Source organism: Variovorax brevis (assembly GCF_030317105.1).
In the GTDB taxonomy this organism is placed as follows: Bacteria; Pseudomonadota; Gammaproteobacteria; order Burkholderiales; family Burkholderiaceae_C; genus Variovorax; species Variovorax brevis.
Genome location: NZ_JASZYG010000005.1, coordinates 56046 through 111481, shown reverse-complemented (window position 1 = coordinate 111481; position 55436 = coordinate 56046). Strand labels below are relative to the sequence as shown.

Annotated in this window: 54 protein-coding genes (2 of these 54 cut by a window edge); 29 read left to right on the top strand and 25 right to left on the bottom strand. The window is 66.1% G+C overall.

Features of this window, described 5'->3' with window-relative positions:
* From QTI66_RS16970 to QTI66_RS16945, 6 genes are all read right to left on the bottom strand, one after another.
* Positions 1-701 carry the 5' portion of an ABC transporter ATP-binding protein gene (locus QTI66_RS16970; RefSeq protein WP_286561003.1) on the bottom strand. 34 nt of this gene lie to the left of the window's left edge, so only the first 701 of its 735 coding nucleotides appear in the window; its start codon is at positions 699-701; its stop codon lies beyond the left edge, outside the window.
* Between the two features lie 334 nt (positions 702-1035).
* Complete coding sequence (locus QTI66_RS16965) at positions 1036-1170, bottom strand: hypothetical protein (RefSeq protein WP_286561002.1); 135 nt, start codon at positions 1168-1170, stop codon at positions 1036-1038.
* 116 nt (positions 1171-1286) lie between these two features.
* Positions 1287-2081, bottom strand: coding sequence for a fumarylacetoacetate hydrolase family protein (locus QTI66_RS16960; RefSeq protein ID WP_286561000.1), 795 nt, complete (start codon positions 2079-2081; stop codon positions 1287-1289).
* A 129-nt stretch (positions 2082-2210) separates the two neighbouring features.
* Positions 2211-3473, bottom strand: a complete 1263-nt coding sequence (locus QTI66_RS16955; protein ID WP_286560999.1) for an MFS transporter — start codon at positions 3471-3473, stop codon at positions 2211-2213.
* A gap of 44 nt (positions 3474-3517) precedes the next feature.
* Positions 3518-4762 (bottom strand): RDD family protein, encoded by a 1245-nt coding sequence (locus tag QTI66_RS16950; RefSeq protein ID WP_286560998.1) that lies wholly within the window; start codon positions 4760-4762, stop codon positions 3518-3520.
* A gap of 127 nt (positions 4763-4889) precedes the next feature.
* On the bottom strand, positions 4890-6524 hold the full coding sequence (locus QTI66_RS16945) for a long-chain fatty acid--CoA ligase (protein ID WP_286560997.1): 1635 nt from the start codon (positions 6522-6524) through the stop codon (positions 4890-4892).
* Between the two features lie 227 nt (positions 6525-6751).
* On the opposite strand from QTI66_RS16945, the gene QTI66_RS16940 reads away from it, so the two are divergent.
* Together QTI66_RS16940 and QTI66_RS16935 are read left to right on the top strand one after the other, a co-directional pair.
* Entirely contained in the window at positions 6752-7141 is a 390-nt protein-coding gene (locus QTI66_RS16940; protein ID WP_286560996.1) for a hypothetical protein, read from the top strand.
* Between the two features lie 56 nt (positions 7142-7197).
* Positions 7198-7803 (top strand): nitroreductase family protein, encoded by a 606-nt coding sequence (locus tag QTI66_RS16935; protein WP_286560995.1) that lies wholly within the window; start codon positions 7198-7200, stop codon positions 7801-7803.
* A 57-nt stretch (positions 7804-7860) separates the two neighbouring features.
* Here QTI66_RS16935 and QTI66_RS16930 read toward each other — a convergent pair whose 3' ends face one another.
* A complete protein-coding gene (locus QTI66_RS16930; RefSeq protein ID WP_286560994.1) occupies positions 7861-8625 on the bottom strand; it encodes a TOBE domain-containing protein in 765 nt (254 codons plus the stop codon).
* A gap of 143 nt (positions 8626-8768) precedes the next feature.
* On the opposite strand from QTI66_RS16930, the gene modA reads away from it, so the two are divergent.
* The 3 genes from modA to QTI66_RS16915 are packed head-to-tail and all read left to right on the top strand — an operon-like array spanning position 8769 to position 10888.
* Positions 8769-9530 carry a molybdate ABC transporter substrate-binding protein gene (gene modA / locus QTI66_RS16925; protein ID WP_444815012.1) on the top strand — a complete coding sequence of 254 codons (762 nt, stop codon included), beginning with the start codon at positions 8769-8771 and terminating at the stop codon, positions 9528-9530.
* A 34-nt stretch (positions 9531-9564) separates the two neighbouring features.
* Positions 9565-10218 (top strand): molybdate ABC transporter permease subunit, encoded by a 654-nt coding sequence (modB, locus tag QTI66_RS16920; RefSeq protein ID WP_286560993.1) that lies wholly within the window; start codon positions 9565-9567, stop codon positions 10216-10218.
* Position 10219: 1 nt separating this feature from the next.
* A complete protein-coding gene (locus QTI66_RS16915; RefSeq protein WP_286560992.1) occupies positions 10220-10888 on the top strand; it encodes a sulfate/molybdate ABC transporter ATP-binding protein in 669 nt (222 codons plus the stop codon).
* 29 nt (positions 10889-10917) lie between these two features.
* Here the strand turns inward: QTI66_RS16915 and QTI66_RS16910 are convergent, their stop codons facing one another.
* Positions 10918-12234: a DUF2325 domain-containing protein gene (locus QTI66_RS16910; protein WP_286560991.1), complete on the bottom strand. Its 1317-nt coding sequence runs from the start codon at positions 12232-12234 to the stop codon at positions 10918-10920.
* Between the two features lie 470 nt (positions 12235-12704).
* Here QTI66_RS16910 and QTI66_RS16900 point away from each other — a divergent pair, with 470 nt between their 5' ends.
* Positions 12705-13103, top strand: coding sequence for a winged helix-turn-helix domain-containing protein (locus QTI66_RS16900; protein WP_286560990.1), 399 nt, complete (start codon positions 12705-12707; stop codon positions 13101-13103).
* A gap of 39 nt (positions 13104-13142) precedes the next feature.
* On the opposite strand, the gene msrB is transcribed toward QTI66_RS16900, so the two are convergent.
* Positions 13143-13637, bottom strand: a complete 495-nt coding sequence (gene msrB, locus QTI66_RS16895; protein WP_444815011.1) for a peptide-methionine (R)-S-oxide reductase MsrB — start codon at positions 13635-13637, stop codon at positions 13143-13145.
* Positions 13638-13709: 72 nt separating this feature from the next.
* On the opposite strand from msrB, the gene QTI66_RS16890 reads away from it, so the two are divergent.
* A complete protein-coding gene (locus tag QTI66_RS16890; RefSeq protein ID WP_286560989.1) occupies positions 13710-14747 on the top strand; it encodes an XdhC family protein in 1038 nt (345 codons plus the stop codon).
* 10 nt (positions 14748-14757) lie between these two features.
* Here QTI66_RS16890 and QTI66_RS16885 read toward each other — a convergent pair whose 3' ends face one another.
* On the bottom strand, positions 14758-15513 hold the full coding sequence (locus QTI66_RS16885; RefSeq protein ID WP_286560988.1) for a sulfite exporter TauE/SafE family protein: 756 nt from the start codon (positions 15511-15513) through the stop codon (positions 14758-14760).
* A 96-nt stretch (positions 15514-15609) separates the two neighbouring features.
* Here QTI66_RS16885 and QTI66_RS16880 point away from each other — a divergent pair, with 96 nt between their 5' ends.
* The 6 genes from QTI66_RS16880 to QTI66_RS16855 all read left to right on the top strand — a co-directional run bounded on the left by QTI66_RS16880 (position 15610) and on the right by QTI66_RS16855 (position 21590).
* Positions 15610-16545, top strand: a complete 936-nt coding sequence (locus QTI66_RS16880) for a LysR substrate-binding domain-containing protein (protein ID WP_286561493.1) — start codon at positions 15610-15612, stop codon at positions 16543-16545.
* 239 nt (positions 16546-16784) lie between these two features.
* The gene (locus QTI66_RS16875; protein ID WP_286560987.1) at positions 16785-17633 is read left to right on the top strand and encodes a lipase family protein; all 849 of its coding nucleotides are present in this window, start codon (positions 16785-16787) and stop codon (positions 17631-17633) included.
* A 109-nt stretch (positions 17634-17742) separates the two neighbouring features.
* On the top strand, positions 17743-19200 hold the full coding sequence (locus tag QTI66_RS16870) for an NCS1 family nucleobase:cation symporter-1 (protein ID WP_286560986.1): 1458 nt from the start codon (positions 17743-17745) through the stop codon (positions 19198-19200).
* A 54-nt stretch (positions 19201-19254) separates the two neighbouring features.
* Positions 19255-20259 (top strand): bile acid:sodium symporter family protein, encoded by a 1005-nt coding sequence (locus tag QTI66_RS16865; protein WP_286560985.1) that lies wholly within the window; start codon positions 19255-19257, stop codon positions 20257-20259.
* Positions 20260-20291: 32 nt separating this feature from the next.
* Entirely contained in the window at positions 20292-20792 is a 501-nt protein-coding gene (locus QTI66_RS16860) for a hypothetical protein (protein WP_286560984.1), read from the top strand.
* 36 nt (positions 20793-20828) lie between these two features.
* Positions 20829-21590: a glycosyltransferase family 2 protein gene (locus tag QTI66_RS16855; RefSeq protein WP_286560983.1), complete on the top strand. Its 762-nt coding sequence runs from the start codon at positions 20829-20831 to the stop codon at positions 21588-21590.
* Positions 21591-21656: 66 nt separating this feature from the next.
* Here the strand turns inward: QTI66_RS16855 and QTI66_RS16850 are convergent, their stop codons facing one another.
* The 4 genes from QTI66_RS16850 to hppD all read right to left on the bottom strand — a co-directional run bounded on the left by QTI66_RS16850 (position 21657) and on the right by hppD (position 25981).
* Positions 21657-23039, bottom strand: a complete 1383-nt coding sequence (locus QTI66_RS16850) for a class II 3-deoxy-7-phosphoheptulonate synthase (RefSeq protein WP_286560982.1) — start codon at positions 23037-23039, stop codon at positions 21657-21659.
* Between the two features lie 79 nt (positions 23040-23118).
* Positions 23119-23826, bottom strand: coding sequence for an SDR family oxidoreductase (locus QTI66_RS16845; RefSeq protein WP_286560981.1), 708 nt, complete (start codon positions 23824-23826; stop codon positions 23119-23121).
* Positions 23823-24728 carry a phenylalanine 4-monooxygenase gene (gene phhA, locus QTI66_RS16840; protein WP_444815018.1) on the bottom strand — a complete coding sequence of 302 codons (906 nt, stop codon included), beginning with the start codon at positions 24726-24728 and terminating at the stop codon, positions 23823-23825. Before phhA ends, QTI66_RS16845 begins: the two co-directional genes overlap by 4 nt.
* A 164-nt stretch (positions 24729-24892) precedes the next feature.
* Complete coding sequence (hppD, locus tag QTI66_RS16835) at positions 24893-25981, bottom strand: 4-hydroxyphenylpyruvate dioxygenase (protein WP_286560979.1); 1089 nt, start codon at positions 25979-25981, stop codon at positions 24893-24895.
* A 120-nt stretch (positions 25982-26101) separates the two neighbouring features.
* Here hppD and QTI66_RS16830 point away from each other — a divergent pair, with 120 nt between their 5' ends.
* A complete protein-coding gene (locus tag QTI66_RS16830) occupies positions 26102-26584 on the top strand; it encodes an Lrp/AsnC family transcriptional regulator (protein ID WP_286560978.1) in 483 nt (160 codons plus the stop codon).
* On the opposite strand, the gene QTI66_RS16825 is transcribed toward QTI66_RS16830, so the two are convergent.
* The 4 genes from QTI66_RS16825 to bchI are packed head-to-tail and all read right to left on the bottom strand — an operon-like array spanning position 26556 to position 30568.
* On the bottom strand, positions 26556-26858 hold the full coding sequence (locus QTI66_RS16825) for a hypothetical protein (RefSeq protein ID WP_286560977.1): 303 nt from the start codon (positions 26856-26858) through the stop codon (positions 26556-26558). The genes QTI66_RS16830 and QTI66_RS16825 overlap by 29 nt on opposite strands.
* Positions 26845-27726, bottom strand: a complete 882-nt coding sequence (gene bchO / locus QTI66_RS16820; RefSeq protein ID WP_286560976.1) for an alpha/beta fold hydrolase BchO — start codon at positions 27724-27726, stop codon at positions 26845-26847. Before bchO ends, QTI66_RS16825 begins: the two co-directional genes overlap by 14 nt.
* A 5-nt stretch (positions 27727-27731) precedes the next feature.
* The gene (locus QTI66_RS16815) at positions 27732-29525 is read right to left on the bottom strand and encodes a magnesium chelatase subunit D (RefSeq protein ID WP_286560975.1); all 1794 of its coding nucleotides are present in this window, start codon (positions 29523-29525) and stop codon (positions 27732-27734) included.
* Positions 29522-30568, bottom strand: a complete 1047-nt coding sequence (bchI, locus tag QTI66_RS16810; protein WP_286560974.1) for a magnesium chelatase ATPase subunit I — start codon at positions 30566-30568, stop codon at positions 29522-29524. The genes QTI66_RS16815 and bchI overlap by 4 nt, the downstream gene beginning before the upstream one ends.
* 62 nt (positions 30569-30630) lie before the next feature.
* Between bchI and QTI66_RS16805 the strand changes: the two genes are divergently transcribed.
* Positions 30631-30942 (top strand): high-potential iron-sulfur protein, encoded by a 312-nt coding sequence (locus tag QTI66_RS16805; protein WP_286560973.1) that lies wholly within the window; start codon positions 30631-30633, stop codon positions 30940-30942.
* Here the strand turns inward: QTI66_RS16805 and QTI66_RS16800 are convergent.
* The 6 genes from QTI66_RS16800 to QTI66_RS16775 form a co-directional block, all read right to left on the bottom strand.
* Positions 30929-31225, bottom strand: a complete 297-nt coding sequence (locus QTI66_RS16800) for a hypothetical protein (RefSeq protein ID WP_286560972.1) — start codon at positions 31223-31225, stop codon at positions 30929-30931. The two genes, QTI66_RS16805 and QTI66_RS16800, sit on opposite strands and share 14 nt — an antisense overlap.
* A gap of 3 nt (positions 31226-31228) precedes the next feature.
* Complete coding sequence (locus QTI66_RS16795) at positions 31229-31732, bottom strand: TspO/MBR family protein (RefSeq protein WP_286560971.1); 504 nt, start codon at positions 31730-31732, stop codon at positions 31229-31231.
* Entirely contained in the window at positions 31729-32937 is a 1209-nt protein-coding gene (locus tag QTI66_RS16790; protein ID WP_286560970.1) for a geranylgeranyl diphosphate reductase, read from the bottom strand. Before QTI66_RS16790 ends, QTI66_RS16795 begins: the two co-directional genes overlap by 4 nt.
* Positions 32938-32962: 25 nt before the next feature.
* Positions 32963-33847, bottom strand: a complete 885-nt coding sequence (gene chlG / locus QTI66_RS16785; RefSeq protein ID WP_286560969.1) for a chlorophyll synthase ChlG — start codon at positions 33845-33847, stop codon at positions 32963-32965.
* 83 nt (positions 33848-33930) lie between these two features.
* The gene (gene ppsR, locus QTI66_RS16780) at positions 33931-35382 is read right to left on the bottom strand and encodes a transcriptional regulator PpsR (RefSeq protein WP_286560968.1); all 1452 of its coding nucleotides are present in this window, start codon (positions 35380-35382) and stop codon (positions 33931-33933) included.
* A gap of 61 nt (positions 35383-35443) precedes the next feature.
* Positions 35444-36361 (bottom strand): cobalamin B12-binding domain-containing protein, encoded by a 918-nt coding sequence (locus QTI66_RS16775; protein WP_286560967.1) that lies wholly within the window; start codon positions 36359-36361, stop codon positions 35444-35446.
* Positions 36362-36750: 389 nt separating this feature from the next.
* Between QTI66_RS16775 and bchF the strand changes: the two genes are divergently transcribed.
* From bchF to QTI66_RS16705, 14 genes are all read left to right on the top strand, one after another.
* Positions 36751-37281 (top strand): 2-vinyl bacteriochlorophyllide hydratase, encoded by a 531-nt coding sequence (gene bchF / locus QTI66_RS16770; RefSeq protein ID WP_286560966.1) that lies wholly within the window; start codon positions 36751-36753, stop codon positions 37279-37281.
* 5 nt (positions 37282-37286) lie between these two features.
* On the top strand, positions 37287-38588 hold the full coding sequence (locus QTI66_RS16765; protein ID WP_286560965.1) for a ferredoxin:protochlorophyllide reductase (ATP-dependent) subunit N: 1302 nt from the start codon (positions 37287-37289) through the stop codon (positions 38586-38588).
* A gap of 19 nt (positions 38589-38607) precedes the next feature.
* Positions 38608-40170: a ferredoxin:protochlorophyllide reductase (ATP-dependent) subunit B gene (gene bchB, locus QTI66_RS16760; RefSeq protein WP_286560964.1), complete on the top strand. Its 1563-nt coding sequence runs from the start codon at positions 38608-38610 to the stop codon at positions 40168-40170.
* A complete protein-coding gene (locus QTI66_RS16755) occupies positions 40142-43966 on the top strand; it encodes a magnesium chelatase subunit H (protein ID WP_286560963.1) in 3825 nt (1274 codons plus the stop codon). The genes bchB and QTI66_RS16755 overlap by 29 nt, the downstream gene beginning before the upstream one ends.
* A gap of 55 nt (positions 43967-44021) precedes the next feature.
* Positions 44022-44945: a ferredoxin:protochlorophyllide reductase (ATP-dependent) iron-sulfur ATP-binding protein gene (bchL, locus tag QTI66_RS16750; RefSeq protein ID WP_286560962.1), complete on the top strand. Its 924-nt coding sequence runs from the start codon at positions 44022-44024 to the stop codon at positions 44943-44945.
* A 143-nt stretch (positions 44946-45088) separates the two neighbouring features.
* The gene (bchM, locus tag QTI66_RS16745; RefSeq protein WP_286560961.1) at positions 45089-45802 is read left to right on the top strand and encodes a magnesium protoporphyrin IX methyltransferase; all 714 of its coding nucleotides are present in this window, start codon (positions 45089-45091) and stop codon (positions 45800-45802) included.
* Positions 45799-47256 (top strand): BCD family MFS transporter, encoded by a 1458-nt coding sequence (locus tag QTI66_RS16740; RefSeq protein ID WP_286560960.1) that lies wholly within the window; start codon positions 45799-45801, stop codon positions 47254-47256. Before bchM ends, QTI66_RS16740 begins: the two co-directional genes overlap by 4 nt.
* A 54-nt stretch (positions 47257-47310) precedes the next feature.
* Positions 47311-48081 carry a photosynthetic reaction center subunit H gene (puhA, locus tag QTI66_RS16735; protein ID WP_286560959.1) on the top strand — a complete coding sequence of 257 codons (771 nt, stop codon included), beginning with the start codon at positions 47311-47313 and terminating at the stop codon, positions 48079-48081.
* Positions 48078-48746: a photosynthetic complex putative assembly protein PuhB gene (gene puhB, locus QTI66_RS16730; protein ID WP_286560958.1), complete on the top strand. Its 669-nt coding sequence runs from the start codon at positions 48078-48080 to the stop codon at positions 48744-48746. The genes puhA and puhB overlap by 4 nt, the downstream gene beginning before the upstream one ends.
* 13 nt (positions 48747-48759) lie before the next feature.
* Positions 48760-49236 carry a photosynthetic complex assembly protein PuhC gene (gene puhC / locus QTI66_RS16725; protein WP_286560957.1) on the top strand — a complete coding sequence of 159 codons (477 nt, stop codon included), beginning with the start codon at positions 48760-48762 and terminating at the stop codon, positions 49234-49236.
* A 36-nt stretch (positions 49237-49272) separates the two neighbouring features.
* Positions 49273-50331 carry a magnesium-protoporphyrin IX monomethyl ester (oxidative) cyclase gene (acsF, locus tag QTI66_RS16720; protein WP_286560956.1) on the top strand — a complete coding sequence of 353 codons (1059 nt, stop codon included), beginning with the start codon at positions 49273-49275 and terminating at the stop codon, positions 50329-50331.
* Positions 50332-50364: 33 nt separating this feature from the next.
* The gene (gene puhE / locus QTI66_RS16715) at positions 50365-51174 is read left to right on the top strand and encodes a putative photosynthetic complex assembly protein PuhE (protein ID WP_286560955.1); all 810 of its coding nucleotides are present in this window, start codon (positions 50365-50367) and stop codon (positions 51172-51174) included.
* A 70-nt stretch (positions 51175-51244) separates the two neighbouring features.
* Positions 51245-52663, top strand: coding sequence for a transcriptional regulator PpsR (ppsR, locus tag QTI66_RS16710; RefSeq protein WP_286560954.1), 1419 nt, complete (start codon positions 51245-51247; stop codon positions 52661-52663).
* The gene (locus tag QTI66_RS16705) at positions 52663-54843 is read left to right on the top strand and encodes a GAF domain-containing protein (protein ID WP_286560953.1); all 2181 of its coding nucleotides are present in this window, start codon (positions 52663-52665) and stop codon (positions 54841-54843) included. The genes ppsR (QTI66_RS16710) and QTI66_RS16705 overlap by 1 nt, the downstream gene beginning before the upstream one ends.
* A 211-nt stretch (positions 54844-55054) precedes the next feature.
* On the opposite strand, the gene QTI66_RS16700 is transcribed toward QTI66_RS16705, so the two are convergent.
* Positions 55055-55436: the 3' portion of a biliverdin-producing heme oxygenase gene (locus QTI66_RS16700; RefSeq protein ID WP_286560952.1), read on the bottom strand. Its footprint extends 257 nt past the window's final position; only the last 382 of its 639 coding nucleotides appear in the window; its start codon lies off the right edge, out of view; it ends in the stop codon at positions 55055-55057.

Sequence of the window (55436 nt, the reverse complement as noted above, 5' to 3'; positions counted from 1 at the left end):
TCTGCATTGGCTTGCACCTGCGCGGGCGTGCCGTCGGCAATGATCTTTCCGAAGTCCAGGGCCACCACCTGGTCCGACACGCGCATGACCAGGTTCATGTGGTGCTCCACCAGCAGCATCGTGAGTTTCAACCGGTCGCGGATCTGGCGCAGCAAGGCCATGAGCGCGCCCACCTCTTCGTGGTTGAGGCCACCCGCGGGCTCGTCGAGCAGCAGCAGCTTGGGTTCGCTCGCCAGCGCCCGCGCCAGCTCCACGCGCTTTTGCGTGCCGAAGGGCAGGTCCATCACGCGCGTGTCGGCGACGCGGCCCAGGTCGAGCAGGTCCACGAGTTGTTCGGCGCGACCTTGCAAGCCCTCTTCTTCGCGCCGCACCCACGGCAGGCGCAAGGCGTTGGAGAAGAAGCCGCTGCGTGTGCGGCAATGGCCGCCGAGCATGATGTTCTGCCGCACGGTCATGGTGCCGAACAGCGCCAGGTTCTGGAAGGTGCGCCCGATGCCCAGCGCCGCGATGCCGTGCGCGGGCGTTTCCACCAGCGAACGGCCCTCGAAAAGGATGTCGCCCTCGCTGAACGAATACAGCCGCGAAAGGCAGTTGAACAGGGTCGTCTTGCCGGCGCCATTGGGCCCGATGAGCCCGACGATGTGGCCGTTCGGAACGCTGAACGACACCTTGTCCAGGGCCGTGATTCCGCCGAAGCGCACGGTGACGCCATCGACGCGGAGCAGGTCAGCACGATTCGAAGGCGAGACGATGTTCGACTCCTTGCACGGTTGACACCCGTCCGGCGCCGGGCGGCATGCCGGAAGGTCGAGCGCTCCCCTGAAACATGAAGATAGCGAGGCGCGCAAGGATTCCGAAGTCGGCTTTACCCTTGCTTGCGGCTCCCTGCAGGCAAGGCGCACCGAAGCTCAGTCGCCTATGTGACAACCATTGCCAGCCTCATGAGGACATGGGCGCGCTTTGCCGACGCATGCTGCGCCAGCTTGAGCATCCATGAAGAAATAAAAGAGGCGACGGGCGCGGCGGCCCGGCGCTTCAGACGCGGGATTCCCGCGCGCCTTCGCCCTCGATCGCAGAGGGACTGCTCTTCGGGTGGCGATACAGGAAGGTGAGTGACGCCACGCAGGTCAACAAAAGACCAGCAGCCAAAATTGCGATCGCGACTTGCATCCGTGCCTCTTGAAATGTCTCAACAATGTTGCACAGGCTAAGCGAACATCCCGGCGCCCTTTCTCAGGGATCACCCGATCCGCGGGGATGTACCGATGCCGTTGCGCAACGGCGCATCAGACCACCTTGACGCTGATGTCGTAGAGCCCGTCGATGTGGCCCGTCATGACATCGCCGGGCACCACCGGCCCGACGTTCTCCGGCGTGCCCGAATAGATGATGTCGCCGGGAAAGAGCTCGTTGGCCTGCGACAGCCTGGAGATCTGCTCGGCCACGTTCCAGATCATCTTGGACAGGTCGCTCGACTGCTTGACCTGCCCGTTGACCTTCAGCCAGATGGCGCCCTTGTCGAAGTGACCCGTGCGGCTGACCGGCTGCAAATGACTCACCACCGCCGAGTGGTCGAAGGACTTGCCGATCTCCCAGGGCTTCTTCTCGTTGGCCATCGCGTTCTGCAGGTCGCGGCGTGTCATGTCCAGGCCGACCGCATAGGCGAACACGCACTCGAGCGCCTTCTCCGGCGGGATGTTGCGCCCGCCCTTGTTCAGCGCCGCGACGAGTTCGACCTCGTAGTGGTAGTTCTTCGTGAGCGGCGGATAGGGGTGGTCGACCGTCGCGCCTTGCGGCACCAGTTGAATGGCATCCGTCGGCTTCTGGAAGAAGAAAGGCGGCTCGCGGTTCGGATCCGATCCGCGCTCGATCGCGTGTGCGGCGTAGTTGCGGCCGATGCAATAAACACGTCTGACCGGGAACACCTGATCACTTCCAACCACCGGAATCGAAGCACCGGCAACCGCGAACATGGGCTTGCCTCCGGCACCGGCGCCGGAGCTCGTGGCGCAGCCAGCCAGCACGCCCGCCGCCATCGCGGTCGAGAGCTGCAGCATGGATCTGCGATTCGTAGCACTCATCGATTTCTCCTGTTCAGGGCCGCACCGCCGATGCGGCACGTGCCCGGCGCGGAGTATCGGCCTCAGTGCAAATGAATGTGTCCGGGAGAAACCCGTCTTGCGGGAACCAGCAAGCGTGAGACGTGACGTTCAGGCCGCGGCAACAGCGCGTACCCTGCGCCGCGTCCGCATGAGCAGCGTGACGGCAATGGTCATGTTCAACAGGTTCCACGCAATCCCGTTGATGAAGGCCGCGTGATAGCTGCCCGTGAGGTCGAACACCTTGCCCGACATCCAGCCGCCCAGCGCCATGCCCAGCAGGGTGAACATCAGCACCGTGCCAACGCGCGCACCGGCCTCGTTGGCCGGAAAGTGCTCGCGCACGATGATGGCGTAAGAAGGCACGATGCCGCCCTGGAACAGGCCGAACAGCGCCGACACCACATACAGCGACACCAGCCCGTCGAAGGGCAAAAACATCAGCAACGCCACGCACTGCAGCGCCGAGCCGAGCAGCAGGGTGCGCAAGCCGCCGATGCGATCGCAGATGGCGCCCGACACGAGCCTGCTCACGATGCCGGCCGCCAGCATCAGCGACAGCATCTGCGCACCGCGCGCCGCGCCATAGCCGAGGTCACCGCAGTACGCGACGATGTGCACCTGCGGCATCGACATCGCGACGCAACAGGCCACGCCCGCCACGCAGAGCATGCCCTGCGCCGTGCCCAGGCTCAGGCCAAAGGGCCGCATGGGGTCCGCCACCGCGGTCGTTGCGTGCAAGGGCGTCGCGGCGGAGGGAGTTGCAGGCACCGTCAGCGGTGGCCGGGCCCGCATGAGCAGCGCCAGGGCGGCCATCGTCACGCCGCAGAAGATGCCCATGCCGATGTAGGTCTGGCGCCAGCCCACCGTCTCGACAAAGTGCTGGACGATGGGCGGCCACACGGCGCCCGCAATGTAGTTGCCGCTCGCGCAGATGGCGACCGCGATGCCGCGGCGCTTGACGAACCACAGCGAGGTGTCCGCCACCAGCGGCGCAAAGGCCGCGGCACTGCCGAAGAGTCCGACGAACACCGCCTGCGCCGCCGTGAAGCCCACGATGCCGCTGGCCATGCCGCACGCGATGTAGCCGACGCCCAGGCTCAGCGCACCGATCAGCAGGGGCCACATCACGCCCACGCGATCGGCCAGCCGCCCCATCAGCACGCCGCCCACGCCGAAACCGATCATCAGCAAGGTGTAGGGCAAGGAGGCATCGGCGCGCGCAATGCCGAAATCGGCCTGCACCGCGGGGAGCACCACGGAGACCACGTACATGCCGCTGCTGCCCACGGTCATGAGCAGGATGGTCACGAGCAGCCGGAAGGCAGCGTAGCGTGAATCGGGCTGGTGGGTGGGGGCTTGGGGCGCAGGCATGGGCTGTCATTGTGCCGACAGCCGGCATTGGGGGTCGCGGAGGGCTACGCGGCCTTCTTCAACTCGAGCACATCCGGACCCATCGTCTCCAGGAGGCTCTTTCGAAGTTGCTTCGACTCTTCCGAGTTCGGCTCCGTGCCGGGGACGCCGACCATCACGACACGCCAGAACTGGTGGCCGGCCTTGACGAGCGTGGCGTGCACGCGGCGCGTGCGGTCATCCGAGACGACACCCTTCATCTGCAGGCCGTGGCAGCCACGCACTTCGACGGGCTCGGCGCTGGCGCGATCCATCTTCAAGTGCGCGGCGGCGAGCCACGTGCGCTCGTACTCTTCCAGCAACATGGAGTCCGCGGCGGTCTCCTGGCTGATGAACGCGACGGTCTTTCCATTGCCCGAGGAAAAGGTGTAGACCGCCTCGCCCCTGTCGCTCTTCTGTTCGCCGGCCTTCCAGCCGGCGGGTATCGTGGCGCGTCGCGCCGTCACCGGATTGGTCCACTCGGACCCGGAACTGATCTTTTTCTCCAGGCCGAACCCATCGGGCTGAAGCACGCTGTTCAACGAGATGAGCCCGATCACCAGCGTGATGGCCGTGACAAGCCCGACCGTACCCATCTCCGGAGCCTTGACGCGGAACTGGTCCCCGTCGTAGCTGGCCGACTGGCCGTTCCTGACCCGGCGGTATTCGTCCAGCATGGTGATGAGGCTCACCAAGGGCAGGCTCAGGGCCATACCGCGCCAATAGAGCGCCAGCGTGCGCTTGAGGTATTGCGTGAAGCCCGGACAGGCACCCGACGCCGTCACGATGCGGATACCAAAGAGAAACTTGCCCGGCGTCGTGCCGAACAGGCCGAAGACGACCGCCTCGGTCAGCAGCGCCAGCGGCACGAGCATGAAGCCCAGCGCGAGGCGCGTCCCTGGATCCGGGCTGCCGACCCAGTCGGCAAAGGAAGGCGCCAGCAGCGCCAAGGCCGCGCCCAACAAGAAGCCGGCTGGAATGCTCAGCAGCGCGACATCCAGCAGCCTGGCGCAGCACCTGCGCCACGGCCCCGCCAGCGGCATCGTGCGCACACGCGCACGCGCTGATTCGCCTGGCAAGGCAGGCGGCGTGGATTCCTGCAGATAGGCCAGTTCGGCCACATCCCAGAGGACAAGCCAGTCTTCATGGCCGCTTCGCCACACCCAGGTATCGAAATCAATGGTGCCGGCCCGCAGCAATTGTTCGAGCTGGGCCGCCGACACGGGCCCCTTGCGCTCATTGGCGAGCGCGTACCACCACACGTACTCCATACATCACTCCCTGACGCTTTTTTATGCCCGTCGTTTCGCGGGTCGTCTTCGAATGTATGGCGCGGCCATGGCGCCAGAGATCACTGGCGCCACACTCATTCACCGCTGGTGTGAAATGTGACTGCTTTTAATCCGGAGAAATTGAAACGCGGTCCTTGAACATCTCGCGCAGGCGCGTCTTCAGGAACTTGCCCACCGAGGTCTTGGGGATCGCATCCACCCATTCAAAGTCGTCCGGCAGCTGGAACTTCGCCAGCTTGGGCCTGAGGAATTCGCGCAGCGCGGGCGCGTCCACCTCGGCGCCCGGGCGCTTCACGAGCACGACCAAGGGCCGCTCGCCCCACTTGGGATGCTGGATGGCCACCACCGCTGCCTCGGCCACCGCGGGATGCCCCATGACGAGGTTCTCCAGCTCCACCGAGCTGATCCACTCGCCCCCCGACTTGATGAGGTCCTTGCTGCGATCGACGATGCGCATGTAGCCCTGCGGGTCGATGGTGGCGACGTCGCCGGTGCGAAGCCATCCATCGGCGCTGAACTTCGACGGGTCGTTGGGCGTCGCGTGATAGGCGCCGCTGATCCACGGGCCGCGCACCTGCACCTCGCCGACCGCCTTGCCGTCCCAAGGCTGCACACCCTGAACCTCGTCGACGATGCGCATTTCCACCAGTGGCGCCGCCACGCCCTGCATGGCGCGGATGGCGTGCTGCTGCTCCTTGGGCAACTCCAGATGGGCGGGCCGCAGGATCGGAAAGCTGCCGATCGGCGAGGTCTCGGTCATGCCCCAGCCCTGGCGGATGTGCATGTCGTACTTCTCGAAATTGGCGATCAGGCTTTGCGGGATGGCCGCGCCGCCGATCAGCATGCGCATGCCTTTGACAAGCTTGCGCTCGCGCGTGGGGTTTTGCAGCGACTGGTAGATCATCATCCAGATGGTCGGCACGCCCAGGGCCATCGTGCACTGGCTTTCTTCCATCAGGTCGAGCAGGTCTTCGCCGCCGAGGTGGGGGCCGGGCAGGATCTGGCTCGCGCCGACCATCATCGCCGAGAAGGGCACGGCCCACGCGTTGGCATGGAACATGGGTGTGACCATGAGCACCCGGTCGCGCGCCGAGAGCGAGAACAGGTCGGGAATGCAGCCGGTGATGGCGTGCAGCACCATCGAGCGGTGCGAGTACACGACGCCCTTGGGCCGCCCGGTGGTGCCGGAGGTGTAGCACATGCCCACGGCTTCGTTTTCGTCCTGCTCGGGGTAGGCGTAGCCGCTGGCATCGACGTCGATCAGGTCTTCGTAGCCTTGCATGCCGTCGGGCAGCGGTGCACCCGCAAAGGGCACGACGACGACGCGGGGCGGCGCATTCCTGAGCAGCAGTCGAACCTTGTCCCAGATGGGCAGAAGCACGTCGTCCACGATCAGCACGCGGTCGCCGGCGTCTTCGATGATGTAGGCGAGATCTTCGGACGACAGCCGCAGGTTGAGCGTGTGCAGCACCGCGCCGGCGGCCGGAATGCCGAAGTAGCACTCCAGGTGCCAGGCGTGGTTCCAGCACAGCGTGCCGACCGCTTCGCCGCGGCCGACGCCGAGCTTGTCGCGAAGGGCCATGGCCAGTTGCCGTGCGCGGCGGTGGATCTGCGCGTAGCTGCGCGTGTAGCTCGACTTGTCGGGAAGCTTGCCCAGCACCTCGCTGTCGCCGAAATAGGTACCCGCGCGCTCGAGGATGAGGTTGGTGCTCAGCGGCACGGACATCATGGTCGTCTTCATGAAGAGTCTCCTTCTCTTTGCCGCCGTCCGGCGACCGGCAGCTGTTTGTTGTTCGTCATTGTGTTGAGCGAAGCGCGTCCGGCGCGGCCAGGGAAAACGTGGTTCCGGGCGCGTGGCGCTCACGCCCAGCTCAATCTGCCGCACGATCATTCATGCTGGCCTGAAGTGAAAAACTCCCATGACTTGGCGATGCGCGCTCCCGCGGACAGGCGGATAAAGGAGTCACCATGCTGGCTCGATCCACCGCCCGCGCCCTGCTGTTCATCGCAGCGGTTCCGACGCTGTCGGATCAACCTGCCCATCCGCAGGAACGCGCCTTCCTGAACAGCGACGAAGTGCGGCAAACCGTCGTCGGCCGGGGCATCATTTCTCGGAATCTGCAAAGCGGCATGGTCTCGCACTGGGAATTCTTCGAGGACGGGCGCGTGGAGTTCGCCAATCGCAGCGGACCGGGGTCGGCCACAGGCACCTGGAGCTTGCGGCCTGATGGCGCCATGTGCGTGAGCATGCTGGCACACACCGGCTGCCGCTACTGGTTCCGCAGCGCCGCCGGCATCGCCAATGCGGACAGCCCAAAGCCCGACGCGCCCACGGTGGCCGAGGTGAAGTTCGAGTAGTCCATTCGTGCGTGGAGCGGGAGAATGTCGATGCGCATTCGACCAAGGAAACCCTCATGCCGGACCCGCAATCCACGGCGCCACCGGAAGCCGCACTGGCCGCCCTGCTGACACGGCGATCGATCTCGCCGCGGCGCCTGCTGCCGCCCGCTCCCGACGCCATGCAGATCGACCTGATGCTGCAAACCGCGTTGCGCGCGCCTGACCATGGCGGCCTGCATCCTTGGCGCGTCGTGCAGTTCGCGGCCGACCAGCGCGAGATGCTGGCCGACCGTTTTGAAGAAGAGAAGTTGCGCCGCGACCCCCTGGCCTCGGATTTCGATCGCCAGCGCGCCCGCGAGCATGCGACGCTGGCGCCGGCGCTGCTGGCCTTTGTGGTCAGTCCGCGTGTTCACGACAAGGTTCCCGTGCGCGAGCAATGGCTGGCAGCCGGCGCGGCGCTGGGCAACCTGCTCAACGCGGCGCATCAACTGGGCTTCGGCGCCATCATGCTGAGCGGCGCGCGCTGCTTCGATGCGACGCTTTGCGCTGAATTGGGTGTTGGGCCGGAAGAATCTCTCGCGGGCTTCGTCAGCATCGGGAGCATCGCGGAAGCAGCGCCGCCGTCGAAGCGCAGCGCTGTGGTGGGCGACGTGTGCGGCCTTTGGTGCCCGAAGAAGTAGCCGATCAAGTCAAGACAAGGGCGCCCGGGTCAAACCCGGCCGCGCTGCGCTCCGCTTTCAACCCGGCAATGCGATCACGACAGCCGATTCATCAACATCGGCTGTCGCATGCTGCTTGACGCGCAGGCCGCTGACAGCGGCGGCGAAACCGATGACGCGCCCGCCTCCCGGCAGCGCCAATGCCACCTCATCGCCCTGCTCGCTGCGCTCGACGCTGTCGACCTGGCCACGCAACTGGTTGCGGGGTGCCGCTGCCGCGCCTCGCGGGGCGCGCGCGATGCGCACAGCCGTCGCCTTGAACAGTGCAATCACGCGCATCTCCGTGCGAAGGCCGAGCAACTCGACGCTCTCCCGCGTGACCCGCGCCGAAATGGTGGCGCCCTCGCCCACCAACAGGCCGACGCGCGACAAGGGTCCGGATGTCTCGACGGCCGCCACCGTGGCGGGAAGTTGATTGCGCATGCTGGTGCGCAGCGCAAAGCTCGCCACATTCAGCTCCGGCGCGGATGCAGACGTGGCGAGCCAGCGCTGATGCACCAGGGCCTTCGCGGCATCGAGTTCCTGTGCCAGCTCCAGCAGTTGCACCCCATGCGGCGTGAGTGACGCGCCGCCACCGCCCGTGCCGCCCACCGCGCGATGGACCAACGGCACCCCCGCGAGGTTGGTCAGCGTGTCGATGGCCTGCCAGGCGGCCTTGTAGCTGACGGACGCATCGCGCGCTGCCTGGGAAATGCTGCCGGTGCGCCCGATGCCGCGCAGGATGTCAATGCGCTTGTCGCTCTGTCCATGTCCAAGTGCGTCAGTGAATCGAGGGCTGTTCATCGCGCAGATTGTGCAATGACGCTGCACTGCACGATGGCCCCACCAATCGTCCTGATGAACCCGATGGGCACCGGGCAGGCACGTAACGCCGTGTTGCTATCATCGCTATTCCCAAATTGAATAGCGACCAAAAGGAACCGGAAATGAAAGTTTCGATGCGACTGCGCAGCGCGGCCCTGGTCGCGACGCTTGCCTTGGGCAGCAGCGTGGCGAGCGCGCAGGAACTCGTGGTGTCCGCCGCCGCGAGCCTGACGAACGCCTTCCAGGCCGTAGGCCAGGCTTTTGAGCAGGCCAAGCCCGGCGCAAAGCTGACCTTCAACTTCGCGGCCTCCGGGCCGCTGCTGGCCCAGATCCAGCAGGGTGCACCCGTCGATGTGTTTGCCTCCGCCGACCAGGAAACGATGAACCGCGCGGCGAGCGCCAACCTGATCGCGGCCACCTCGCGCGCCGACTTCGCGGCCAACACGCTGGTGCTGATCGTGCCGTCGAGCGCGAGCCAGACACCCCGCGAACTGGGGGACTTGAAGGCGGCTTCATACCAGCGCGTCTCCACCGGTACACCTGCCACCGTGCCCGTCGGCCGATACACGATGGAAGCCATCGACAAGGCCGGTCTCACGGCGTCGCTGGCCTCGAAATGGATCTACGGCGAAAGCGTGCGCCAGGTCCTGAACTACGTGGCGCGCGGTGAAGTGGATGCCGGCTTCGTCTATCGCACCGACGCACTGATCGAACGCGACAAGACACGCATCGCGCTGACCGTTCCGACGACGACGCCTGTCACGTACCCCATCGCACAGGTCGCTACCAGCAAGAACGCGCCGCTCGCCAACGAATTCATCGCCTTCGTGCGCAGCGGAGCCGGGCAGGAGATCCTGCAGCGTTTCGGCTTCTCGAAGCCATGACATTGCGTCGCTCGCGTCCTTGCAGGGCCCAGGCGTGCTGACGCCGCTGTGGCTCACGCTGAAAGTCGCTCTGCTCGCCACCTTGATCGCGGGCTTGATCGGCATTGCGCTGGGCTGGTTTCTTTCCAGGCGCGAATTTGCCGGCAAGAGCATCGTCGACGCGATGCTCATGCTGCCCATGGTGCTCCCGCCGACGGTGATCGGCTACTACCTGATCGTGCTCATCGGCCGCAACGGTGTTTTGGGCCAGCATCTCCACAGCTGGTTCGGCATCAACCTCATGTTCACGTGGCAAGGTGCCGTCATCGCGGCGTCGGTGGTGTCCTTGCCGCTGGTCTACAAGGGCGCACGCGCCGCCTTTGAGGAAGTCGATGGGCGCTTCGCCAATGCGGCGCGAACGCTCGGGGCCGGCGAACTCGAAGTCTTCCTCCGCGTCGCGCTGCCGCTGGCGGTGCGCGGCATTGCAGCCGGCTTGATGCTGGCCTTCGCGCGCGCCATGGGCGAGTTCGGCGCGACCCTGATGATCGCCGGCAACCTGCCGGGCAAGACGCAGACCCTGTCGATCGCGGTCTACGAAGCGGTGCAGGCCGGCAACGACGAGCGCGCGCTGTGGCTCACGCTGGTGATCTCCGTCGTCTGCATCGTCGTGCTCGTGGTCTCCGGCCGTTTGCTGCAGGCGAGGCATTGAGGTGAGTTCCTTTCTCGACGTTGCGCTGCAACTCACACTGCGTTCGCCCGACCGCAGCTTCAATCTGGATGTGAGCTTCAGGGCCCAGTCGCATCGCTGCGCGCTGATGGGCCCCTCGGGCTCCGGAAAATCGACCGTACTGCAGGCCATCGCAGGATTGGCGCATTCGGCGCACGGGCATGTGCGCGTCGGCGCTCACACGCTTCTGGACACCGCGCAGGGCATCGACCTGCCCGCCCGTGAGCGCAGGATCGGCGTGGTGTTTCAGGACTACGCGCTCTTCCCGCACATGACGGTGGAGCAGAACCTGCAGTTCGGCGTCAAGCGGCTCGGGCGACGCATGGACGCCGACCAGACCCGGCGCGTGGACGCACTGCTCGAGCAGTTCGACCTCACCAGCCTGCGAGGCGGCCTTCCGCGCAACATGTCGGGCGGGCAACGCCAACGCGTGGCGCTGGCCCGGGCGCTCGCGACGGAGCCACAACTGCTCCTGCTCGACGAACCGCTGTCTGCGCTGGACGCACCTTTGCGAATGCGCCTTCGGCGAGAACTGGCGGAAATGCTGGAGCGCGTGAAGGTGCCCACTCTGCTCGTCACCCACGATCCGCAGGATGTGGAGTCATTGGCGCAAGAGGTGATCCATCTGGAGAATGGTCGCGTCCTTCGTTGAGCATGATGGTGGGTACCGACGAAGCTGCTTCATCCGTGCCGCAGGCACATGCGGAAGGCCGGTTTCGCCGGCGCTTCCTCGGCTGCGGCCGTCATCAGCGCGGCGGCGAAGCACGTCGCGCTGGCCGTGCGCAGCGGCAGGAAGGGCACGTTGTGCCGGGCACACAGCCGCTTGAGATGGTTCACGGAGTCGTGGTCCACGCAATCCACCGGAAATACCACGACATGGGCACCCACGAGTGCGCTGGCCAGAAGGCCCTTGCGGTCTTCCATGCCTCCATCGTGGTGGACGAACTCCCCGCCTGAATCCACGACGAGTTTGCGGATCGCAGGCGTCGAACTCGGCCGGCCGCCCACGTACAGGATCTTGTGGCCACGAATGGCCTGCTGCAGCAACGCGTCCGTCTGCCCGCCGTCGGATGAGGCGAGCCTCTGGAGGTGCGACTCCGCCCCCTGCAATTCCCGCCGCAAGGTGTCGTTGAGCCGCCGCGAGCAGTCGAGTTCCACCTGCAGTTGCTCTTCATTCGACGCGCTGGCGGCCAGCGCCTGCTCGGCCGCCTCGCGCCGTTGCGTCTGCAGCGCGGTCAATTGAATCTGCGCCTGGAGATCCCGCTGCAGCGATTCGGTGTCGGCTGGTTTCTCGACCGGCCGCACCCGCGCCACGGCGCTTTCCGCCTCGAGCAACTCGACGTTGCGCCGCAGGTGCTGGCTCTCGTCAAGCAGTTTTGCCACGTGCTCCTGCAGGCGGTCAGCATGCTCTTGCAGTGCCGCCTTCTCCTGCTCCAGCGCCGCCAGTCGGCGGATGTCCGCGCGATTGGCGGCGCCCACCAGGTGCGACAGCATGTGAACATCGCCGAACGCGCGTTGCCGCAGTTCGGCCGTGACGTGGCGATGGGACATCAGCGCCCAGTAGGCGCCGGGAATCTCGCCGCCCCGAAGTGATTGCAGCCAGAGCGCCGTGAGTGCATTCGCGTCCTTCGCCTTCGAATAGACGCGGATGACGGCCTCGTGGCGCTTGTCGAGCGCCTTGGTCAAGGCCTTGCCGCCCAAGGTGCTCGAGGCAATGGAAACGCCCTCGTGATGGACCTCGACATCCGAGGCGTGCGCGACATCGATGTCGCCGTACTTCCCGACGATCTTTCGAAGCTCCGCCGTGCTCAGGCAGGTGCCGATGATGGAGCAATGAACGTGCGGGTTCAGCTGCTGCAGCCGCGCGCGACCCTTGTTCCCGAAATCGGTATCCTCCACATCGTCTTCGCAGCAACTGACGAGTCGGTACGCGCTGGAGACAGGACCGCTTCCAAAGCCGGAGGTACGCGAGAGGTTGAGATTGAAGGATGCAGACATGAATCGGGCGCCTCATGCAGATCACGAAGGAATCGACGCGGGGCCTGACCGGCCGCCGGCATCGATATATTTTTGTGGATATTACGACAAGCTTGCCGGATCCGCATACAGCCTAGCATCTGAGGCTCATACCTTGTCGAGCGCTTCCAACTGCTTGCACTCCTCGCCGGTGAAAAGCCGCGACCGCGTCAGGAGGCGCAGGCCCACCGGCCCCTCGAGAGAGAACATCCCGCCGCGTCCACCGCGCCTCGCTACTTCAAGGCAGGCCCGTCCGCTGAACAGTCCACCGCGCTGGCCTGCGGACGGAGCGAGCCATCGCAGCGCGCTCAAGGATGCCGATGGCAGCGTGGCGTTTGCCGCGAGCGGCTCGGCCTGCATCGCAGCACCGTCTATCGCTACATCAAGAGGCTTTCCCTCTGGATCGGCATGGCAAGCTCGGGGTAACCTGCAGAAAACGCACCCCACGAACCATGCCGACCGCACCTTCACCTTCAAAAAAGAAGCCATCCACCATCAAGCCCGTCGTCCGTTTCCGCATGCGGATCACCGCGGGCGACACCATCGCCATCGGTCCCGGCAAGATCCGCCTGCTCGAAGCGATCCTGGAAACCGGCTCGCTCACGGCTGCGGCCAAGAGCATCGACATGTCCTATCGCCGGGCGTGGGTGCTGATCAACGAACTCAATGGCGCGCTCAAGAAGCCGGCGGTGGCCTCCGCCAAGGGCGGCGAGCATGGTGGCGGCAGCGAAGTGACCGACGTCGGTCGCCGTCTGATCGAGCACTACCGCAACATCGAGAGCACGGCAGCGGCCGCCTGCAAGGCGGAGATCCGATCGATGACCAATCTGCTTGCAACGATTGACAGTTGACCTTGGGTGTCGCGCGCCACGCCGAGCGCGCAGGCCGCCTCAACCCACCGGCGTGGTGCTGGGCGTGAAGGTCATGGCCACGCCGTTCATGCAATAGCGCAGCCCGGTGGGCTTGGGTCCATCGTTGAACACGTGGCCCAAGTGGCCACCGCAGCCTCGGCACAGGACTTCGTCGCGCACCATGCCGAAGCTGCTGTCCCGGCGGGTTTCGACCGCGTTGTCCAGCGGCTTCCAGAAACTGGGCCAGCCGGTGCGGCTGTCGAACTTGGTGGCGGAAGAAAACAGGCGCATGCGGCAGCCCGCGCACGAGAACACGCCGGGGCGGTGCTCGTCGTTCAGCGAACTTGAAAAAGGAAGCTCGGTGTCGCCCTTGCGCAGCACGGCGAACTGCTTGGGCGTCAGGCGCTTTTTCCATTCGTCTTCGGAGTACGACACCTCGTAGTCCTTGCCAGCACCGGCGGCGCCCGCCGGCAGCATCCACCCTGGCAGCGAGGCAAGCGCCAGCGTGCTCACAAAAAGTCTTCGGGCATGCATGGGGCGGCCTCCTTGTGCGACGATGTTTGATCCAACAGAACCACCATCTTGCCTTCAAAAAAAGGAATCAGCATGACGGCCGCAGCGGGCGAACAAGCAACTATTTCCCCATCGTCGATTCTGGTCAAGGCCCTCGCGTGGCACGACGCGGGCGCGGGCGTCGCGCTTGCCACTGTCGTCAGCGCCTGGTCGACGGCACCCCGGCGCGCCGGCACGCAGATGGCAGTGCACGAGGACGGCACGCGCATGGGCACCCTCTTCGGGGAAAGCGTCGATTCGCTCATCGCAACGGCGGCGCGCGAGGTTCTTGCCAGTGGCACGGACAAGACGGTCGATCTGGCCGTCGATGACGCCACCGCATCCACCGCGGGCATGGCCTGTGGCGGCTCCATGTCGGTCCGGCTGGAGCATGTCACGGGCGGCGACGGCGGGCAGGCCGGTGTGTTGCGCCAGACAGTGGGCGCCTTGCAGCGAGGGCAAAGCGTGGTCCTGTGCACGCGCCTGTCCGACGGCCGGCGTGAACTCATCGCGACAGACGACCCCGCGCCCGGCATATGGACAGCCGAAGCACAAAAGCGCGCACGCATGGACGACACGGCGGTCGTCACGGTGAATGGCGACGACGTTCTGTTCCAGGTCTTCAATGCGCCGCTCCGGCTGTACGTGGTGGGCGCGGTTCGAACGGCACGCGCTTTGCGCGATGCCGCACAACTGGTCGGCTTTGACGTGACCATCGTCGATCCGCGATCCGACATGGCCGGCGAGCCGCGCTTCGCGGGCGCGAAGGTCGTGGTCGGTGACGTGGCCGTCAGCCTGCGCGATGCGCAGCTGGACAGCCGGAGCGCCGTGGTCATGCTGGCGCATGCGCCCGAAATGGACGACCCGGGCATCGTCGAGGCGCTTCGCAGCCGGAGCTTCTACGTCGGCGCGCTGGGCAGTCGCAAGTCGCACGCGGCGCGTCTGCAGCGGCTCGAAGCGGCCGGCGTGTCGCCTGAAAGCGCCGCAAGGATCCGCGGCCCGGCGGGCTTGGCCATCGGCGCCATCGGCCCGGCCGAGATTGCCGCGTCGATCGTCGCCGAGATGATCGCGACGCTGCGGGGCGCCGCGTGAAACGATCGCGTCAAGCGCGCGTCAGCTCACGCACCACCATGTAGACGCCCAAAGCGGCCAGCCCCACGAAGAAGCAGCGGCGGAACAGCAGCACCGACAAGCGCAGGCGCAACCACTGCCCGCCCGCCATGCCAAGCAGCGCCGGCACCAGCATGCCCACCGATGCGCCGACCAGCGGTGTCGAGTAGCCGTGCTGGCCAGCCAAGGCCAAGCCCAGCGCAAGCGTCGACGTGGTGAACGAAAGCCCCATCGCCTGGATCAACTCGTCGCGCGACAGTTGGATGGCTTGTAGATAGATCACCGCCGGTGTGACGAACACACCCGTGAGCGCCGTCACGCCGCCGGTGAGCGCACCGGCCAGCGGTCCGAGCCACGCTTCATGCCGAGGAGGCAAGTGCAAGGGACGCCCCATCAATCCCCAGCCCGCGTAGCCACACAGCGCCAGGCCCAAGGCCACCGTGGCGCCCGCTCCGGCCGGCGCGCCAAAGCACCACGCGCCGGCCAGCGTGCCCACGACGACGCCGGCCTGCATGCCACCCAGTCGCCGCAGGATGCGCCCGAATCCCGCGAGCGGCCGCAGTTGCCAGAGATTCGTCACCAGCGAAGGCACGATGAGGAGCGCCGCCGCCTGCACCGGCGGCATCCACAGCGCCAGCAATGCCATCGAAAGCGTCGGCAGCCCCAGGCCGATGACGCCCTTGACGAAGCCGGCCATCACAAAGACCAGCGCCACCAGCAGCCACATCACAGCCATCGAATCCGTCATGCCGCGAGTCTGCCGCCGAACGCTCGCGGCAAAAATGCGGATCTCGCACACCCAGCCTCAGGCAGTGCCTGAGGATGCTGTGCTACCTTGCGCGGCATGCGATTCGACCTGACCGACCTGCGGCTGTTCGCGAACATCGTCGAGGCCGGCACCATCACCGGCGGCGCGGCGCAAACGCACATGACGCTGGCGTCGGCCAGCCAGCGCGTGATCGCGATGGAAGACGAACTCGGCACCCCGCTGCTGCTGCGCGCCAAGCAGGGCGTTCGCCCCACCGAGGCCGGCCGCACGCTGGCGCACCACGCCGTGCTGGTGCTGCAGCAACTGGAGCGCATGCGCGCCGAACTCGGCGACTACGGCGCGGGCCTGCAAGGCCATGTGCGCCTGCTGTGCAACACCTCCGCGATGACCGAGCACGTGCCGGCGGCGCTGAGCGAGTTCCTCGCCGCCCACCCGCGCGTGTCGGTCGACCTGGAAGAGCAGTCCAGCATCGACATCGTCGATGCGGTGCGCGCGGGCCAATGCGACATCGGCATCGTGTCCGACGCCGTCGATGTGGAGGGCCTGCAGCACTTCGTGTTCAGGCGTGACGACCTGATGGTCGCGGTGCCGCGCGGCCATGCGCTGGCGCGACGTCGCCGCCTCACGCTGGCGGAACTGGTCGACTTCGAGTTCGTGGGCCTGGCGGCCGGCAATCCGTTGCAGGAGCACGTGGCCCAGCACGCGCGGCGCTTGGGCAAGCGCCTGCGCTACCGCGTGCGGGTGCGCAGCTTCGAGGCGCTGTGCCGCATGGTCGAGCAAGGCATTGGCATCGGCATCGTTCCCAAGGCCGCGGCTGAACGCTGCGCCCTGTCGATGAAGATCGGCGCCGTCGCGCTGGTGGACCAATGGGCAGCCCGCCATCTGCTGGCCTGCGTGCGCGACGCCAACGCGCTGCCGCTGAACGCGCAGCGCATGCTCGAACAACTACTCAAGGGAGCGCCACTCAAGGGCGATGGCCAGCCAGCGCTGCGCTCATCGCCCGCAAGCTGAGGGGGCCGGGATCAGGCCTGGAGCTCGTCGATCTTGTTGCAGACCACCACGCCGTTCGCAACGACAAAACCAATGGCCAGAAGGGAAAAAAGAGCGGTAAACATAGTTAGTCCTTTGTTAACTCGTGGAAGGACTATAGGGTAAACCCTAATCTCGTGCTGGCGAAGGGCTAAAGTCACGCTTGCCGCACGTGCGTCGGCGAGACCAGAATGCAAGAAAACCACGGGAGGTCTGCGCCCATGCCGATCGAATACGACGTGTCCCGCGAGGCGCTCATGCACCCCGAGCGGCAGCCGACCGTATTCACGGCCGGGCAGAAGCCGGACCTGCGCCTGCTGGCAGTCGAAGGCGCGCGGCTGGCCTACATCCGCGCCGACAGCGATGACGAGGAAGCGCAACGGCTGGCGCAATCGCTGGCCCTGGTGGGCTTCGAGCGGCCCGCCTTCCACGTCGACGAGGAGAGCGGCGCTTATTGCTATTGCACGCTGCGCAAGAGCGACGGGCTCGCGATGGTGTCCTTTAGGGGCTCGCAACCGGACAACCCGAGCGAAGTCATCACCGACCTCAACTTCCTGCCTTCGCCTGCGGGGGTGGGCCGCGTGCATTCGGGTTTCAAGCAAGCCTCCGACGCGCTGCGGCCCCACGTCACCCAATGGCTGGAGGGTGCGGCTTCCGGACGCAAGCGCCTGCTGCTGTGCGGCCACAGCCTGGGCGCGGCGCTGGCGACGATGTTCGCTGGGCTGGTGGCGCCGCATGCCGTCATCACCATGGGTTCGCCGCGCGTGGGCGACGTCGATTTCATCCGCTCGCTGCCCTCGCAGGTGGTGACCCGCATCGTCAATTGCTGCGACGTGGTGCCGACACTGCCGCCGGGCTTTACCTCGTACCGGCATGTGGGCACGCTGCTCTACATCGACAAGGACGGCAAGCTGCATGAAGTGCCCGAGTCGCGCTTCATGCTCCAGGACAAGATCAGCGGCCAGGCCGACCATGTGTGGCGGCTGATCGCGCACCGGGACTTCGATGGCCTGCCCGTGCGCATGCTCTCCGACCATGCGCCCATCAACTACGTACGAGCGTTCGCCTGAATCTTTTACCCGCCTCACGGATTGACACAAAAGCCCGCAGGCGCTGTACGCTCGGCGCCTGGTGAGCCTTTGCCGACGTTTGAACCCATCGAAAGATAAGGAGAAGACGATGGAAATCCGCAATCCGACCCCCGGCCTCTACAACGAAGACCTGGCGCCCGCCACCAACCGGCAGTGGGGCGCCTTCAGCATCTTCAACGTCTGGACTTCGGACGTGCACAGCCTCTGGGGCTACTACCTCGCGGCCAGCCTGTTCCTCTTGTGCGGAACCTTCGTCAACTTCCTGATCGCCATCGGGCTCAGTTCGCTGGTGATCTTCCTGCTGATGAACCTCATCGGCTACGCGGGCGAGAAAACCGGTGTGCCCTACCCGGTGCTGGCCCGTGCGTCCTTCGGCGTGTGGGGCGCCAACCTGGCGGCGCTGGTGCGTGCCGTGGTGGCGTGCTTCTGGTACGGCGCGCAAACGGCGGCTGCATCGGGCGCGGTGGTGGCCCTGCTGATCCGCAACGAGGGCATGCTGCAGTTCCACCAGACCTCGCACATGCTGGGCCATTCCACGCTGGAGGTGATCTGCTACGTGATCATCTGGGCGCTGCAGTTGCTCATCATCCAGAAGGGCATGGAGACGGTGCGCAAGTTCCAGGACTGGGCCGGCCCTGCGGTGTGGATCGCGATGCTGGTGCTGGCCATCGTGCTGGTCGTGCAGGCGGGGGGCCTCACTGTCGGCCACGGCATCCCGAAGGAAGTGCTGCTCGAAAAGACCAAGGACGCCGGCGTGAGCGGCGAGCCCGGTTCCTTCTGGGCGCTCATGGCCGTGGGCGCGACGTGGATCACCTACTTCGCGGCCCTCTACCTCAACTTCTGCGACTTCTCTCGCTACGCGAAGAACAAGGATGCGGTGAAGAAGGGCAACCTGTGGGGCCTGCCGGTGAACCTGATCGCCTTCTCGCTGGTGGCGGGCGTGACCACCATTGCGGCCTACAAGGTCTATGGCGAAGTGCTGCTGCATCCCGAGCAGATCTCGGCCAAGTTCGACAGCTGGGTGCTGGCGCTGCTGGCCGCCATCACCTTCGCGGTGGCGACGCTGGGCATCAACGTGGTGGCCAACTTTGTCTCGGCGGCCTTCGACATCTCCAACACCTTCCCCGCGAAGATCAGCTTCAAGAAGGGCGGCTACATCGCGGCGGCCATTGCGTTGCTGCTCTACCCAATTGCACCGTGGGAAGGCGGCGCGGCGCACTTCGTGAACGCCATCGGCTCCACCATGGGGCCGTTGCTGGGCATCATCCTGGTGGACTACTACCTCGTGGCCAAGGGCAACATCGACGTGCCCGCGCTCTACCAGGAAAACGGGCGCTACCGCTATGAAGGCGGCTGGAACGTCAATGCGCTGGTGGCGGCGGGCATCGGCGCGGTGTTCTCGACCTTGCTGCCGAACTTCACCACGCTGCTGCCCTCGTGGTGGGGCACCTATGGCTGGTTTTTCGGCGTGCTGATCGGCGGCTCCGTGTACTACGTGATGGCCATGGTGCGCCCCTACCACGCGCCGGCGACGCAAAGGGCCTGAAGCCACGAAGTCCGTCATTTTCGGGTTTTCCCTGGATTCAGGCGAAAATCCGGCATGACCATCCGGCGCTACCTTCCCGACAACTTCACCCTCGCCCTCCTGGTCACCGTGCTGCTGGCCAGCATGTTCCCGGTGAGCGGCCTGCTCGCCAGGTTCTTCGAAGGCTTGACGAGCGCCGCGATTGCGCTGCTCTTCTTCCTGCACGGCGCCAAGCTTTCGCGCGAAGCGATCTACGACGGCATCACGCACTGGCGGCTGCACCTGCTGGTGTTCGCCTGCACCTTCGTGCTGTTCCCGGTGCTGGGGTTCGTGCTCATGCCCTTCCTGTCGCCGCTGGTCACGCCGGACGTCTACACCGGCGTGCTCTTTCTTTGCATGCTGCCGGCCACGGTGCAGTCGGCCATTGCCTTCACCTCGATGGCGCACGGCAACATTCCGGCGGCCGTTTGCAGCGCCTCCGCGTCGACCATCGTGGGCGTGTTCGTCACGCCCATCCTGGTGACCCTGTTCGTGGTGCAGGGCGCGAGCGGCGGTGCCTCGCTGGCGTCGATCGTGCACATCCTGCTGCAGTTGCTGGTGCCTTTTGTCATCGGCCATTTGCTGCGGCCGTGGATCTTTCCGCTGATCAAGCGTGCAGGCCATGCGGTGACGATGGTCGATCGCGGCTCCATCCTGCTGGTGGTGTTCACCGCCTTCAGCGCGGCGGTGCACGAAGGTCTCTGGCACAAGGTGCCGCCCGCGGCGCTGCTGGGGCTGGTCGTGGTGTGCGTGGTGCTGCTGGCGCTGGCGCTGGTGTCGACGACGCTTCTGGCGCGCAAGCTCGGCTTTGACCGCGCGGACGAGATCACCATCGTGTTCTGCGGCTCCAAGAAGAGCCTGGCCAGCGGCATCCCGATGGCCAAGGTGCTGTTCGCCTCGCAGGCGGTCGGCGCCATCGTGCTGCCGCTCATGCTTTTTCACCAGATCCAGTTGATGGTGTGCGCGGTGCTGGCGCACCGCTACCAGCGGCTGGCCGTGACATCGGAGCCCGATGTGGATGACATCGAGCCGGTGGATTGAACGCGCCCGAAGCTGTGCAAGACTCGGACCCAATGAACGACCTTTCAACCGACCCCGAAGACACCGACACCCTCGCGATCCAGGAGCCCCGCCTGTGGCGCGACGAACTGTGGACCGCACGCGTCATCAAGAACGAAGACGACGACGGCTGGGCCGTCTCCATGACGCGCCACGGCGAAGCAGAACCCGCCCTTGTCGGCCCCTGGACCATGGGCCGTGACAAGAAAAACCCGAAGCCGCTGGACGCGCCGGCCTTTCACACGCTGGTGAAAACCGCCAGCGAAGTGCTGCGCCGCCACGAGCAGCAACTGCATGCGCAGCTCAACAAGCATGTGTTCGTCGGCGCAGGCTCCGGGCGCATTCGCGTCGCGCTGCAGATCGTGCCCGACGAAGACAACCCCTACGCCACGCTCACGGCGCAGGACGAATTCGGCGCGCAGCTTGGCGAGGCGCGTGTGGCGCCGAATTACAAGCTGACGTCGGCGAGTGCCGAAGCGTGGATTGATGGCGGGTATCCGGCCCGGCCGCGGTAGCACTGCTCCAGGCGCATCGATTCCTTGATGCATCCCATGGACCCACGAGCCGGCCCTGCCAGTCCCCTGGTCACCGTCATCACCGCACACGGCGGACACCGCCTGCTGCGGCGATGCGTGGAATCCGTCAGGGACCAGACCTATGGCAACGTGCAGCACCTGGTCGTGGCGGACGGTCCGGAAAGGTGGGATAGCGCCAATGCCGTCATCGATGCGGTCCAGGGCCACAAGGTCAGCCTGCTCCAGCTCCCCTATTCCATCGGCAAGGACCGCTGGTGCGGCCACCGCATCTACGGCGCGTGCACGTTCATCGCCGAGGGTGAGTTCGTGATGTTCCTGGACGACGACAACTATCTGGAGCCAGGCCACATACAGGCGTGCCTGGACACTTTGCGGCGCGGCAACAACTGGTGCTTCGCACTGCGCAACATCGTGGACACCGAACACCGCTTCATCTGCCAGGACAACTGCGAGAGCCTCGGCAAATGGCCGAGCGTGCTCCATCCGGAAGACTACTTCGTCGACGTCAATTGCTACTTCCTGCCCAGGCTCCTGGCGGTCAGGATCACGCCGCTCTGGTATCGAAAGTTCCGGGAGGCCGGCCAGCCGGAAGTCGATCGGGTCATTGCCGCTTCATTGAGACAGATCGCGCCCGACTTCGACTGCACCTACCGCTACTCGGTCAACTACCTCGCGGGCAACTCGCCCAACTCGGTGAAGCCGGAATTCTTCCTGCGGGGCAACGAGGAAATGCTCAGGCGCTACGGGGGCCAACTGCCCTGGGCCAACGGCGGCTGACGGATTCACTCGCCCTGGTGGGGCGAAGAGGCTCACTCGCCCCAATGGCCCGCGGGCGTCAATCCATCAGCCGCGCCGGCGCGCTTTCAGCATTTCCGCGACCAGAAACGCCAGCTCCAGGCTCTGCGATCCGTTGAGCCGCGGATCGCAGGCGCTCAGGTAGCGGTCCTGCAGGGCCGCTTCCGTGAGCCCTTGCGCGCCACCGGTGCACTCGGTCACGTCCTGCCCCGTCATCTCGAAATGCACGCCACCCGCATAGCTGCCCGCGGCCGAGTGCACCGCGAAGAAGCTGCGCACTTCCGCCAGGATACGTGGGAAGTCGCGCGTTTTCACGCCGCCCGAGGTCGTCACCGTGTTGCCGTGCATCGGATCGCAGCACCACACCACGCTGCGCCCCGCGCGCTGCACGGTCTCGATGAGCGCTGGCAGGCGCTCGGCCAGCAGATCGGCGCCCATGCGGGTGATGAGCACCATGCGGCCCTCGGCGTCGTCGGGATTGAGCGCGTCGAGCAGGCGCAGCAGGTCGTCGGGCTTCGCGTTCGGCCCGAGCTTGCAGCCGATGGGGTTGTCGATGCCGCGCAGGAATTCGACGTGTGCGCCGTCGAGCGAACGCGTGCGCTCGCCCAGCCACAGCATGTGGGCCGAGCCGCCGTACCAGCGTCCGCTGGCCTCGTCGCGTCGCGCCAGCGCTTCTTCGTAGTGCAGGTGCAGCGCCTCGTGCGAGGTGAAGAACTCCACCTCCTTCAATTGCGGCGTGCTGCGCGCATCGAAGCCGCAGGCTTCCATGAAATCCAGCGCTTCGGTGATGTGCTGCGCCACCGCTTCGAAGCGCTCGCCCTGCGGGCTGTTGCGCACGAAGTCCGAGGTCCAGCGATGCACCTCGTGCAAGTCGGCGAAGCCACCCTGCGCCATTGCGCGCAGCAAGTTGAGCGTGGCGGCCGAATGCGAATACGCACGCAGCAGCCGCTGCGGATCGGGGTTGCGTGCCTTGGCGTTGAAGTCGGCACCATTGACGATGTCGCCACGATACGACGGCAGGGTCTGGCCCTGCGCGGTTTCAACGTCCGATGAACGCGGCTTGGCGTACTGGCCCGCAATGCGGCCGACCTTGACGACAGGAACCGAGGCCGCAAAGGTCAGCAGCACCGCCATCTGCAGGATCACGCGGAACGAATCGCGCACCGTGCCCGCGCTCAGGTCGTCGAAGCTCTCGGCGCAATCACCGCCCTGCAGCAGGAAGGCCTTGCCGCGCGAGACCTGCGCCAAGCGCTCGCGCAACGTGGCGGCTTCGCGGCCGAAGATCAGCGGGGGCCAGGCGGCGAGCTGTCGGCCCGCCTCTTCGAGCGCTGCCGGATCGCTGTAGTTCGGCATCTGCGCGGCCGGAAAGCGGCGCCAGCTGGCGGGCGACCAGTTCGTGGTCGTCGATGGGAAAAGTTCGGTCGTCGTCATGTTGTTGTGCCTCCACTCGTGAGCACGCACGATAACCGGGACGGACGCCGGAATCCCACCCGGCGCAGCGTCCGGAATGTCAGCTCAGCCCGGTCACCGGCAAGGCTGCGCCGTGAACGGCGCGTGCCGCGTCCGAAGCCAGGAAGGCAATCACCTTCGCAAGGTCTTGCGGCGCCACCCATTTGGCCGGATCGGCGTCCGGCATGTCGGCGCGGTTCTCCGGCGTGTCGATGATGGTCGGCAGCACGCAGTTGACGTTGATGTTCTTGTCGCGCAGTTCGGCCGCCATCGTTTCCGTGAGGCGAATGACCGCGCTCTTGGATGCGATGTAGGCGCCCATCTTCGCCGCGCCCCGCTGTGCCGAGAAGGCGCCGATGTTGATGACCTTGCCTCCGCCCTGCGCCAGCATTTGCGGCACCACGGCGTGCGCCATGTGCTGCACCGTGCGCACGTTCAGGCCGAACATGAAGTCCCACGTGGCAGCCTCGGTGTCATGCACCGGCGTGCCCATGCGAAAGCCGCCGGCCAGGTTGCAGAGCACGTCGATGCGGCCAAAGTGCTCGACAACGGCGCGCGCCGCGGCATCCGCTTCGTCGGCATTCAGGAGGTTGGCCGGCACGAGCATGCGGCGCGCGTCCTGCGAGCCGAAAACCTTGGCCAGCGCATCGGCACGCAGGTCAAGCAGCGCGAGGCGCGCGCCCTGCGCCTCGAACGCCTTGGCGACCGCCTGGCCGAGATTGCCGGCCGCGCCGGTGATGAGGACGACCTGTTCCTGGGGAGTGTTCATGCGTTGACCACCATTCGTTTGGCATTGTGATACTGACCGGTGCCGCGCGACAGCAGCGTGTCGGAGGGCAGGAGCGTACCCGGTTGATAGTCCGGCTGGCCCGCGATGCGATCGTAAAGCGGCGCAAAGTCGATGTGTGCCAGCGTGAGCAACTGGTCGAGGTTTTCGATCACGAAATAGCTTTCCTGGAAGTCGTCGATGCGGTAGTTGGTGCGCATGACGCGTTCAAGGTCAAAGCCGATGCGGTTGGGCGACGCGTCTTCCAGCGAGAACACCGTCTCGGTGTATGAAGACGCGATGCCCGCGCCATAGATGCGCAGGCCATCGGCCTGCTTCAACAGGCCGAACTCCACGGTGTACCAGTACACGCGCGCCAGCTTGTCAAGCACGCCCAGCTTCTGCGCGCGCAAGCCGCCTTCGCCATAAGCCTGGATGTAGTCGGCAATCGCCGGGTTCATGAGCATCGGCACGTGGCCGAACACGTCGTGGAACACATCTGGCTCTTCGAGATAGTCCAGTTCGTGCGGCTTGCGGATGAAGTGCCCTGCCGGAAAGCGACGATGCGCCAGATGCTCGAAGAAGACTTCGTCGGGCACGAGGCCGGGCACCGCCACCACCTGCCAGCCGGTGCGCTTCATGAGCACTTCGCTCAGTTGCTCGAAGTCGGGGATCTGCTCCGGGCCGATGGGCAGGTTCTTCATGCCTTCGACGAACTCGTCGCAGGCGCGGCCGGGCAGCAATCTGGACTGGCGCTCGAAGAGCGTCTTCCACACGGCGTGTTCGGCCGCGGTGTAGTTGTGCCACCCTTGGTCGATGGTCCAGTCGGGTCGCTCCGGCTTGGCGTCGCCCGCCAGGCCATGCTTGGCCTTGATGCCTTCGTCCGTCAGGTCCTTGAGTTGCATCAGCATGTCATTGGCTCCAATCGCGCAATAAAAAAGGCTTCTTCATGGGGCACGATTCCGTGCCAGGAATACCGCGGAACCGGCTTTGCCGGGCCGCTGGTATTGCCCCCGGTCGGGGGTTGGCGGAGCGACACGAAGTGCGCGCAGCCTGGGGGCGAGCCGAATTACGCTGCTTGCAGCACGCCGCGGCGGACTTGATCGCGTTCGATCGACTGGAACAGCGCCTTGAAGTTGCCTTCGCCGAAGCCGTCGCTGTAGTCGCCCTTGCGCTGGATGAACTCGAAGAACACCGGACCGCCGAAGACAGTCTCCGAGAAGATCTGCAACAGCAGTCGGGGTTGCCCGCCTTCGGTCGTGCCGTCGAGCAGGATGCCGCGAGCCTGCAGGTCCGACACCGACTCGCCGTGGCCCGGCAGGCGCGTTTCCAGCATCTCGTAGTAGATGTCGTTCGGGGCGGTCAGCAGCGGAATGCCGGCCAGGCCGAGTTGGTCGATGGTCTCGATGAGGTTGTCGCTCAGCAAGGCGATGTGCTGGATGCCTTCGCCGTTGAACTTCATCAGGAACTCTTCGATCTGGCCCGAGCCCTTGGACGATTCCTCATTGAGCGGAATGCGGATCTTGCCGTCCGGCGCGGTGAGCGCCTTCGACGTGAGCCCGGTGTATTCGCCCTGGATGTCGAAGTAGCGGATCTCGCGGAAGTTGAAGAGCTTCTCGTAGAAATTGGCCCAGAAGGTCATGCGGCCGCGGTAGACGTTGTGCGTCAGGTGGTCGATGACTTTCAGGCCATTGCCCGGGGGATGGCGGTCCACGCCTTCGACGAATTCGAAGTCGATGTCGTAGATGGACTTGCCGTCTTCAAAGCGGTCGATAAGGTACAGCGGCGCACCGCCGATGCCCTTGATGGCCGGCAGGCGCAATTCCATCGGGCCGGTCGCGATCTCGATGGGCTGCGCGCCCAGTTCCAGCGCGCGGGCGTAAGCCTTGTGCGAATCCTTCACGCGGAACGCCATGCCGCAGGCCGCAGGGCCGTGCTCGGCCGCGAAGTACGCCGCCGGGCTGTTCGGCTCGCGGTTCACGATGAAGTTGATGTCGCCCTGGCGGTAGAGCACCACGTCCTTGGAGCGATGCTTGGCGACCAGCGTGAAGCCGAGCTTCTCGAAAAAGGGCTCCAGCGTGTTGGCAACGGGCGAAGCGAATTCAATGAATTCGAAGCCTTGCAGGCCCATGGGGTTCTCGAAAAGATCGGTGGTCATGCGGGGTCTCCATCAAAGGGTGAATCTGTTGGACTCCATGCTACGGATCCGGCTCGCAACATTCCTGCAATCTTTGTCTTGCCGTGGCTATTTGCACAGGATTCCTGCAAGATGCAACCCATGACTGCATCAGTTCAACTCGATCAACTGGATTTGCGCGTGCTTCGCGTGCTCCAGACCAACGGGCGGGCCACTTTCGACGAGGTCGCCGAATCGGTGGGACTTTCTCCTTCTGCCACGCTTCGGCGCGTCAAGCGGCTCGAGCAGGCGGGTGTCATCACTGGCTACGTGGCCTTGCTCAGCCCCGAGCGGCTGGGCCTGCAGCTGACGGCCTACATCAACGTGCGCCTGGAAAAGCACGCCGAGACGCACAAGCGCAGCCCCATGGACGCCTTCCGCGCCTCGGTGATGCTGTGGCCCGAAGTGGTGGAGTGCAGTTCGCTCACGGGCGAAATGGACTACCTGCTGCGCGTCCTGGTGGCGGACATGGCGCATTACTCGCGCTTCGTGATGGACACGCTGCTCAAGCACCCGAGCGTGCAGGACTGCAAGACGAGCTTCGTGCTGGACCGGATCAAGCAGACGACGGCGCTGCCACTTTGACGATGCGGCACTTCGGGCAAGGCGCGGCCGCCGTGCGCGTCTTGACCCACTCCACGGCGCGGCTGCGCGCGCGGACCAGGGCCCGCGCTTGCGAATGGCTTGGCGTTGGCTGCGCAAGCACGACCGGACGGCCGTTGGGCCACGTCAGCTCGCACATCACGATCGACCAGAAGCGTCCGCGCTCGTCGGGCACCGCCGTGCAAAGGAAGCTCCACCCGCGATAGCTGAACGCCTCGAAGGAATCGGGTTGCGGCGCGCGCTCAACGTCGTTCATGCGACCCAATCCCCTGGACGACCATCGCCGCAACCTCCCCCGGCTTTTCTTCATGCGCCAGATGGCCCGCGTTGGGGATCAACACGAAGTCCGATCGCGCCACCATCTTGTGCACCCGCACGGATTGATCGGGTGGAACGGCGCAGTCGAATTCGGCCGCCATCAATTGCAAGCGCGGCGCGAGATGCGGAAGCGACCGGACGAGCGTGGTGAAGTCCCAGCGCGCCATCATGCCGAGCGCCGCCGAGACATGGACCGGATTGCGCACCAGGCGTGCATAGAGCTCCACGCCGAGTGCGTCCAGCCGGGAGCCAGTCTGCGCGATCAGGCGGCGCACCGTCGCGTCATCCGATGCGTGCCAGGCAAACAGGCGCGAGGCGATGCCGGTGGCTTCCATCACGCGCGCGATCGGGGGAAAGATCACGCCCGACAGTCCGGACAAGGGAAGAAATGCCCCGTTGAGACTCACGATCACATCGGCAGCCACGCCTTCGTGCTGGCACATCTGCGCCGCAATGGCCGCGCCGGCGGAATGCCCAACGATGATCGATGGCCTCACGTCGAGTGCTGCGAGCAGGCATCGCAATCCATGCGCCATTCCTTCGAGCGACAGTTGGCGCGTCGGCGGCATGGCGGTGAATGCATGTCCGGGAAGATCGACCGCGACACAGCTGAATCCGCGCGCCAGCACGGGCATGAAATCGCGCCAGGAATGGGTGGACGATCCGGTGCCGTGAATCAGGAGGAGGTGCGGCCCCGAACCCATTCGCTGCACGTGCCAGCGCAGGCCCGCGGCCGTGACGAACACGCTGGCTGTGCGGTTGGGCCAGTCGCCCCCGTCGGTGTCCCAATCCGGCGCCTTGCTCATGCGCTTCAGGCCCTCAGGCTGGCGACGCCGGTGGCGCCGGCCACGCGCACGGCTTGCGACAGCGAAGCGGCGTTGGCATGCGGCAAGGGCAAGTACGCGGCGCCCATTTCCGCCGCCAGGCGCCGGGCGGGATCTTGTGGATGCGGCGATGTGTCGAGCACCAGCGTGGTCACGCCGGCAGCCCGCATTCGCCGCGCGGATTGAAGCGCATCCACGGTGGCGCGCTCCCTGCCGGGCGAGCCATCGAGGGCAATGTTGGCGCGCCCGTCGGTCAGGAAAACGGCGAGCGGTGTCTGGCCGCGCCGCTTCGTTGCTGCAGCCAGCAGGAGGGTCGCGTCGATCGCGGCAGCCAATGGCGTGCCACCGCCGCCCGCCATCGCGCCAAGGCTGCGTTTGGCGCGTGTCAGAGACCGTGTCGGTGGCAGGCGAACGTCTGCGCCCTTGCCGCGAAAGACGACCAATGACACGCTGTCGCGCCGCACGTAGCAATCGCTCAACAGGAGTTCGACGGCGCCCTTGGCTTCGGCGAGTCGATGCAACGCCGCCGAGCCTGAGGCATCGACCGCGAACAGCGTATGGGTCTCGGTGCGTTGCTTGTAGTGCGTGATGCGGAAATCGTCGCGACGCAGCAGGATGCTGCCTGGTGTTTCCGGCTTGTCGGCACGGGCTGCTCGTCGGAGGGCTTGCCACGGGGCCGCCGCGCGCAAGGTCTCGATCAGGTTCAAGCGCCCACCGTTGCGCAACTCGCCGCGGCGTGCGCCGTCGGGGCGACCACGCAATGCGCCTTGGCTCTGCACGCCGGAGCGGCCCACGCTGCGGCTGCGCGCGCCATCGTCTCGCCCTGCCTTCAGGGAATCCAGCAGGCGGGCGGGCAAGGCGGCAAGCGCGGCCTTGAGCACGACGTCTTGCGGGACGCCACCGTCCATGTCTTGCACGTCGCCAGCGATTCGCACCTCTTCCTCTTCCTCTTCCTCTTCCTCTTCCTCTTCCTCTTCCTGCTCCTGCGTCGAGGACTCCGCTTGCGATGGGCTTTCCCCGGGCCGGTCGGGAGGCAAGCGTGTCGCCCTCGGCGCGAGGACAAGTCGGGCCGCCACTTGCGCGTCATCCTCATCCACTGACATGCGCCCGAACAATGCGGCCCGGGCGCACGCCACGCGTACCGCCAGGAGCGGCGCACGAATCGAATCGATGCCGAGCGAGTCGGCCGCGGAGCACATCGACTCTCTCAATGCATCGCTTGCTTCGACGTGCGACAACAGCGCGCGTCCGGCGATGACCTGGCTTCGCATCCATGCGGCCGTCGTGCAGCTTGTATGCGGCTGCAACTGCACATGAAAGGCCAGCCGATCCAGCAGCTTGCCCGGCAACTGCTCGTCTTCGGCAATTCCTTCATCCAGCGCAATCACACCGATGTGCGCGGGCGTGCACGTGGCGAGCCCGTGGCGTTCGGTGACGACCTGTTGTGTATCGAGCACCCGGGCGATGTGCGCTGCCGTCCGGTCCGCGATTCGCTCGGCCATGGCCAACACGACAAACCCGCCGTCGGCCTGCGCAAGCAAACCCGGATGAGCCACCCACCGGCCGGCCGTCAGCGTCGCAGTGAGATCGAGGCCACCGAGCAGCCTGTCTTCCTCGATGTGAAGCGGAATGCGGCGCATCGGGGCGCCTTGCGGCATGAGTTCTCCGACAAGCCGAAGCCAGGCATCGCGCGCGGGTCCGGCGCCTGCGCGCAAGACCGCGCCGCCCAGGCCGACCGGATCCACGCAGAGCAAGGCGGCCACCTGGGTGTCGTCGATCATGGGCCGAACAGTTCTTCAACGGCCTTGTCGACACGCACGCGCGAGCCCGCGTCGTCCAGCGGATCTCGCCGCAGCCGATGCCGCAGCGCAGATGGCGCGACGCAGCGCAAGTGCGAGTCCGCGACTTCGCCATCGCCCTGGAGCGCCGCCAGCGCACGCGCCGCGCGAATGAGCGTCAGTTCGCCGCGCAGGCCGTCGGTTCCGAGGTTCATGCAAAGCTGCGCCGCGCGCTCGAGCGCCGCATCGTGCACCTGCACGTCGGCGATGCGCTTGCGGCTTGCAACGATCTGGCGGCGAATGCGCGCTTCTTCCGCCGACCACCGCTTGACGAACGCGTGTGCGTCGCGGTCATAGGCGTCGCGCCGGCGAATGACCTCCACGCGCAAGGCAATGTCGCGCGGCGTCGTCACCTCGACCGACAGCCCGAAGCGGTCGAGCAATTGCGGACGCAATTCGCCTTCTTCCGGATTGCCGCTGCCCACGAGCACGAAGCGCGCGGGGTGGCGAATGCTCAGGCCCTCGCGCTCGAGCACGTTCTCGCCCGACGACGCCACGTCGATGAGCAAGTCGACCAGGTGGTCTTCCAGCAGGTTGACTTCGTCGATGTACAGGAAGCCGCGGTGCGCACGCGCGAGCAGGCCGGGTTCGAAGGCCTTGATGCCTTGCGTCAGTGCGCGCTCGATGTCCAGCGCGCCGACCACGCGGTCTTCCGTGGCGCCGAGCGGCAAGTCGACAACCGGCACAGGAACCATTTGCGTGTGCGGCTTGCCCGAAGATTTCAAGTCGGCGCAGCCCTCGCACGAACTTGCACTTGCCGCGGGATCGCAGTGATACGGACAAGTCGACACCACGCGCATGCGCGGCAACAGCGCAGCCAGCCCCCGAACGGCCGTGGACTTGCCCGTGCCCCGGTCGCCGAGAACGAGCACGCCGCCAATTGCCGGATCGACAGCGGCGATCAGGATCGCGCGCTTCATCTCTTCTTGTCCAACGATCGCTGAAAAGGGGAATACCACCGGTTCGCTCCGTTTTCCTACGCGCATTGACACTTCAATGTGTCAGAATTATATGACGGTTCGCTGTGGACCGGCAGAGGAACAGACTCATGATCAACCCAAGTCGACGCGCTTTCGTGGCGTGCGTGGTCGCCGGCGCAGGCGCCCTCACCGCATCGCAAGTCTCGGCCCAGGCAGGCACGGTCACCGAAGCGGATCCGCTTGCAGTCGGCCTTGGCTACAAGGCCGATCACACCAAGGCCGACAAGTCCAAATTCCCCAACTACGACCCGACCCACGTGTGCAGCGGTTGCCAGCAATTCCAGGGCAAGCCGACCGATGCGACAGGCCCTTGCCAGCTCTTCGGCAACAGGCTCGTGGCCGGCAACGGATGGTGCAGCGCCTGGGTCAAGAAGGCCTGATCGCCGCTTCCTTTCGAGCCGCGCTCCGGCGCAGCCACAGGTCGGTGGCGTGCGCGACGCCTGCGGCGAACAGAAATAGCGCGATCCAGACTGCGTCGCTGCCGCGAACGGCGCAGTGCAGGGCGAACATCAGGCACAGGCCCGAGGCGAGTGTGGCCCACAAGCCGCGCGCCGCCGGCGCTTGCGCTGTCGGCCTGCGCAACAGCCACAACGCTGCGCACTCGATCAGCGTGATGGCGATCACGGCGTCGACCAGCAGCGCGATGGCGAGATGGGCGCTCATGCGTCACGCCCCGGCGAGCGGCCCGTTGAGCCGCACGGTCTCGAAGTTGAGGGCAGCCGCAATCGCCACCCACACCAGGTAAGGCACCAGCATCCACACCGCGGCGCGCGCGAAGCCAGAGAACAGCACGATCAACGCGAGCACCGACAGCCAGAGAAAGGGCACTTCGACGAGCGCCCAGTCCGGTCGATGCAGGCGGAAGTACAGAAGGCTCCAGAACACGTTGAGAAAGCCGTTCATGGCGAACAGGAGGAGCATCCGCTCGCGGTCAGCGCGCGAGCGAGCATGACGCCAGCCGTTGACGCCCGCGGCGGCAGCCAGCGCGAAGATCGTTGTCCACACCGGCCCGAAAACCTGGTCGGGCGGCTTCCATGCGGGCTGGCGCAGGCTGTGGTACCAGGGGCCGAGGTCCGTCATGAGCGCGCCGAGCGTCGCAACGAACATCGCCGCGCCTGCCGCCACGAGCACCGGCTTCCACAGGCGCGTGCGATGCAGCGCGGCGTTCATACCCGTGCCATGCCGAACAGATGCGCCATGTCCTTGAAGAAGATCCGCACGTGGGCCATCGGCTTCTTGCGGGCGAGTTCCTTGTTCATGTACGACTCAAAGGTGAGTTGCTGCACGTCGCGGTCCTCGCAGATCTTGACGAAGCGCTCGCGCCGGCGATCGGTGCAATACCAGAACCACTGCATGATGCCGAGCACCCGGAAGACCGTGCCATGCGCGCGCATGAATTGCTTGCGCGCATGGCGCAGGCAGCGCGCGTCGCCGGTCTCGAGCAATTGCGCGACAGCCTGGGCTGCAAGGCTTCCGCCCACCATGGCGTAGTAGATGCCCTCACCTGACGCCGGCGCCACCACGCCGGCCGCGTCGCCCGCAAGAACAACGTCGCGGCCGTTGTCCCAGCGTCGCAAGGGCTTCATCGGCAGCGGCGCACCTTCGCGCCGCAGCGTCTCGAAACCGGCCAGCCCTGCCGCGGCGCGCAGGCCACCGACCGCGCTACGCAAGGAAAAGCCCTTGTCAGCGCTGCCCGTGCCGATACTGAGCGTATCGCCATGCGGGAACACCCAGCCGTAGAAGTCCGGCGACACCGCGCCCTGGTAGAACACATCGCAACGCGAGCCGTCGTAGCCCACGGGTTGATTGGCCGGCACCCTCAGGATCTCGTGATAGGCGAACACGCAGCGCGTCTCCTTTGCACCAGGAATGGCCTGCGCCGCGACACGCGAGCGCGCGCCGTCGGCACCGATCACGCTGCGTGCGCGCACGCTGGTGGGCACGGGTTCGCCCTTGCGCCCCTCGGGACGCGTCAGGTAGTGCACGACGCTCGCGCCGTCGTCGTCGCGCGAAAGCCGCTCGAAGCTGCCGGTGCGCCGAACGGCGCCGCTCTGCGCCGCACGCTCGCGCAGCCATTCGTCGAAATGCTCGCGCTCCACCATGCCGACGAAGCCGTTGTCGATCGGTATGTCCACATGCTTGTCGCTCGGCGCGACCATGCGTGCGCAACGCGCCTTGGCCACCAGCAAGTGATCGGGAATTTCATAGTCCTTGATGAGTCGCGGCGGAATGGCACCGCCGCACGGCTTGGTTCTGCCAGCGCGATCGAGCAGCAAGACCGATCGCCCGCGCGCGGCGAGTTCGTTTGCCGCGGTCGCCCCGGCAGGCCCACCACCGACGATGACCACGTCCCAGGTCTCGCATGGCGATTGCATGGTTGTCACCTCGCTTCTCCAAAGGTCAGGAGGCGCCGCCGATGTTGCGCAATGCAAAGGCACTCACCATCATGGCACTCACGAACACCGGCACGCCAAAGCCGCTGTACCAGATCGCGCGCGCGCTCACGCTTTCAAGGTAGTGGTCCATCAGCGCCAGTTGCAGCAGGAGCAGCAAGGCAACGGCCAACGCGGCGCCTGGGCAGTCCCACAGCGCCAGCAGCAGCACGACGACGACTTGCGGCACGGCCATGAACCAGCAGGCCACGCGCGCCGCGCGCTGTGCACCGAGCTGCACCGGCAAGGAACGCACGCCCATGCGGCGGTCGCCTTCGATGGCCTTGAAATCGTTGAGCGTCATGATCCCGTGCGCGCCGATGCTGAAGAGCAATGCCAGCACCAGCGTCCGGCCCGACGGCATCTCGCCGCCCGCCATCACGGCCGCGCCCGTGATCCACGCCAGGCCTTCGTAGCACAGGCCGCAGGCAGCGTTGCCCCACCAGCCGTTCTCCTTCAGGCGCAGGGGCGGCGCGCTGTAGGCCCATGCCAGCGCCAGGCCGACAACGGCGGCGCCGAAAGCCCAGCGCCCGAGGAAGCTGGCCCACGCGAGCGACAGCAAGGTCCAGAGCATCGCGATGTACAAGCCCCACTTGCCGGGCATGCGCCCCGATGGAATGGGCCGCTGCGGTTCGTTGATGGCGTCGACGTGGCGATCGAACCAGTCGTTCGTCGCCTGGCTGCTCGCGCACACCAGCGGCCCTGCCAGCACGATGCCCAGCAAGGCCAGCATCCAGTTGCCCTGCATGGCGACGCCCGAAGCCACGACGCCGCAGGTAAAAGCCCACATCGGCGGGAACCAGGTGATCGGCTTGAGCAGTTCAGCGACAGCCGGCAGGTCTGGGCGTGACATGTCGCGAGTTTGCGATGTGACAAACCTTCATGTCAACCTAGATTTACACTGCGAGCCGCCCCAGGCCCGCCCCCGACCAGCTGCTACTGCTTTTCGATCTCAGGTGCGAGCTCGCCGAGCCCGTAACGCCTGAGCTTCACGTAGAGGCTTTGCCGCGACATGCCGAGCATTTCGGCGGCCGCCGCGCGGTTGTCGCGCGTGAGGTCGAGCGCGGCCTCGATGCACAACTGCTCGATCAGATCGGTTGTCTCGCCGACGATGTCCTTCATCGGCACGCGACCCACCAGTTCGGACAGCTGACTGGCCGAGCGCGGCAATTCCTTCGCGGCACGCATGTCGGTGCTCGGGCGGCGACTCACGTCGCGGATGGTGAAGCCCAGGTAGGGCTGGTCGCCATCGCGGGCAAGCGCCGCGGAAATTTCAACGTCGGTCACCATGCCGTGTTCAGAGCGCAAGCTCGTCGGGAACAAGCGCAGCGACTCGCGCTGGCGCAGCGTGGAAATCAGCACGCTCAACTCGACGCCCGTGCGTCCCACCCAGCGCCCGAGCGATTCGCCACGCACCTGCTCGTCATTGGCCAGTTGCACCATCTCGACGAAGGCGTTGTTGGCCGAGACGATCTGGCCGTTGATGTCGGTGACGACCACGCCGTCGGGCGCACCCTGCACCAGCTTGAGCAACACCGCGTTGGCACTGGCGCGGTCGGGCGCGGCCACGCCCGCCGCCATGCCCGTCGCCACGCGCCAGAGGCGCACGACCAGCAGCATGCCGTTCTCCTGTCGAAAGACGGAGCCCGAGACCATGACCTCACCGCCGCCGTCGGCCACATGTGCACGGATGTCGTCCGCCCGCCCCGCCGATCGCAGGGCAACCAGCATCGACTGCACGGCGCTGGTGCTGCGTGCATCCAGGCCAGTGGGAAAGGTCGCGCCCACCAGCTTGCGGACGTTGTCGCCAAAAAGCTGAACCGACGCAGGGTTCGCCTCGACGATTTTCTGGGTGGCCGCATCGATGACCAGCACCGCGTCCGAGACGTTCTGGAAAAGCTGCCGGTAGCGCGACTGGGCATCACGCACCTTCCATTGGTCGTGCAGCGATTCCTGCTGCGCATCGACCACGCTTTGCTGCAAAGCCGTCATGCCGCGCAAGTCGCGGCTGAAGACGACCGTGCGGCCGACGGTGCGGTAGCGTGCGGTGTCGCGCAACTTGATCGCCGCACAGGCCAGCGGCATGTCCTTGCCCTGCTCGGTGCGATGCGTGAGCTGCTTCCACTCGAACGCGCCGCCCGCTTCGGCGTTGCCCAGGACCGCCTCGGCCTTGGCACGAGATTCCTTGCCCACGGTCTGGAGCCAGGATTTGCCGATCCATTCCTCGAAGCCTTCGCCGTCCAGGCCCGTGTTACCCAGGGCGAGATCGCGAATGACGCCGTCCGCGTCGAGGACGAGCACGAGGTCTGCCGCTGCGGCGATCAACTGGCCGACGGTGCCGGCATCGAGGTCATTCAAGTGCTTGGCGGGAGCTGCAAAACTCTTCATGGCCGCAGAGCAGTTCTCGCATGGTTCATCAAAAGCAGGCTTTCTTGGTCTCGCTGGGTCTTCAATGACTGGGTGTGCGCAATGCGACCAGCCTCTCGGCTTGGGCAGGCGCCAGTTTTCCATCGAGCCCGCACGCATCGGCGCCGACGAACTTTACACGTTCGGCGTGGCCCACGAAGATCGGCCCGCCCACCAGGACGCCGATTCGCCTGTTGCGCGACGCGACGCGCACGTCATGGATGCACCCGCGCAGGTTCTCCAGTTTCGTCTCGCTGCCGGCGCACAGCCCGAGGATGTCGAACCATTCGGTGCGCACGATGTCGGCGGCGTCCACATGCGATGGGCCGCCACCGCACTCGACCTCCCAGCCCGCGTGGTGGAAGAACTCGGCCGTGATCGCCAGGCCCGGCGTGGGCTGTTCGCCGCGCACCGGCAGCAGCAGCACCCGCCGCGCGTTGCCGCGGAACGGCCGGTCGCCCGACAGGCCCGGGCTCAGTTCGTGCGCCAGCCGCTGCAGCCGCGCAAGGCCGAGCGTCACTTGGGTGAACTCGCACAGGTCCTGCGTCCACAGGTAGTTCAGGTGCTGAGCTGCGGGCGCCAACAGATCGAGATAGATCGATTCGACCCCCGTGCCGTGCTGCGCAAGAACGTCGACAAAGGCCTGGGAGGGGGCTGCATCCCGCGCCAGCACCAGCTGGACGAAATCCTCGATGTCTTGCGCGCTGGGCGCCGCCTGGATCGCTTCGTCCGGCGCGGGCGACGCGGGCACGGCGCGGTGGAACCTGACCAGCCGGGGAATGATGTCCAGTTCGAGCGTTCTTGCCAGTGCCGACTGGCGCCGTTCGACAGCGTGGCGGTCGTGGGGGGCGCAATCCCGGTCGATGGGTGCGGAGCGTGGCGGAGGGGCCCAGATGTCAGCCTCGAGAGGCTGTTGATTCAAACCATTTGGATCCAACGCTTCGCGCGCCAATCTGGGCATGGATTGTCTCCTTGTGGGGCCTTGCGTCCCGGAACTTCTGCTGCTCGAAGCCTGTGTATTTGCTGTCCGGGTGGCGACCGGATCATGAACCACGAAACGGCCGCTGTCGACCCGTGAATCATCTATTTTCGGATCGATTGACGAACGCGGGGCGCTGTGCTTTCGCTGCCCGAAAAGCGGCCACACGTTGCTCGGCCGCGGATCGTCTGGCCCGTCGCTTTGGCCCGTGCCCCCAGGGGCGCCAGTGTCCTTCGGATCCTGCATGGCAAGGTGTGGATGTCGACAAACCCGGTTCGGGCCGAATGATCGTCCTGCACCCGAAGACTGTCAATTTATATTTACGTCCATCCTAGTTGACACTTCCGGCGCGTCGATCTAGATTGGGCGCCATGAGCAGTACGCCAATGAGTTGGTCGGGCGACCGGAGCGCGCAGCGGGCGCGCCGGCCACGCCCGCTCTACACGCCCGAGGAGCGGGTGCGCCGCGATGCGACGAAGTGGACGCTGGTGCAGGGGGTGCTGGCACCGGTCCAGTTCCTGATCTTCGCGGTGAGCCTCGTGCTGGTGCTGCGCTACCTGGCGACCGGCGAGGGACACGGTGCGGCGACGCTCTCGGTGGTGGTGAAGACGCTTGCGCTCTACGCCATCATGGTCACCGGCTCCATCTGGGAGAAGGTGGTCTTCGGCAAGTACCTCTTTGCGCCCGCTTTCTATTGGGAAGACGTGTTCAGCATGCTGGTGCTGGCGCTGCACACCGCCTACCTCGTTGCGCTGGTCACGGGCGCGTTGTCGGACCGCGCACTGATGTACCTGGCGCTCGCGGCCTATGCGACCTACGTGATCAATGCGACCCAGTTCGTGCTGAAGCTGCGGGCGGCACGGCTGGACGCGGCACGCGAACCCGACGCTGCGCTGGCATAAGCACCATGGCCTCGCCGACTCCCCTTGCCATACCCATCCGCGACATCACGGATGCGGGCTGCAACGACGCGCCGGTGTTGCGCGAGCGCGGGCAACGCGAAGTGTTCTGCGGGCTCACCGGCATCATCTGGCTGCATCGCAAGGTACAGGATGCGTTCTTCCTGGTGGTCGGTTCGCGCACCTGCGCGCACCTGATCCAGTCGGCCGCGGGGGTCATGATCTTTGCGGAACCACGCTTCGCCACCGCGATCATCGACGAGCGCGACCTGGCGGGCCTCGCCGACGTGCACACCGAGCTCGATCGCGTGGTCGGCCGGCTGCTGGAGCGGCGCCCCGACATCCGGCTGCTGTTCCTCGTCGGCTCGTGTCCGTCGGAAGTGATCAAGCTGGACCTCTCGCGGGCCGCCGCGCGGCTTTCGGGCAGCTATTCGCCGCGTGTGCGGGTGCTCAGCTATTCCGGCAGCGGCATCGAGACGACGTTCACACAAGGCGAAGATGCATGCCTCGCATCGCTGGTGCCTGCGCTGCCGGATGAACAGGCGATTGCGGCACCGTCGCTGCTGGTGGTTGGCGCATTGGCCGATGTGGTCGAGGACCAGTTCGCGCGCGTCTTTGCGCAGTTGGGCATTGCGCCGGTGCGCTTTCTTCCGCCACGGCGTGCCGATGCCTTGCCTCCCGTGGGTCCGAACACGCGCTTCCTGCTTGCGCAACCCTTCCTGGCGGACACGGCGCGTGCGCTGGAAGAACGCGGTGCCGTCCAGTTGCCCGCGCCCTTCCCGCTCGGTGCGGAGGGCACGACGCTATGGCTGCAGGCAGCGGCACAGAGTTTTGGCGTGTCGCCCACCCGTTTCGAGGAGGTGACGTCGCCGGCGCGGCACCGTGCAACGGCCACGCTGGCACGCCATCGACTGCAGCTTTGCGGCAAGCGCGTCTTTTTCTTTCCGGATTCCCAGCTCGAAGTGCCGATCGCGCGCTTTCTCTCTCGCGAACTGGGCATGGCGTTGAGCGAAGTCGGCTCGCCCTACCTGCACCGCCGGCATTTGACGCAAGAGCTGGCGATGCTGCCGCCGGGCACGGCCTTGTCCGAAGGCCAGCACGTGGAGCGCCAACTCGACCGCTGCCGTGCCGCACGGCCGGACATCGTGGTGTGCGGGCTCGGGCTGGCCAATCCGCTGGAGGCCGAAGGCATGACGACCAAGTGGTCCATCGAGTTGGTGTTCACGCCGATCCAGGGCTACGAGCAGGCGGCTGATCTGGCAGAGCTCTTCACGCGGCCGCTGGTGCGCCGCATGCGCCTGGCCGCGTAGGGGCAAGAAGAAGCACGCCATGCAACTCACTCTCTGGACTTACGAAGGCCCGCCGCACGTCGGCGCGATGCGCATCGCGACGGCCATGAAGGACGTGCACTACGTGCTGCATTCGCCGCAGGGCGACACCTATGCGGACTTGCTGTTCACGATGATCGAACGCCTTCCAAGGCGGCCACCCGTGACCTACACCACCTTCCAGGCGCGCGACCTTGGGGGCGACACCGCCGAACTGTTCAAGGTCGCCGCGCAAGAAGCTTACGAGCGCTTCAAGCCGAAGGCCATGATGGTCGGAGCCTCGTGCACGGCCGAGCTGATCCAGGACGATCCGGGCGGCCTGGCGCGGGCCCTCGCGCTACCCATTCCCGTCGTGGCGCTGGAACTCCCTTCGTACCAGCGCAAGGAAAACTGGGGAGCGAGCGAAACTTTCTACCAGATGGTGCGCGCGATGGCCGGGCCGTCGATCCCGCCACCGGGCACGCCCCGGGCGCTGCGTGGGGCCGGTCGCAAGCCGTGCTGCAACATCCTTGGACCGACGGCTTTGGGCTTTCGCCATCGCGATGACGTGAGTGAGATCCGGCAACTGCTTGAAAGCCTGGGTGTGGAAGTCCGCATCGTCGCGCCGCTGGGCGCGACGCCGGACGATCTCGCCCAACTGGGCGAAGCGGATTTCAACGTCGTGCTGTACCCGGAAATCGCCCGCTCCACCGCGCAGTGGCTGGAACGCAGCTTCGGCCAGCCGTCGACGAAAACCGTGCCCATCGGCGCCGGCGCCACGCGCGACTTCATCGCCGAAGTGGCTGGGCTCGCCAACATCGATACGCAACAGGCGCTGCTGGACGCCACATCGCGCTCACCCTGGTATGCGCGTTCGGTCGACTCGACCTATCTGACGGGCAAGCGCGTGTTCATCTTCGGCGACGCGACGCACGCCGTGGCCGCGGCGCGGATCGCGTCCACCGAAATGGGCTTCACCGTTGTGGGCCTGGGCACCTACAGCCGCGAGTTCGCGCGCGAAGTGCGCGACGCTGCCCAGCTCTACGACGTCACGCCGCTCATCAGCGACGACTACCTCGAGGTGGAAGCCGCCATCGCGCAACTGCAGCCGGAGCTGGTGCTCGGCACGCAGATGGAACGCCACATCGCCAAGCGCCTGGGCCTGCCCTGCGCCGTGATCTCGGCACCGACGCATGTGCAGGACTACCCTGCCCGCTACTCGCCGCAGATGGGCTTCGAGGGCGCCAACGTGCTCTTCGACACTTGGGTGCATCCGCTGATGATGGGCCTGGAAGAGCACCTCATCGGCATGTTCCGCGGCGACACGGAGTTTCATGAAGACGCGGCGCCCTCGCACCTGGGCGGCGCGGCAGCGCCGCGCCAGGCACCTGTGCAGGCCATGCCTGAACCCGCAGGCATCGTGGTCGCGCAATGGGCCCAGGAGGCCGAGAAGGAGCTTCACAAGATTCCATTCTTCGTGCGCGGCAAGGCGCGCCGGAACACCGAGCGCTATGCGCTCGACCGCGGCGTGTCGCTCATCACCCTCGAGACGCTCTATGACGCCAAAGCCCATTTCAGCCACTGAGCACAGTGCACCGCGCGAGCGGCCGGCCACGGTGCGCGTGGTCGTGGTCACGATGGACAGCCACCTGGCGAGCGCGACGGAGCGCGCCTGGCGCAAGCTGGCAAAGCTGATTCCCGGCCTCCACCTGAGCGTGCATGCCGCAGCCGAATGGAGCGACAACGCACAGGCCTTGGCGCACTGCCGCGAGGACATTGCGCGCGGCGACATCGTCATCGCGACGATGCTCTTCATGGAAGATCACTTCCAGCCGGTGCTGGCCGATCTGCAGGCGCGGCGCAACAGTTGCGACGCGATGGTCTGCGCCATGTCGGCCGCGGAAGTGACGCGGCTCACGCGCATGGGCAAGTTCGACATGTCGGCGCCCTCCACCGGCCCGCTGGCCTTCCTCAAGCGCTTGCGCGGCAAGACGGCAGACAACGCCGACGCCGCGAGCCGCACCACCGCCGGCGCGCGGCAGATGAAGACGCTGCGCCGCCTGCCGAAAATCCTGCGCTTCATCCCGGGCACCGCGCAGGACGTGCGCGCCTATTTCCTCACGCTGCAGTATTGGCTGGCCGGTTCGGAAGACAACATCGCGCACATGGTGCACTTCCTGGTGGACCGCTATGCCGAAGGGCCGCGCCGCGCTTTGCGCGGCATGGCAAAGACGCACGAGCCCATCGAGTATCCGGAAGTCGGCGTCTACCACCCCCGCATCAAGCGCCGCATGGCGGACAGCGCCGACGCGCTTCCCCGTGTTGCGCTGACGGGGCAGCGCGGCACGGTTGGCCTCCTGCTGATGCGCTCGTACTTGCTGGCGGGCAACACCGCGCACTACGACGGCGTCATCACCGCGATGGAAGCGCGGGGGCTGCGCGTCGTCCCGGCCTTTGCCACGGGCCTCGATTCGCGCCCTGCCCTCGACGCCTTCTTCCGCCGTGACGGACGAACGACCATCGACGCGCTGGTCTCCCTCACCGGCTTCTCCCTCGTCGGCGGCCCGGCCTACAACGACGCGCGCGCCGCCGAAGAAGCGCTGGCCACGCTCGACGTGCCCTACATCGCGGTGACACCGGTGGAATTCCAGACGCTCGACCAATGGGGCGCATCTGCCCGCGGGCTGCTGCCGGTCGAAGCCACGATGATGGTGGCGATTCCCGAGCTCGATGGCGCGACCGGCTCGATGGTGTTCGGCGGACGCGGCGGCGCATCGCACATCGCCTGCACCGGCTGCGCGCATGCATGCACCTTCGAGAACAAGGTGGGCGCGCAAGAAATGCACAGTTGCATCGACCGCGCGGACATGCTCGCCGCGCGCGTCGGCATGCTCGTCGACCTCCATCGCTCGGAACGCGCGCAACGCAAGGTCGCGGCGGTGCTTTTCAACTTTCCGCCCAACGCGGGCAACACCGGCACGGCCGCCTTTCTTTCGGTATTCGAGTCGCTCTTCAACACGATGAAGGCAATGCAGCGCGAGGGCTACAGCATCGAGATGCCGCCGAGCGTGGATGCGTTGCGTGAACGGATCATCCGTGGAAATGCCGAACAGCACGGCGCCATGGCCAACGTGCATGCACGCATCTCCACCGATGAGCATGTGCGGCGCGAAAAGCATCTCAGGGAAATTGAATCGCAATGGGGTCCGGCACCCGGCAAGCAGCAAAGCAATGGCAGTTCGATTTTCGTGCTGGGCGAGCGCTTCGGCAATCTCTTCGTCGGCATCCAGCCGGCCTTCGGCTACGAAGGCGATCCGATGCGGCTGCTGTTCGAAAAAGGCTTTGCGCCGACGCATGCCTTCTCGGCCTTTTATCGCTGGCTGCGCGAGGACTTCGGCGCGAATGCGGTGCTGCATTTCGGCACGCACGGGGCACTCGAATTCATGCCGGGCAAGCAGAACGGCATGTCTGCGCGCTGCTGGCCCGACCGGCTGATCGGCGACTTGCCCAATTTTTATCTTTATGCGTCGAACAATCCGTCGGAAGGCACCATCGCCAAGCGCCGCGCGGCGGCGACGCTCGTCAGCTACCTGACGCCACCGGTCGCGCAGGCCGGACTCTACAAGGACCTGGTGGCACTCAAGGAATCGCTTTCGCGCTATCGGGGGCTGGAGCCCGAGGCGCAGCGTGAAAGCGACGCGTTGGCCCAGTTGATCCAGGCCCAGGCCGCGGCGCTGGACCTTGAGCCCGCCGAGCCGCCTTGGGCCGATAACGCGCCCTCGCAGATTGCCGCGCTGAACGACGCCGTGCTCGAACTCGAATACACGCTGATTCCCTACGGGCTCCATGTCGTGGGCGCGCCCATGGGCAGCGCGGAGCAAATCGACCTGCTGATGTCGATGGCACAAGCCAGCCATGCAACGCAGCTGCCGCGTTGCATGGTGGAAGCGCTCGTGGCAGGCCAGACGGCGGAGCAGTCGCTGCAGCATGGCGCCGGTTCGGACGCAACTCCGGATGCGTCAACCTTGACTGCGCTTCGCGCCCTCGCCGCGGCGATGCCCTTGCTGATGCAGGACAGCGAAATCGACGGCATCCTGCGCGCGCTCGACGGCAGGTTCGTGCGGCCGGCGCCCGGCGGCGACCTGCTTCGCACGCCGACGATCCTGCCGACCGGGCGCAATCTGCACGGCTTCGATCCCTTCCGTATCCCGAGCGCCTATGCGATGCAGGACGGCGCACGCCAGGCCGAACGGCTGCTGTCGCGGCACATGGCCGACGGCAACGCGCTTCCGGAATCGATCGCGCTGGTGCTCTGGGGCAGCGACAACCTCAAGAGCGAAGGCGGCCCGATTGCGCAGGCGCTGGCGCTGATGGGCGCGGTGCCTCGCTTCGACGGCTACGGCCGGCTCGCGGGCGCCGAACTTGTCGCACTGGCGGAACTGGGCCGGCCGCGCATCGACGTCGTCATCACGCTGTCGGGCATCTTCCGCGACCTGCTGCCGCTGCAGATCAAGATGCTCGCCGAAGCCGCCTTCCTCGCAGCCAGCGCGGATGAGGTACCCGAGCAGAACTTCATTCGCCGGCACGCCCTTGCGTACCAGTCAGAACACGGCGGCGATCTGGAAACCGCCTCCCTGCGGGTGTTCGGAAATGCCGAAGGTGCCTACGGCGCCAATGTCAACCACCTGATCGACAACAGCCGCTGGGACGACAGCGACGAGATCGCTGAAACCTACAGCCGCCGCAAGGGATTCGCCTACGGGCGCGCGGGTCGCCCGATGCAGCAGCCGGCGCTCTTGCAAAGCGTGCTGGCCGGCGTCGACCTGGCCTACCAGAACCTCGACTCGGTGGAACTGGGCGTGACGACCATCGATACCTATTTCGACACGCTCGGCGGCATCAGCCGCGCGATCCGCCGCGCCAAGGGGCCGCAGGCCCAGGTCGCGCCCGTCTACATCGGCGACCAGACGCGCGAGGACGGCGGCGGAACAGTGCGCACGCTCAGCGAACAGGTGGCGCTGGAGACGCGCACGCGCACCCTCAATCCCAAGTGGTACGAAGGCATGCTCAAGCACGGCTACGAGGGCGTTCGGCAGATCGAGGTGCACGTGACGAACACGATGGGCTGGTCGGCCACGACGAGCCAGGTGCAGCCGTGGGTGTACGAGCAGCTGAGCGAGATCTTCGTGCTCGACCCCGAGATGCGCGAACGGCTCGCCACGCTGAACCCAACCGCATCGGCCCGCGTTGCAAGCCGGCTGCTCGAAGCCTCCGACCGCCAGTTCTGGAAGCCGGACGCCACCATGCTCGATGCCCTGCGCCGGGCCGGCGAAGAGCTGGAAGACCGGGTCGAGGGCATTTACGAAGGGGCAACGGTATGAGTCGCCGGGTCCCTCCCGAGTCGAATACGGCAGCGCTGTGCGCGGAGGTTTATCCATGAGCACGGTCACGGTTCCATTTCCCGACATCAAGAAAGTCGGCGACCGGACGCAAGCGCGTGCCGATGGCGAGGGCAGCGTGCAGGTGCAGCTCGACGCCGACCTCAAGATCGGCAACGCGAAGGTCTTCGCCATCTATGGCAAGGGCGGCATCGGCAAGAGCACAACGTCGAGCAATCTCTCGGTGGCGTTCAGCAAGCTGGGCAAGCGCGTGCTGCAGATCGGCTGCGACCCGAAGCACGACTCCACCTTCACGCTGACCAAGAAGCTGATGCCTACCGTCATCGACGTGCTCGAAACGGTGGACTTTCATCCCGAGGAGTTGCGCGTGGAGGACTTCGTCTTCCCTGGCTACAACGGCGTGATGTGCGTGGAAGCCGGCGGACCGCCGGCTGGCACCGGCTGCGGCGGCTACGTCGTGGGGCAGACGGTGAAGCTGCTGAAGGAGCACCACTTGCTCGAAGAAACAGACGTCGTCATCTTCGACGTGCTGGGGGACGTGGTCTGCGGCGGATTCGCCGCGCCGTTGCAGCACGCAGACCGCGCGCTCATCGTGACCGCCAACGACTTCGATTCCATCTTCGCGATGAACCGCATCGTTCAGGCGATCGGCGCAAAGTCGAAGAACTACAACGTGCGACTGGGCGGCGTCATCGCCAACCGCAGCGCAGAGACCGACCAGATCGACCGCTTCAATTCGCAGATCGGCCTGAAGCTGATGGCGCACTTTCCCGACCTCGACGTGATCCGCCGCAGCCGCTTGAAGAAGTCAACGCTGTTCGAGATGGAGCACTCGCCGGAACTGGAAGCGGTGCAGAACGAATACATGCGGCTTGCCGCAGCGCTGTGGCTGGGCACGGACCCGCTGCACGCCGTCGCCATGAAAGACCGCGACATCTTCGACCTGCTGGGGTTCGACTGACATGACATCGCTGCGACGCTTGCGACGTTCCATGCGGCCCGAGCCTCTTGTTCGGGAACAGGATCATCCTTGGCGCTCGGCGCCCGCAATCCCTCTTGAGCCTCATGCGGCACGAATGATCCGAAGCGCAACGGAGCACAGACATGGCACACGTTTCCTATCTTGAACGACGCGGTGAGATCCAGACCTACTTCGACAGCACCGCCGCGCAGGCGTGGGAACGACTGACCTCGGACGCGCCGGTGGGCCGCATCCGCGCAAGCGTGCGTGCCGGGCGCGACCGGATGCGCGAGACCCTGCTCGCCTGGCTACCTTCCGACCTCGAGGGCATGCGGCTGCTCGACGCGGGTTGCGGCACCGGCGCGCTGGCGGTGGAAGCGGCAAGGCGTGGCGCCGACGTGATCGCCATCGACCTGTCGCCCACGCTCGTGCAGTTGGCCCGCGAGCGGCATCACCGCGACAACGTGGTGAACCCGGCACCCGGCAGCATCGACTTTCGCGCCGGCGACATGCTGGAACCCGCCCTCGGCCGTTTCGACTTCATCGTCGGCATGGATTCGCTCATCCACTACCCCACCGACGATGCCGTGCGCGTGATTGCCGCACTCGCGCAACGAGCGGACCGATCCGTGCTCGTCACCTTCGCGCCGAGCAACGCCGCACTGGCCGCGATGCGCGCCGTCGGGCGGTTTTTTCCGAAGGCCAATCGGGCGCCGTGGATCGAGCCCGTTGCGCAGAAGTCGCTGTTCGCGCAACTCGCCCATGAGCCGCTGCTCGCGCAATGGCATCCCGTGCGCACACAACGCATCGCGAGCGGCTTCTACACCTCGCAGGCACTGGAACTGGCGAGAAGATGAACCCCGTCATCCGCCTCAACAACACGCTGGCCAGCAAGTGGTCGCTGGTCGCGACGCGCTTCCTGCCCTTCGCCGATGTGGCGACGCGCGAATTGCCGCTCGGCCGGCTGATGCGGTTGTCCCTCTTCCAGGTGACGGTGGGCATGGCGCTGGCCCTGCTCAACGGCACGCTCAACCGGGTCATGATCGTCGAACTGCACGTGCCCGCCTGGCTGGTGGCGGTGATGGTCGGCTTGCCGCTGGTCTTTGCGCCCTTCCGTGCGCTGGTGGGATTTCGATCGGACCACCACCGCTCCGCCCTCGGATGGAAGCGCGTGCCTTTCATCTGGATGGGCACGCTGCTGCAATTCGGCGGCCTGGCGATCATGCCTTTTGCATTGATCGTGCTGTCGGGCGACACCAACGGACCACCTGTCTACGGGCAGATCGGCGCGGCACTTGCGTTCCTGCTCGTGGGCGCCGGGCTGCATACCACGCAGACGGCGGGCCTCGCGCTCGCCACCGACCTCGCCACGCCGGAGAACCGGCCGCGGGTGGTGGCGCTCCTGTACGGGATGCTGCTGCTGGGCACCTTCGTGAGTGCCCTGGCCTTCGGTGCGCTGCTCGAAAACTTCCAGCAGTTGCGGCTCATCAAGGTCGTGCAAGGCGCGGCCGTGGTGACGATGGTGCTGAACCTCATTGCATTGTGGAAGCAGGAGGCGCGACAACCGCGGCACCTCTCGCGCGAGCCCGGGCAGGCCGCGCCGGTATTTCGCGAATCGTGGCGCGCCTTCGTGCGCGGCGGACGCGCGGCACGCCTGCTGGTCGCGGTCGGCCTTGGCAGCGCCGCCTTCAGCATGCAGGACGTCCTGCTGGAGCCCTACGGCGGCGAGATCATGCACATGGATGTGTCGTCGACCACCACGCTCACCGCCATGATCGCGGCCGGTGCGCTTGCGGCCTTCGTGCTGGCGGCGCGCTGGTTCCACCATGGCGGCGAGGAGCACCGCCTCGGCGCCATCGGGGCGCTCGTGGGCATCTTCGCTTTTGCAGGCGTCATCTTCGCCAACCCCATGGGCTCGCCGCTGATGTTCCGCATGGGCACCACACTCATCGGCTTCGGGGGTGGACTGTTCTCGGTGGCAACGCTCACGGCCGCCATGAACCTGGAGAACGGTGTCGTCAAGAGCGGCCTGGCGCTTGGGGCCTGGGGCGCCGTTCAGGCCTCCTGCAGTGGCGTGGCGATCGCTCTTGGCGGCGCATTGCGCGACGCGGTGTCGTCGCTGGCCGAACACGGTGCGCTCGGCCCCGCCGTGACCGGTCCGGCCATCGGCTACAGCGCCGTGTACTACCTCGAGATCGTCCTGCTCTTCGCGACGCTGATGGCCATCGGGCCGCTGGTGCGCCGGCACCGCGGCACGCAGGGCGCCACACAGCAGGCAACCCGATTCGGGCTGGCCGAGTTTCCGGGCTGAAGCAAACCGCTTCATTGCCCTTCGCATCGCATTCACGCCACAGAGGAGTTCAGCATGGGAAACGGAGCGATCACCGGCTATATCGACGTCGCACAGATCGTGCTCTACGTCTTCTGGGCCTTCTTTGCCGGGCTCATCTACTACCTGCACCGCGAGAACAAGCGAGAGGGCTATCCGCTGGAAAACGATCGCTCGGGCAGCATCCACGTGGAGGGCTTTCCGGGCGTGCCCTCGCCCAAGACCTTTCTGCTGCGCGACGGCCGCACGGTGAGCGTGCCAAACACGCTGCGCGAGGAGCGCGAACTGGCGGCCGAACCCAACGGCGCCTTCCTCGGCGCCCCGCTCGAACCCACCGGCAATCCGATGGTCGACGGCATCGGCCCGGGATCCTGGTCGCAGCGCGCGGACATCGTGGACACCACCATCGACGGCGCCGCACGCATCGTTCCTTTGCGGGCGGCTCCGGGCTTCAGCATGTCGCACAAGGACCCGGACCCGATCGGTCTGCCCGTGACAGGTGCCGACGGCGTGGTGGGCGGGACGGTGGTCGATGTGTGGGTCGACCGTGCGGAAGCGCTTTTCCGTTATCTCGAAATCGAAGTGCAAGGCGCCGAAGGCCTGCGCCGGGTGCTGTTGCCCGTCAACTTCTCGCGCATCGGCAGCCGTGGCGTGCGGGTGCGTTCCATCTTGGGTGCGCAGTTCCAGCATGTGCCAGGCACGCGCGACGCGGAGCAGGTCACGCTGCTCGAAGAAGACCGCATCGTCGCCTACTACGGCGGCGGCACGCTGTACGCCACGCCCCGGCGCCAGGAACCGTTGCTATGAGCGATGACCACGACTTCGAGCCGGCCCACGGCCTGCCCGAACTGCTGCCTCCCAACGAGCGCCTGCTGTGGCAAGGCTCGCCGGACTGGAAGCGCATGGCCTGCGATGCCATGCACATCCGGGGCCTGGCCATCTACTTCGCAGTGCTGCTGGCATGGCGCGGCGCCAATTCGCTGTCGAACGGCCATGGCGTGCCGCAGGCGCTGGTCGCCGTGTTGTGGCTCTTGCCGATCGCCCTTCTTGCGCTGTCAACGATTGCGCTGCTGGCGTGGCTGACAGCTCGCACGGCCGTCTACACCGTCACCAACCGGCGCGTGGTGATGCGCGTGGGCATCGTGTTGACCATTACCTTCAACCTGCCCTTCAAGGCGATCGAATCCGCATCGCTGCACGCCCGTACCGACGGCAGCGGCGACATTGCGCTGGCGCTTTCGGGCAGCGACCGGATCGCCTACGTCAACCTCTGGCCGCATGCGCGGCCGTGGAAGATCAAGAAGACCCAACCGATGCTTCGCGCCCTGCCCGACGCACGGCCCGTGGCGGCGCTGCTCGCCGGTGCGCTGGCGGAGTCGGCCGGCATGCCGAGGCCGGCGCTGTCGCTCGTGCCCGGCACCGGCGGTGCGCGAGGTGAGCGCGGCGCGCAACCCGATGCGATGGTCGCCTGAAGGAGCCCTGGCCATGCAAGCCCATGCATCGAGCCCGTCCCGCGGCGCACTGCCGCGCGGCGTGATGGCCGCCCTCGGCCTGATGGTGCTCGCATCGCTGCTCACGGTGATCTTCGTGCGACTCACCGGTGTCGGCGTGATGCACGTGGAAGACGCGCCGGCCGTGAGCGTTCGCGAGTTTCGCTTCGAGGACCGGGCCGACGGCGGCATCGACGTGCTCGACGCACGCAGCGGCCGCGTGGTTCACGCCGTGGCGCCGGAGACGAACGGCTTCCTGCGCGGCACGATGCGCGGCCTGGCGCGCGAGCGCTATCGGCGCGGCATCGGGCCCGAGGTGCCTTTTCGCATGATCGGCCGCGCCGACGGCAAGCTCACTTTGGAAGACCCGACCACAGGCCGGCGCGTCGACCTCGGCTCCTTTGGCCCGTCCAATGCGGCTGTGTTCGCCAGCCTCATGCAGCAGCCCGCGCCTGCGCCAAAGACCCCGTAGCCCTGAACCGGCAACGCCTGAAGAAGGAGCCACTTGATGTCGACGAACACCATCCCCAACGCGTCCACCGAAACGGCGCTCAAGGACACGATGCTGACGCCGCGCTTCTACACGACCGACTTCGCCGCCATGGATCGCATCGACGTCGACGCCATCCGTCCGCAGTGGGAAGCGCTGATGGCCGAGTTCCAGGCGGACAACAACAACGAGCACTTCCAGCGGCCGGCCGACATGTTGTCGCGCGACTACTCCGACCTGCCGGGCCCGCTGTACAAGGAGTTCTCGGACTTCCTCATCAGCTCGATCACTTCCGAATTCTCGGGCTGCGTGCTCTATGCCGAGATCAGGAAGCGCGTGACCAACCCCGACATGAAGGAGCTCTTCGGCTACATGGCGCGCGACGAGAGCCGGCACGCAGGCTTCATCAATCAGTGGCTCAAGGACTTCGGCATCGGCGTCGACCTGGGCTTCCTGGCGCGGGCCAAGAAGTACACCTACTTCAAGCCGAAGTTCATCTTCTATGCGACCTACCTGTCGGAGAAGATCGGCTACGCGCGCTACATCGCCATCTACCGCCAGGTCGAACGGCACCCGGAGTTGTGCTTCCATCCGATCTTCAAATGGTTCGAGCGCTGGTGCAACGACGAATTCCGGCATGGCGAGGCTTTCGCGCTGCTACTGCGCGCCAATCCGCACTTGCTGCGTGGCGTCAACAAGCTGTGGATCCGCTTCTTCGTGCTGGCGGTCTTCGCGACGATGTATGTGCGCGATCACCAGCGCCCCGAGATGCACAGCGCAATGGGGCTGGACCCGACGGCCTATGACTTCACCGTGTTTCGCATCACCTCCGACATCACGCGGCAGGTGTTTCCGCTCACGCTCGATCTCGATGCGCCGGCCTTCCATGCGGGGCTTGAAAAATTGCGGGAGATCTCCCTGGCCAGCGAAGCGGCCAAGCTGCGCGGCGGCATCGGTGGCGGACTGCAGCGCGCCGGGCTGGCGGCCAAGGCAGCATGGGCCTTTGCCCGCCTGTACCTGCTGCGCCCGCGCCCCAACACGCTGCCAGCCGATGCACGCATGGCGCCCACCTGGTAGCTGCACTGCTGCCTTGCACACGGCGAACGCCCCATGTCGCAGTACCTGCTGCCGATCCTCTACACCCTCTTCGTGTGGTGGTTCAGCACGGGTGTGATCCTGTACCTCAACGGCCTGCCGCGCTGGACTTTCAACTGGACCATGGGCGCGGCGACCCTGCTGCTCGCGATGGCCTTGCTCGGCCTTTACACCACGCGCAACGACACGCGCATCACGGGCTCCTATCTCGCATTCACCTTCGCGCTGGTGGTGTGGGGCTGGCAGGAAGTGGCCTTCCTGCTGGGCTTCGTGACCGGGCCGCGGCGCACGCCCTGCCCGCCGGGCGCGCGACGATGGCGACGTGCCGGCTTCGCCTTGCAGGCGCTGCTGCATCACGAGTTCGCGCTCATCGTGCTGGCCGTCTGCGTCGGCCTCTTGACGTGGAATGGCAGCAACCCGACCGGCCTCTTCACCTTCGCGATCCTGTGGGTGATGCGCCAGAGCGCCAAGCTCAACGTGTTTCTGGGCGTACGCAATCTCAACGAAGACTTCCTGCCGGCGCACCTCAAATACCTGCAGACCTACTTCAGGCGCAAGCCGATGAACTCGCTGTTCCCGGTGTCCATCATGGTCTCCACCTGGCTGGCGGTGCTGCTGTGGCAGGGCGCGACGGCGGAGGCGGTCAGTGCCTTCGACGCCACGGCGCTGACCTTTGCCGGGACGTTGATGTCGCTGGCCATCCTGGAGCATTGGTTTCTCGTCCTGCCCCTGCCATCCGAACAGCTCTGGACGTGGGGGCTGCGCTCGCGGCAGTTGACGCCTGCCATCCCGCCGCCCGAACGGGCCGGCCCCGAGCGTTTGTAAGGATGACAACCGCCGGCCATTGATGCCTAGAATGGGTTCCCCCGGCCAGTGTCATCCCCAGGAGCACATCGTGAGTTTTCGCCCAGGCGATCTTCCGGATCTCGCCGCGCTAGCGGTCTGGGCGCCCGAGCTTGCCCGGACTTTTGTTTCGCTCTCCAGCGACATTGCGCTGGTGATGGACTCAACAGGCGTCATCCGGAGCGTCGTGCAGGGCGACGGCGAGCCGCTCGCGCCGCTGGCCCACGACTGGGTGGGTCGCCGCTGGGCTGACACCGTCAGCGAGGAAACCCGTCCCAAGATCGAAAACCTCTTGCAGGAAGTTGCAGCCAACGGCATCGGGCGGCGGCGGGAGGTCAATCACCCCTTCCATCACGGCGTCAGCATTCCGGTCGCCTACACGGCCATCCGCTTCGGCGCCGAAGGCCCGGTGCTGGCGACAGGCCGTGACCTGCGCGCGATCGCGGCCATCCAGCAACGCTTCCTCGAATCGCAACAGGAGATGGAGCGCGGCTACTGGAAAGTGCGGCAGGACGAGACGCGCTACCGCCTGCTCTTCCAGGTCGCCACCGACGCGGTGCTCGTGGTCGACGGCCGCACGCTGCGCATCCTCGAAGCCAACCAGGCTGCTGCGCAGATGTTCGACTTCACGAGCGAGCAACTCATCGACCGGCCAGCCACGGTGGGCTTCGAAGAACGTTCGCGGGTGTCCGTCGAGGAGCTTCTGATATCGGCGCGGGCTTCCGGCCAGAGTGCGGAGATCCGGGCACGGCTGGTCGGCAAGATCACGCTCACCAGCGTGGCGGCCACGCCGTTCCGGGCCGACGACGCCATGCGCCTCCTGGTGCGTGTGCGCGCCGTCGATGCGCTGGAGCTGACAACGGCGCTGAGCACCTCGCTGGCCCGCATGGTCGACGACAGCAGCGATGGCGTGGTCGTCACCGATTCGAGCGGACGCGTGCTGGTGGCCAACCCGGCCTTCCTGAACCTGGTGCGGCTCAACAGCGAAGCCCAGGTGAAGGGCTTGCCCATCATGGACTGGCTCGGCATGCCGGATCGCCCGCTCGCGACGCTGTTGCCGCAGGTGCGCAAGGTCGGCCTGGTGCGCAGGATCAAGTCGTGGGTCAAGGTCGCTCACACACCCGTTGCGCAGGTCGAGATTTCCGCGGCCCTGCTCACCGAAGGCGACCAGGAATGCATCGGCTTCACGATCCACCGCGCGCCCCAGGCGCTCAATGACGAAAGCTCGCCGTACGAGTTCAACCTGGCCATCCAGCAGCTGCTCGGGCGCCTCGGGCAAGTACCTTTCGCCGAACTGATGGCCGAGGCGGCGATCATCGCGGAGCACCATTTCATCCAGGGCGCGCTTGCGCAGTCGCAACAAGATGCAGCCGGTGCGGCGGCGCTGCTCGGCATGAGCGAAGCAGAACTCGCTGGCCGGCGCCTGGGCGACCCGACACGCCGCCCGGGCGAGCTTCCGGGAGTCGACTGATGCAGACGAGCCCGGCCTTCGGCACTGCGGACCTCACCAACTGCGAACGCGAGCTGATCCACCTGGCCGGCTCGGTGCAGCCTCACGGCGTGTTGCTGGTGCTGCGTGAATCGGACCTGTGCATCGTGCAGGCCAGTGCAAGCGTCGAACGATTGCTGGGATTCACTGCGGAAAGCCTTTTGCAGCAACCGGTCTCGCGGCTTGGCGGCGACATCGAGCGCTGCGTGCGGCGCCTGGCATCGCAGGGCGCGCTGGCCGATCCGGAAGCGATGCGTTGCCGGGTCGAACCCTCCGGGCGCGAGCGCGAATTCGAAGGCAGCCTGCACCGCATTGCAGGCGGCTGGCTGGTCATCGAGATCGAGCCCATTGGCGACGACACCGGTATCGAAACCGTCGACCTGCCGAGCGCGCAACTATTGGGACTCCTGGGCAACGCGGTGCAGCGAATCAGCGGCGCGTCGACCATCGGCATCATGTCGGACGCGGTCGTCAAGAGCTGCCGCGAGATGTTCGGCTACGACCGCATCATGGTCTACAGCTTCGACCCTGACGGGCACGGCAAGATCATTGCGGAAGCCCGCGATCCGCGGCTCGAATCGCTGCTGGGCCACCATTACCCGGCCACCGACATCCCGCAACGCGCCCGCGATCTGTACTTGCGCACGCGCCTGCGCGTCCTGGTCGACGTGCACTACGAAGCATCGCCACTCGTTCCCCAGCGCATCGGCGAGCCGCCCGAAGACCTCGACATGTCGCTGTGCTACCTGCGCAGCATGTCGCCGCTTCACCTGCAGTACCTCAAGAACATGGGCGTGACGGCCACGCTGGTGGTGTCGCTGGTGCGCGAAGGCCGGCTGTGGGGCCTCATCGCCTGCCATCACTATTCACCACGCAATTTGCGCTTTGCAATGCGTGCGGCAGCCGACCTGCTGGCTGAAGTCGTTTCGACGCGCATCGCGGCAATCGAAAACTACGCGCACGCGCAGGTCGCGATCCAGGTGCGGCGGCTCGAGCAACGGCTGGTCGAGGCGACATCGACCGAGGGCGACTGGCGTGTCGCGTTGTTCCGCAACCCGCGCACGCTCTTGCAACCGCTGGATGCCACCGGCGCGGCACTGTTCCATGAGGGCGAGGTGCTCACCGTCGGCGAGACGCCGACCACGGCCGAGTTGCGCGAGCTGATGCGCTGGATCGACGGCCAGCAATTCGACACCCTCTTCAGCTGCTCGTCCGTGGAACACGCCAACCCCGCGCTCGACTCGCTCACCGCAAGCGCGAGCGGTGTCGTCGCAGCCAAGCTGTCGGCCTCGCAACCCGACTACCTGATGTGGTTTCGCAAGGAGCAGTTGCTCACGGTGACCTGGGCGGGCGACCCGACGAAGCCGGTGGTCGACAACGATCCGCTGAAGCTGTCGCCGCGCCGCTCTTTTGCGGCGTGGTCGGAAATCGTGCGCGGCACGGCGCTTCCGTGGTCGGCCGCTGAACTGGCGTTGGCGCGCGCATTCGGGGCGGCGCTCATCGACATCGTGGTGCAGGTCAATGCGGTGCGCCTCCTGATCGCTGAACATCAACTGGCGCAGATTCGCGCCACGGTGTCCAACTCCAACGAATCCGTCGTCATTGCCGACGCGCGAGGCCGCGTGCTGTTTGCCAATCCCTGCTTCATGCAACTGGCGCGACGCGACGAAGGCTCGGGGCCACTCGCCACGGACGCGTCGCAACTGTTCGCCGAGCCTGAACGCATGCGCAAGATCCTGGAGGCGGTGGCGCAAGACAGGCAACGCTGGCGGGGCGACGTGTCGCTTGCGCTTGCCGGCGGCGGCGTCTTGCCTGCGGCCTTGCGTGCCGAGCCGGTTCCGGCGCGGGACGGATCGCTGCTGGGCTTCTTCCTGATCTTCGCCGACCTCACGGACAGCCAGCGTGCGGCGCAAGCCCGGCGGCATCTGGAGCAGTCGCTGTCGCAAGCGGTGCGCGACGAATCTGCCGCGCGTACGCGGCAGGAAGGCGTGAACGAACCCGGAGACGTCATCGGCGCCATCCTGTCGAACGCCAGCCTCGCGGCGATGGACATCGCCGACGGGAACATGGGCGCAACGGTGGTGCCGCTGCTGGAAGAGCTCGAAGCGTCGACGCGCAGGGCGACAGCGCTCTACAGCCGGGTGAAGGCTTTCAGCGGCTGAGCGGGCACGACGCCCCGCTTCATCTTCAACGCTTGGGCGTGCGAATCCAGTCGAAGATCAGGTAGACGAGTGGCGCGCCGATGATCCACATGGGAATCAGTGTTCGCATGGCATTCTCCTTGGCAAGGGACATGAAGTCCGAGGATTGAGCGGGCTTGAAAAATCGCGGGTCGGAAGGCAAGCGCAGCGGGCGTAGGGAAAGATCTTGCGCTCAACCGGGCTCGGCCCGGCCCAGTTCGTCGAAGATGTGGCAGTGCAATTCGAAGGCGAGCGCTGCTTCTGCCACGATCGCGCGCGCCGCGGGCTCGCCGCCCGGCAGCTTGTCCAGCCCCTCGCGGTACGCCTTCTTCAGCCGAAGCGCCTCCTTCGCACCACCAAAGTCATAGAAGGCCGTGCCGGACCCTGCCGGAAGGGCCATGCTTTCGCGCACGATGCGCGCGAGGATCTGGCCACCGCTCAGGTCGCCGAGGTAGCGCACGTAGCTGTGCGCCGCCAGCAGTTCCGGATGCGTGTCCTCGATGCTGCGAAGGCGCGATACATAGCGCAGCGCGGAGGGTTGAAGCGCAAAGTGCTCGCGCCATCCTTCGCCATGC

What these genes read in the sequence shown, in the direction of transcription:
- QTI66_RS16965 (WP_286561002.1), bottom strand. Translation starts at nt 1,170, where the DNA reads ATGCAAGTCGCGATCGCAATTTTGGCTGCTGGTCTTTTGTTGACCTGC.
- QTI66_RS16960 (WP_286561000.1), bottom strand. Translation starts at nt 2,081, where the DNA reads ATGAGTGCTACGAATCGCAGATCCATGCTGCAGCTCTCGACCGCGATG.
- QTI66_RS16955 (WP_286560999.1), bottom strand. Translation starts at nt 3,473, where the DNA reads ATGCCTGCGCCCCAAGCCCCCACCCACCAGCCCGATTCACGCTACGCT.
- QTI66_RS16950 (WP_286560998.1), bottom strand. Translation starts at nt 4,762, where the DNA reads ATGGAGTACGTGTGGTGGTACGCGCTCGCCAATGAGCGCAAGGGGCCC.
- QTI66_RS16945 (WP_286560997.1), bottom strand. Translation starts at nt 6,524, where the DNA reads ATGAAGACGACCATGATGTCCGTGCCGCTGAGCACCAACCTCATCCTC.
- QTI66_RS16940 (WP_286560996.1), top strand. Translation starts at nt 6,752, where the DNA reads ATGCTGGCTCGATCCACCGCCCGCGCCCTGCTGTTCATCGCAGCGGTT.
- QTI66_RS16935 (WP_286560995.1), top strand. Translation starts at nt 7,198, where the DNA reads ATGCCGGACCCGCAATCCACGGCGCCACCGGAAGCCGCACTGGCCGCC.
- QTI66_RS16930 (WP_286560994.1), bottom strand. Translation starts at nt 8,625, where the DNA reads ATGAACAGCCCTCGATTCACTGACGCACTTGGACATGGACAGAGCGAC.
- modA (WP_444815012.1), top strand. Translation starts at nt 8,769, where the DNA reads ATGAAAGTTTCGATGCGACTGCGCAGCGCGGCCCTGGTCGCGACGCTT.
- QTI66_RS16910 (WP_286560991.1), bottom strand. Translation starts at nt 12,234, where the DNA reads ATGTCTGCATCCTTCAATCTCAACCTCTCGCGTACCTCCGGCTTTGGA.
- QTI66_RS16900 (WP_286560990.1), top strand. Translation starts at nt 12,705, where the DNA reads ATGCCGACCGCACCTTCACCTTCAAAAAAGAAGCCATCCACCATCAAG.
- msrB (WP_444815011.1), bottom strand. Translation starts at nt 13,637, where the DNA reads ATGCATGCCCGAAGACTTTTTGTGAGCACGCTGGCGCTTGCCTCGCTG.
- QTI66_RS16890 (WP_286560989.1), top strand. Translation starts at nt 13,710, where the DNA reads ATGACGGCCGCAGCGGGCGAACAAGCAACTATTTCCCCATCGTCGATT.
- QTI66_RS16885 (WP_286560988.1), bottom strand. Translation starts at nt 15,513, where the DNA reads ATGACGGATTCGATGGCTGTGATGTGGCTGCTGGTGGCGCTGGTCTTT.
- QTI66_RS16880 (WP_286561493.1), top strand. Translation starts at nt 15,610, where the DNA reads ATGCGATTCGACCTGACCGACCTGCGGCTGTTCGCGAACATCGTCGAG.
- QTI66_RS16875 (WP_286560987.1), top strand. Translation starts at nt 16,785, where the DNA reads ATGCCGATCGAATACGACGTGTCCCGCGAGGCGCTCATGCACCCCGAG.
- QTI66_RS16870 (WP_286560986.1), top strand. Translation starts at nt 17,743, where the DNA reads ATGGAAATCCGCAATCCGACCCCCGGCCTCTACAACGAAGACCTGGCG.
- QTI66_RS16865 (WP_286560985.1), top strand. Translation starts at nt 19,255, where the DNA reads ATGACCATCCGGCGCTACCTTCCCGACAACTTCACCCTCGCCCTCCTG.
- QTI66_RS16860 (WP_286560984.1), top strand. Translation starts at nt 20,292, where the DNA reads ATGAACGACCTTTCAACCGACCCCGAAGACACCGACACCCTCGCGATC.
- QTI66_RS16855 (WP_286560983.1), top strand. Translation starts at nt 20,829, where the DNA reads ATGGACCCACGAGCCGGCCCTGCCAGTCCCCTGGTCACCGTCATCACC.
- QTI66_RS16850 (WP_286560982.1), bottom strand. Translation starts at nt 23,039, where the DNA reads ATGACGACGACCGAACTTTTCCCATCGACGACCACGAACTGGTCGCCC.
- QTI66_RS16845 (WP_286560981.1), bottom strand. Translation starts at nt 23,826, where the DNA reads ATGAACACTCCCCAGGAACAGGTCGTCCTCATCACCGGCGCGGCCGGC.
- phhA (WP_444815018.1), bottom strand. Translation starts at nt 24,728, where the DNA reads ATGCAACTCAAGGACCTGACGGACGAAGGCATCAAGGCCAAGCATGGC.
- hppD (WP_286560979.1), bottom strand. Translation starts at nt 25,981, where the DNA reads ATGACCACCGATCTTTTCGAGAACCCCATGGGCCTGCAAGGCTTCGAA.
- QTI66_RS16830 (WP_286560978.1), top strand. Translation starts at nt 26,102, where the DNA reads ATGACTGCATCAGTTCAACTCGATCAACTGGATTTGCGCGTGCTTCGC.
- QTI66_RS16825 (WP_286560977.1), bottom strand. Translation starts at nt 26,858, where the DNA reads ATGAACGACGTTGAGCGCGCGCCGCAACCCGATTCCTTCGAGGCGTTC.
- bchO (WP_286560976.1), bottom strand. Translation starts at nt 27,726, where the DNA reads ATGAGCAAGGCGCCGGATTGGGACACCGACGGGGGCGACTGGCCCAAC.
- QTI66_RS16815 (WP_286560975.1), bottom strand. Translation starts at nt 29,525, where the DNA reads ATGATCGACGACACCCAGGTGGCCGCCTTGCTCTGCGTGGATCCGGTC.
- bchI (WP_286560974.1), bottom strand. Translation starts at nt 30,568, where the DNA reads ATGCGCGTAGGAAAACGGAGCGAACCGGTGGTATTCCCCTTTTCAGCG.
- QTI66_RS16805 (WP_286560973.1), top strand. Translation starts at nt 30,631, where the DNA reads ATGATCAACCCAAGTCGACGCGCTTTCGTGGCGTGCGTGGTCGCCGGC.
- QTI66_RS16800 (WP_286560972.1), bottom strand. Translation starts at nt 31,225, where the DNA reads ATGAGCGCCCATCTCGCCATCGCGCTGCTGGTCGACGCCGTGATCGCC.
- QTI66_RS16795 (WP_286560971.1), bottom strand. Translation starts at nt 31,732, where the DNA reads ATGAACGCCGCGCTGCATCGCACGCGCCTGTGGAAGCCGGTGCTCGTG.
- QTI66_RS16790 (WP_286560970.1), bottom strand. Translation starts at nt 32,937, where the DNA reads ATGCAATCGCCATGCGAGACCTGGGACGTGGTCATCGTCGGTGGTGGG.
- chlG (WP_286560969.1), bottom strand. Translation starts at nt 33,847, where the DNA reads ATGTCACGCCCAGACCTGCCGGCTGTCGCTGAACTGCTCAAGCCGATC.
- ppsR (WP_286560968.1), bottom strand. Translation starts at nt 35,382, where the DNA reads ATGAAGAGTTTTGCAGCTCCCGCCAAGCACTTGAATGACCTCGATGCC.
- QTI66_RS16775 (WP_286560967.1), bottom strand. Translation starts at nt 36,361, where the DNA reads ATGCCCAGATTGGCGCGCGAAGCGTTGGATCCAAATGGTTTGAATCAA.
- bchF (WP_286560966.1), top strand. Translation starts at nt 36,751, where the DNA reads ATGAGCAGTACGCCAATGAGTTGGTCGGGCGACCGGAGCGCGCAGCGG.
- QTI66_RS16765 (WP_286560965.1), top strand. Translation starts at nt 37,287, where the DNA reads ATGGCCTCGCCGACTCCCCTTGCCATACCCATCCGCGACATCACGGAT.
- bchB (WP_286560964.1), top strand. Translation starts at nt 38,608, where the DNA reads ATGCAACTCACTCTCTGGACTTACGAAGGCCCGCCGCACGTCGGCGCG.
- QTI66_RS16755 (WP_286560963.1), top strand. Translation starts at nt 40,142, where the DNA reads ATGACGCCAAAGCCCATTTCAGCCACTGAGCACAGTGCACCGCGCGAG.
- bchL (WP_286560962.1), top strand. Translation starts at nt 44,022, where the DNA reads ATGAGCACGGTCACGGTTCCATTTCCCGACATCAAGAAAGTCGGCGAC.
- bchM (WP_286560961.1), top strand. Translation starts at nt 45,089, where the DNA reads ATGGCACACGTTTCCTATCTTGAACGACGCGGTGAGATCCAGACCTAC.
- QTI66_RS16740 (WP_286560960.1), top strand. Translation starts at nt 45,799, where the DNA reads ATGAACCCCGTCATCCGCCTCAACAACACGCTGGCCAGCAAGTGGTCG.
- puhA (WP_286560959.1), top strand. Translation starts at nt 47,311, where the DNA reads ATGGGAAACGGAGCGATCACCGGCTATATCGACGTCGCACAGATCGTG.
- puhB (WP_286560958.1), top strand. Translation starts at nt 48,078, where the DNA reads ATGAGCGATGACCACGACTTCGAGCCGGCCCACGGCCTGCCCGAACTG.
- puhC (WP_286560957.1), top strand. Translation starts at nt 48,760, where the DNA reads ATGCAAGCCCATGCATCGAGCCCGTCCCGCGGCGCACTGCCGCGCGGC.
- acsF (WP_286560956.1), top strand. Translation starts at nt 49,273, where the DNA reads ATGTCGACGAACACCATCCCCAACGCGTCCACCGAAACGGCGCTCAAG.
- puhE (WP_286560955.1), top strand. Translation starts at nt 50,365, where the DNA reads ATGTCGCAGTACCTGCTGCCGATCCTCTACACCCTCTTCGTGTGGTGG.
- QTI66_RS16705 (WP_286560953.1), top strand. Translation starts at nt 52,663, where the DNA reads ATGCAGACGAGCCCGGCCTTCGGCACTGCGGACCTCACCAACTGCGAA.